This window comes from Bradyrhizobium sp. Kon69, assembly GCF_055807515.1.
The window spans coordinates 1-49,649 of the sequence record NZ_JBVVOS010000043.1; the positions used below are offsets into that span (position 1 = coordinate 1).

The window sequence follows — 49,649 nt, forward strand, 5'->3', positions numbered from 1 at the left end:
GTCTCGTGGTCCAGCGCGTTGCCGGCGCCGCTGACCTTGAAGGCCGCATTGTTGTTCAGGATGCCGCCGCTCAGCACCGCAGCGCCGGTCAGATCGATCTCGCCGTTGCCGGTGACCGTGCCGGTGTCGCTGATCGTGGCCCCGTTCACCGTCAGCTTGCCAGCGGCATCGATCGTGACGTTGCCGGTATTGGCAACGGTCGAGCCCTGGTCGATCGTCAGCCAGCCATTCGCCAGCACCTTGATTGTGCCGCCGGACGTGTTTGCGACGGTCTCGTGGGCGAACTCCGCGGTGCCCTTGACGTTGACCGCTCCTGAATTGTTCAGCGTGCCGCCTTTGAGGACGCTGGTGCCGTCGAGCTCCAACGTGCCCAGAATGGTCACGGTGCCGCCATCGACCGTCGCGGTGTCGACGATCAGCGTCGTGCCGGCATCGGCCTTCAGCGTGCCACCGGCATTGTCAATTCCGGCCAACGTCGTCAGCGTGCCGCCGAACAGCTCGATCGTGCCGGAATTGGTGATCGTGGTGCTCTTGGCGAAATCGCCGCCGCCCTTGAGCGTCAGGTAGCCGGCGTTGGTGAGGACGCTACTGTCCAGGAACTCGGCCTTGCCACCAACCGAGATCGTGCTGGCCGTGAAATTGGTGAGCTTCGAATCGGCCTTGAGGCTCACCTCGCCCGCAATCATCAACGCACTCTTGTTGATGACTTCCGGTGCCGTGTGGCCGACCGTGGTGTCGTAGTCGTTCATCGTGATCGACTTGGCATAAGCAGCCGCGTCGATCGTCACCGGATAGGATGGCGTCAGCCCGTGCAGCTGATCGGTGATGACGATGACGTCGTCATTGACGGTGGGGACCGTGCCGGTTTCCCAGTTGGCCGCGTCCTTCCAGAAGCCGCCGGAGGGCGCGCCGGCATGGTCGGTCGCGATCCACACCACGGCGGGAGCGTCGGTGCCGGTGATCGTGACGGTGATGGTCTGCTGCGAGGTGGCGCCTTGCGCGTCCCTGAGCGTCACGGTGTAGACCAGCGTCAGCACCTCACCCTTGGGGATGAAGTCGGCGAGATAGACCGGCAGGTCGGCCAGCGACCAGTTGATGGTGCCGGTGCCGTCCCCGGTGCTGTCGGCGCCCGCCGCGATCGCGACCGACATCGCGCTCTGGAACGCAGCTAGCGGGCCCGGCGGAACGCTACCATCAGGCAGGGTCGCGCTGGTCAGCTTGACAGCGACCGTGTGGGTGTCGGTGAGGTCGACATCATTGAAGGTCAGCGTGCCCGAAGTCGGCACCTCGCTGGTGAGCGGGCCACCCGGCACGCTGGTGCCGCCTTCGAAGACGATGACCGGAACGCTGGTGGTGATCACCGGCTTGTCGTTGGTGCCGGTGATCGTGATGGTGATGTCGATGGTCGACGCTTCGGGATTGACCGAGAAATTATTGTTGACGCGGACCTTGTAGGTCAGCGTCAGCGTTTCACCCGCCGCGAGAAAGTCGAAGACGTGGTCGGGAATCGTGTAGGTCCAGACTGCCGAGCCGTGGTTGGTGTTGCCGCCATTGGCGACCACGTCGATGTTGATCAGCGTCGCAGCAATGTCCTGCTTCTGGAGCGCGGTGAGCGATCCGGTGACATCGTGCAGCCCGGCGTCCTTGTAGACGTAGTTGGGCGCGTCGGCGACGCTCATGCTCACAGTCGGCCGGTCGCCCAGGTTCTGGTCGTCGAAGGTGATCAGGCCGGAGATGGTATCGTAATGGGTTGTGTCGCCGGTCGTGTCCGCGCGCTCGGTCAGCGGGAATGCCGTCTTCACATCGCCGTTGAGATCGAGGCTGCGCGCAAGGGGCGGGCCGGGAATGCGGGTGCTGGTCGCCGGATCATGGCCGGGCCCGGGCGATGTCAGCTCAGTGAGATGCGTGAAGGTCGCGGTCGCGGTGGCACCGGTATCCGTCTTGATGAAGACAATGTTGCCGGTTTGCGTGATCGAGTCGGTGAAGTTCTGGGTCAGCTTGGTGTTGCTGTTGTTGTCCGTGAACTTCAGCGTGAACACGTCCGTGATCAGCTTCTGGATGTCCGGCGACATCAGCGCATTGGAGATCGAGACGTTGCCGCCGCTGATCTGGATCATCTGGCCGGCCTGGTTGACCGTCGCGATCGGCAGCAGCGTGACCTTGTCGAACAGGATGTAGGAGCCCGTCGTGCCGTTCGGCTCGACCAGCACCTGGAAGCTCGCCTGCGGCTGCGGATCGCCGCCGCCGGCGGGAACGACGAAGTTGATCTGGCTCAGCACCGCCGTCCCGCGGATGCCCATGGTGGCGACCGGCGTGTCGACCTTCATGTCGCCGTGCTTGGCGGTCTCGCCGGCGACGAAGGTGATGGTGCCCGCGACCAGACTGAGCAGCGAGGAATTGTTCGACCCGTTGGGGTCGTAGACCATCTCGTTCAGCACCATCCGCGCATTGGAGGACAGGCCGAACACCGTGCCGTCGATGAACGTGATGCCGAGCGTCGAGTCCCCACCAGTCGAGACCACGTCGCCCTTCTCGACATTGTCGCCGTTGTTCAGGATGACGGAGACGCCGTTCCGGACCGCGGTCGCGCTGCCGGAGAGCTTGGTGACGTGGCCGATGACCTGGGCGGCGGCAATGCCGGAGGCGGCCTGCGCGTATTGCACATGGCCGGTGAGTGCGTTGACGACGTCGCCGGTGAGGTGCGCGCCGTCAGGCGAAGCGATCGCCGCGCGCTTGTCGCCCCTGAAATAATCGTGAACGACGAAATCGTGCCCATCATGGGACAGCACGAGGTCGAGACCGGCGCGCTTGAAATCGCCGTTGAAGATCAGATTCGGGTCGGGAACGACGAACGCGCCATCGGGCACGTGACCGTGTGCCTTGGCGGTAAAGGAATCGACATGGCCATCGGCGGGCGATCGGGAACCCAAGCCGTCCAAGGAAATCGCGGCGTCAAATTTGCCAGCGTAATTCAATCCGGGCACCAAAAAAGGGAGTTAAAATCTAAGTAAGTATCGCTCACCTAAACTTGCATATCATTACCAAGTCCTTAGCGAAACCACCTATTGCTTGTGTGATTTGGCATCACCAAGCGGTCGATGCTCTCAGGCGGCTGGGCGTCCGCAGAGAAGCCAAAGTAATTTTCGAAATACTCATAAGTAAAGTAGCGCTTATTTTCGCTCATTTCCAGTAACCCCATGTATTCTATTGTAGAAATACCACAATAGATACTATTGTCATCTTTTGTTCGTGGATCCCCGCCCCACCCTGCGGCAAATACGGGGCCAAATCTGTGATCCAACTAACAGAAGCCGTGAAATAGCGAGCCGTTAGCCATAAGGCGCAGAATCAGTTCCACGACAACTTGTGCCTGCAATTGGTCCTTCTTCGCGGCAACTGCCGTCCTCCTAGCCGGCGAATCGTAAAATCTTACGCAATTTGAGCAGGCCCGTTTCAGCCTGTTGCCCGGTTTTGGGACCCCAGCCGGGCGCGTTAAGCAGAACAAAACCGGCCGCCTCGCACTATCTCCGCGAAAGCAACAAAGCCCGGCACGTGCAGGTCGAGGGGGACCTGGCGAAGCCGGAAGGGGATGTCAGATGGAGACCGCTGCTCGCTCGCGCGCTTGGCGCGCAATCGTTGTGCTGTGCGGATTGATCCTGCTCGGATCGGCCGCGGAGCTTCGCGCTGGAACGCTACTGTCGCCGGGAGCCGGCGTCCTCGTGCGCAAATCCGCCGAGCCGTTCGGCGTGTTCGCCTTCGCCATCTCCGCCGGCAACCTGCAACAGAAATGGCTCGCGCTGAGGTCCAGGCTCGACGATGACATGGTGCAGCTCGCGCTGTGCGACGGCGACCGGGATAATTGCGCGTCGCCCGCTGCGCTGAAACTGCTCGCCATCGTCGACCAGGCCCGCAGCCGTGACGGCCGCGCTCTGCTGGGCGAAACCAATCGCGCCATCAACCTCGCCATCCGTGCCACCGATGACGGTTCCGAGGACGTCTGGAGCTCGCCGCTCGCGACTTTCGCGCGTGGCGCCGGGGATTGCGAGGACTATGCCATTGCCAAGCTCGCCGCCCTTAAGCTTGCGGGCGTCGCCGCCGAGGATCTCCGCATCGTCGTCGTGCGCGACATCCGCGCCGGCGAAGAGCATGCGGTTGCCGCTGCACGGCTCGACGGGCACTGGCTGATGCTCGACAACCGCCGCATGGCAATGGTCGAGGACGACGCCGCACGGAGTTACCAGCCGTTGTTCGTCCTCTACCGGTCGGCCGTGATGAAATATGTCGACGAACCCGTGCGGTTCTCGATGGTCGCCGCCGAGGCGCGTTGATTTTCTTGTAGCCGGGATGGTGCCACCGGGTCGGCGCACGGCGCCGCCCGATGACGGGCTCCACAAAATCCGCGGCCGCTGCCGCCTGTCGCACGAATCCCGGATTGCGCTGCGCTCCATCCGGGCTACCAGCACAAAGTGCGCTTACCCACAAACCCATTCCACAGTGCGATCCCGGACGCTAGCATGCCGCGGCTATGCGGGGGCGACTGGAATGCGGTTCATCGTGCTGACTATGCTTGCGCTGCTGGCCTTGCCCGCGGCTCCAGGCTTCGCGCAATCCAGCCCGTCCCTCCGCTCCGTCGCCGACAGGCTGCCGCTGTTCGCCAGGAACAACTGCCAGCAGATCCGCGATCCCGGCAATCAATTGTTCTGCGGTGATGCCGAGCTTGCCGCCGCCGCCGAGAAGCTGAGCACGGGAATCGAGGCGCGGCTTGCCCGCCTGCCCGATCGCCTGCCCGGGATCGAGGAGAACGCGATCTGGGTTCGCCAGCGCAACCTCGGTTGCGGCATCGTCGGCCAAACCGCGATCCGCACCGACGATTTTGACCGGGTGAAGGCATGTCTTCTCAAGGTGACCGACGAGCGCGCCGCGATCGTACGCGATCCGGATTTCGACTGTCTCGCAGCCAACACCGCCGCGGGCGCACTGATCTGCGCGGACCCGTCGCTGGCGCTTGCCGAGACCGAGTTGAACAGCCAGGTTCTCGGCCTGATCGGCAAGCTCGATCCGACCGCGGCCCGCTTTGCCTTCGCCGAATATGGCCGGTGGACGCGGGAGCGCGATCGCAAATGCAATCTGGTCGGCAAGGAGAATGTGCCGCTCGGGGAGCTCGAGTCCGCGGAGGACTGTCTCGCCGGCTATCTGAAGCACAAGGCCGACGAGATTGGCGCGGCGAAAGGCGATCCGAAGAAGGTGTTCGGCCGGCAGGTCGCGGCCCACTCGCCCGACACCGATGCCGTCGATTTCTGCGCCGCGCGAATCCACGCGGCCAATTCCTGCGGCAACTTCCTCCGCATCAACCGCGTCTACGCACTCGACAGCCAGGTGGGCGAACAGGAAGCGCAAGTCACGGGCGAAATCGAGATGGCCGTGCTGGCGCCCTTCGCCACCTGCAGCAAGATCGCCACGACGTGCACGGGCACCTGCTGGGACGCCACAACGGGTCGTCCGCAGCCTGGCGTCAGCAACAAGGAGCGCTCCGCAGACGCCTTCAACGTCACGCGCCGCCTCAGGATCCAGCGCACCTTTGCGTTCGTGAAGGCCGCCGACGGGTGGCGCTGCCGGGAAGACGAGTTGGCCCCGGTGAATTCAGGCACCGCGGGTGGGGGATCGTAGGGCTGTGTCCTCTCCCTCGCCCCGTTCTCACGGGGTCGCGACGAGCTTCGCCCGCGCGGAGAGGGTTGGGGTGAGGGGCTGCTTCAGCGAATCCGGTGACAGTTCGACTCGCGGAGAGCCCCCTCACCCGGAATTTGCTGCGCAAATTCCGGCCTCTCCCCGCGTGCGGGGAGAGGCGAAGAAATCAAAACATCAGATTGTCCTTCACCAGAACCCAGCGGCCGCCCTTGACCTGCTGCACCTGGGTGATGGTGTTGGCGAGGTGGTCGGTCTTGGAGAATTTGGTCGGCGGCGAGTTGAAGATGTCGAGGAACTTGTCGCCCGATTCCAGCGCGTCCAGCATCTTCTGGCCGGTCAGATCCTTGCCCGCCTTGTTTGCGTAGAACGCAAACGTCGTCACCGCATTGTAGCCGATGATCGCCTGGGTGTTGGCATCGGTGTTGAACATCTTCTTGTAGTTGATGAGCCAGTCGTGGACCTTGCCCTTGGCGGTGTCCTCGTAGGGGATCTCGAAGCCGCTCGCCGCATAGAGGCCCTCGACGGCGTCCTTGCCGAGCGCCGGCACTTCCAGCACGTTGGTCGGCGTCGCCCCCAGGAAAGTAACGTCCCAGCCGAGCTTCTTCGCCTCCGTCATCGCGCCGATGGTCTCGCGGATCACGGTGCCGAGCACGACGAGATCGCAGCCGTCGGACTTCATCTTGGCGATCTGCGCGCTGAAATCGGAGGCGCCGCGCTTGTAGCTCGTCACCGACGCCGGCTGCAGCTTCATGGCCGTCAATTGCTGGGTGAAGCCGTCGAGCACGTTCTTTCCATACTCGTCATCCTGATGCATGATGCAGGGCTTCTGGAAGTTCTTCCACTCCACCATGTATTTCAGCGCGGCGCGTGTGCTCTCGACATAGGGCAAGAGGTTGTTGAACTTCAGCCGCTCCTGCGGCTTGGCTGGGTCGAATTTGAAGGTGAACTCGGCGGCAGTCAGCGGGAAGAGCTGGAGCACGCCGGCATCGAACAGGATGTCCTGCGCGGCGAGCGTCGGCGCTGATCCCATCGAGCCGATCATTGCAAATATCTTGTCGCGCTCGACCATCTTCTGCGACGCCAGCACGCCCTTCTTCGGATCGTAGCCGTTGTCCTCGAGGATCATCCTGATCTTGCGGCCATTGATGCCGCCGGCCGCGTTGATTTCCTCGACCGCCATCTTCATGCCGTTGGAGACCGGCACGCCCCAGACCTTGATCGGTCCCGACAGATCCTGATGGGTTCCGATGACGATCTCGGAGGCCGAGATACCTTCATTGGTGACCTTTGTCTGCGCCGCGGCAGGCAAGCAGGTGAGCACCACCGCGCCTGCCGCAAAGCCGAACGTTCTCAACGATCTCGACATTGACGTCTCCTCTCCTTGGGGCCCTTATGATGCGAAGGGTGGGGCCATCACTCCTTCGCTGTTATTCAAACCGGATTGTTCAAGCCACCGCGCGCGTCGGATACATTGCGTCGATCTCGGCGGCATAGCGCTTGTTCACGAAGCCGCGCTTCAGCTTCATGGTCGGCGTCAGCTCCTCGTCCTCCGGAGTGAGTTGCCGTTCGATCAGATAGAATCTCTTGATGGTCTCGACGCGGGCGAAATTGGCATTGACCGCTTCGATCTCGCGCCAGATCAAGTCCTGGATCTCCGCCGCGCGGCACAGGCTGGCATAGTTGGTGAAAGGGATGTCGTGGTCCTGCGCGAATTTCTCGACATTCTCCTGGTCGATCATCACGAGGCAGGTGAGGTATGGCCGCTTGTCGCCGATCACCACGGAATCCGAGATGTAGGGCGAGAATTTCAGCTGATTCTCGATCTCGGACGGCGTGATGTTCTTGCCCCCGGAGGTGATGATGATGTCCTTCATCCGGTCGGTGACGCGGACGAAGCCCTCATTGTCGATGGTGCCGACGTCGCCAGTATGCAGCCAGCCGCGATGGTCGATGGTCTCAGCTGTCCTCTCCGGCTGGTTTAGATAGCCCATGAACAGGAAGTCGCCCCTGATCAGGATCTCCCCGTCGGGCGACAGCGCCACTTCACCCCACGACACCCCCTTGCCGACCGAGCCGAGCTTGATCCGCTCCGCCGGCATCATGGTGGCGACCCCGCAATTCTCGGTCTGCCCGTAGACCTCGTGGATGTCGATGCCGAGCGCGAGATACCAGCGGATCAGCTCCGGTGCGATCGGCGCCGCGCCGGTGAAGGCGATGCGGCAACGGTCGAGCCCGATCATGCGCCGGATGTTGCGGAAGGCGAGCCGGTAAGCGATGCCGTTGGCGATGCGCAACGACAGCGGCGGCGGCTTCCCTTCGATCCTGCAAGCGACCATGCGATAGCCGATGTCGATGGCGCGGCGGTAGACCCATTGCTGCAGCGGCGTCGCGTCCTTTAGGGCGATAGTGATCGCGGAATAGAATTTCTCCCAGATGCGCGGCACCGCGAGGAAGATGGTCGGCTGCACCTCGCGCAGATTGTCCGGCACGGTCTCCGGACTCTCGGCAAAATTCATCACCGAGCCGAGCGCGACCGAGATGTAGTAGCCGCCGATCCGTTCGGCGACGTGGCAGAGCGGCAGGAAAATCAGCCGGTCCTCGTTCTCGCGCGCCGGAATGAAATCGTTAGCGTGCCGCATCTGGTGCGTGACGCTGCGGTTGGCGTGCATGGCGCCCTTGGGCGGGCCCGTGGTGCCGGATGTATAGACGAGGACCGCGAGATCGCTCGCGCCGCGACTGTCGACCATCTCCTGCCACAGCGCCTCACGGCCGGCCATATGGTTGCGCCCGAGCGCACGGAACTCGTCGAGGGACATCACCATGTCATCGGAGAAGCCGCTGAGGCCCTCCATGTCGAACACGATGATCTTTCGCAGAGACGGACAGCGTGCGCGACAGGCCAGGACCTTGTCGAGCTGCTCCTCGTCCTCGGCGAAGATCACTTTCGTCCGGGAATCGTTGACGAGATATTCGACCTGGGATGAGGCATCGGTTGGATAGATCCCGGAAGAGACGCCGCCGGCGCACAGAATGCCCATGTCGACATGGACCCATTCCGGCACGGCGTTGGCGATGATGGAAGCAACGTCGCCGGGCCAGTAGTCGATGGCGTGCAGCGCGTAGGCGATCTCCTTCGAGATCTCCAGCCATTCGCGCCAGCTGGTCGGCTGCCAGATCCCGAATTTCTTCTCGCGTATAGCCGGCCTGTCGCCCCGCGTCTCCGCGGCGCGCAAAAAGCTCTTCGCGATCGTGTCAGCGACCGTCAACACCGCCGGTCTGGCCATTCACGTCTCCTCTTGTCGCGTTCCCTCCGCTGCCTGCCTTGCCGGCGGTCTATTGTTCCGGACGGGTCTCCCGATCTAACGCCAAGTCTTGCTTCAACGCCAAGTCTTCTTCTTTTTCCAGCGCCGCTCGCCTCGTGCGCCCGCTTCCTTGGCGCCAAGGTAGAATTCCTGGATGTCCTTCGAATGCATCAAACGGTCGCAGCTGTCGTTCATCACGATCCGGCCGATCTCCAGCACATAGCCATAATGCGCCGTCTCCAGCGCCACCTTGGCGTTCTGCTCGACCAGCAGGATCGACATGCCCTGCTCCTCGTTGACGCGGCGTATGATAGCGAAGATCTCCTTCACCAGGATCGGCGACAGCCCGAGCGAGGGCTCGTCGAGCAGCAACAGCGTCGGCCGGTTCATCAGCGCGCGGCCGATCGCAAGCATCTGCTGCTCGCCGCCGGAGAGCTGTCCGGCCGGCTGGTTGATGCGCTCCTTCAGCCGCGGGAAATAGCCGTAGACGCGCTCCAGATCGTCCGCGACACCGTCGCGATCGCTGCGCGGATAGGCGCCCATCATCAGGTTCTCGCGCACGGAGAGGAACGGGAACACCTCGCGTCCCTCCGGCACGTGGCTGAGGCCCAGCCGCACGATCCTGTCCGCCTCCATGCGCTGGATCGACTTGCCCATGAACTCGATGGCGCCCTTCTGCGGATCGAGAATGCCCGAGATCGTCTTGAGCACCGTGGTCTTGCCGGCGCCGTTGGCGCCCAGCAGCGTGACGATGCGGCCGCGCGGCACTTCGAGCGAGATGCCGCGGATCGCCATGATCGGCCCGTAATAGCTCTCGATGTTGGAGAGTTTCAGGATGATGTCTGGTGTCGCCACGGCATCCATCGCGTCAGGCTCCCAGATAGGCGGCGACGACATCGGGATGCTGTTGCACTTCGGCGGGCGAGCCCATCGCCAGCACCCGGCCGTAGTTCAGGGCGATGACGCGGTCGGAGACGCGGTTGACCAGCGACATGTCGTGCTCGACCATGAGCACGGTGACGCCGAGCTCGCTTCTGAGGTCGCGGATCCAGAACGACATATCGTCGGTCTCCTCCACGTTGAGGCCGGAGGACGGCTCGTCGAGCAGGATCAGCTTCGGCTCCGAGCATAGTGCGCGCGCCAGCTCGATCACCTTGCGCACGCCGTAAGGCAGACCCGAGATCAGCTTGTCGCGGTAGGGTTCGAGATCGAGGAATTCGATGACCTGCTCGACCCTGCGGCGATGCACCTTCTCGTCGGCCCGTACGCCCGGCAGGAACAACAGTTCCTGCCAAAGCTGCGTGGTCGAATGCCGGTGACGTCCGACCAGGAGGTTCGACAGCACCGTCGCGTTCTCGAACAGCTCGATGTTCTGGAACGTGCGGGCGATGCCGAGCCTTGCGATGTCGTGGGGCGGCTGCTCCGTGATGTCCTGATCCTCGAAGAAGATTCGGCCCGAGGTCGGCCGGTAGATCCGCGAAATCAGGTTGAAAATCGAGCTCTTGCCGGCGCCGTTCGGCCCGATGATCGAGAGAATCTCGCCCCTCTCGACCGCGAACGACACAGCATCGACGGCCTTCAGCCCACCGAAATGCAGCGACAAGCTCTCGGCGCGAAAATAGCTCATCGGTTGCGCTCCGACTTCACGTAGATCTTCTGCCGCTTGAAGGTGGCGCGCTTGTAGAGCGGGAACAGCTGGAAGAAGAGTTTGATCTTGAGCCAGCGGCCGTAAAGCCCGAGCGGCTCGAACAGCACGAACAATACGATGATGATGCCGTAGATCGCGCCTTTCAGGCCGTTGAGCGAGGCAAAGGCCGCGACCTTGGACTGGACATTGGCCGCGGCTTGCGTGCCCGCTCCGAAGGTCGCGGCAATGCCGGCGATGATGCCGGGCATGTCGTCCTTGAGGTAGGTCAGGAACGGATCGATCATCACGATGAAGATCGCCCCTAGCACCGCGCCGTGCAGGCTGAAGGTGCCGCCGATCAGGATGACGATGATGAACTCGATCGAGAGTTGGAGCGTGAACATCTCCGGCGAGATGAAGGAGAGCTTGTGCGCGAACAGGACACCGGCGAAGCCGGTGATCGCCGCGGAGATCGCAAAGGACTTCACCTTGTACAGCGCGACATTGACCCCCATGCTGCGCGCCGCGGTCTCGCTGTCGCGGATCGCGACGAAGGCGCGCCCGGTCGGCGAACGCAGCAGATTGAGCGTACCGACGATGGTCAGCACCAGCACGGCGAGGCAGAGGAAATAGAAGGTGGGGCTGTCGCGCGAGACTGCGACCCCAAACAGCGACACCGCCTTGATCCGCATGCCCTCGTTGCCGTTGGTGACGCTCTCCCAGCGCGCCAGAATCTCCTCGACGATGAAGGCGAAGGAGATGGTGGCGATGACGAGATAGATGCCTTGCAGCCGCAGCGCGGGGAAGCCGACCAGCGCACCGATCAGCCCGGTCAGGAGCCCGGCGGCGAGAAAGTAGACCGGGAACGGCACACCATATTTCTGCAGATAGGCCGCCGTATACGCACCGATCGCGAGAAACGCCGCATGCCCGAGCGAGGCCTGCCCGGTGAAACCCGTCAAGATCAACAACGCCACGCCGACGGTCGCATAGATGCAGACGAAGACGAGCTGGCTCATCAGATAGCTGGAGAGCACATAGGGCGCGATCAGCAGCACGGCCAGCAGGAGACCGTATGAGACGTAATAGCCCGAATGCGGAAACAGCCTGATGTCGTCCTCGTAGTCGGTCTTGAACAGGAAGCGCATGCGTTCAGACCTTCTTGCGGACGTGAAGGCCGAACAGGCCTTCGGGCTTGAGCAAGAGCACGGCGAGCAGCACAATGTAGGGCGCGACGTCCTTCCAACCCTCGGCCAGATAGAAGCCGGCCATGCTCTCAATGACGCCGATTAGGACGCCGCCGACGACGGCGCCGGGGATCGAGCCGAAGCCGCCGAGCACGGCGGCCGGAAACGCCTTCAGGCCCAGCACCAGACCGACATTGGAATGGATGAAGGTGATCGGCGCCAGCAGCACGCCGGCACAGGTCGCAACCGCCGCGCTGATCGCCCAGACGATCGACACCACGCGCTTGACCGGAATGCCCATGTAATAGGCCGCCAGCATGTTCTCGGAGCTGGCGCGCATCGCGGTGCCGAGCGTGGTCTTGTTGAAGAACAGCCAGAGCAGCGCGCAGAGGATGACCGTCGCCGCGATCACCGAGAGCTTGTCATGGGCGAGCACCAGCGAACCGATCCGCAGCACGCCCTGGCTGAACGGCGTGTCGATCTTGAAATCGTCGGTGCCCCAGATCATGCCGGAGACCGAGCGCAGGAAATAGCCGAGCCCGATGGTGGCCATGATGATGGAGAATTGCGGATAGCCGAGGATCGGCCGCACCACCACGCGCTCGGCCAACATGCCGAACAGCGCCATTGCCGCCACCGCGCCGGCAAAGCCGATCCAGTAGTTCAGGCCCATCATGCCGATGAAGGTGAAGGCAAAGAAGCCGCCCAGCATCATCAAATCGCCCTGGGCGAAATTGACGACCTCGGTGGCCTTGTAGACAAGCACGAAGCCGAGCGCGATCAGGCCGTAGACGCAGCCGAGCGCAACACCGCTGACCAGCTGCTGAACGAAATCCAGCATCGTCGCGCATCCTCCCGATACAACCGGCGGTTCTTCCTGACCGCCTTGCCGCATCTTGTGTTCAGTCGCTACGCAGTCGTTTCGCTGCGTTCGCGCCATTCGTCCCTTCGCCAATTCAGCCTGAACCGCCAAGCGCTGTCAACAAACGGTGACTTGCCTTTAGTCCTATCCGGATGACGGAATTTGCGGCAGCGCGATTCACGGTGCCGAAACATCTTCGGGTCATGGTCGCGAGCGATGCAAAACCGCAAGGTGTGGCCGTGATGAAGCGGGACGACTCGGCGCTCGAAGTCATGGGGTTAACTAAGCGTTTTGACCGTCTGGCGGTCGATAACCTCGATCTCACCATCCATGCCGGCGAATTCTATGCGCTGGTCGGCCCCAACGGCGCCGGCAAGACCACCACTTTGCGCATGGTTGCAGGCCTTTTGCGGCCCGATGCGGGCGCAGTCTCCATCTTCGGCATCGATGCGCTCCAGAACCCCGTCGCCGCCAAGCAGGTGATGGCGTGGGTCTCCGACGAGCCCATGATCTATGACAAGCTCACGCCGCTCGAATATCTTGAATTCGTCGCCGGTCTGTGGGGCATCGCACCATCGGCCTCGGAACCGGTCGCCGCGGGTCTCCTGACCTCGCTCGGGCTCGAGCCGCACCGGCACGAACGCTGCGAGGGTTTTTCCAGGGGCATGCGCCAGAAGGTCGCCCTCGCCGGCGCCCTGGTGCACGATCCCCGCCTCATCATCCTCGACGAGCCGCTAACGGGACTGGATGCCGTCTCCGCCCGCCATGTCAAGGGACTCCTGAGCGAGCGCGTCCGCGCCGGCTGCACCGTCATCATGACCACGCACATCCTCGAGGTCGCCGAACGCATGGCCGACCGCATCGGCGTGATCGCAGCCGGCCGCCTGGTTGCCGAGGGCACGCTGACCGAGCTCCGGCAGCAAAACGGGCACGCCGATACCAGCCTGGAAGATCTCTTCATCGCGCTGGTGACGCTGCAGGAAGCCGCATGAGCTCGGCCACCGCGCTGTCCTGGTTCGCCCGCCACGAGCTCCGGCTCGCCTGGCGCGAATGGCTCGCCATGATGACCGGCGGGCGGCGCAGACGAACGCGTGCCGCGGTGATCGGTCTGCTGTTCTTTGCGGCGCTGCTGCACGTGCCGGCCTGGGCGGTGATCGGCCGCTTCGCCGACCTGCAACTGCCGCTCGACAAATCCTCGCTGATCGTGATTTCGGCGACGATTTTTCTCGCCTGGACGCTGATGCTGTCGCAGGCAATCGAATCGGTGACGCGGGTGTTTTACGCCCGCGCGGATCTCGACCTCATCATGTCCTCACCCGCGACGCTGGCCAATCTGTTCTCGGTGCGCATCGCCGCGATCGCGCTCACCGTCACGGTGATGGCGTTGCTGTTCTCGACGCCCTTCATCGACGTGCTGGTGTTCGGGGGCGGCGCGCGCTGGCTCGCAGCGTTCGGCGTCGTCGTCGCCATGGGCCTATCGGCAGCAGCGGTCGCGATCGCCGTCACCATCCTGCTGTTCCGCCTGATCGGTCCGGCACGGACACGGTTCGTCGCCCAGATCCTCGCCGCGATCATCGGCGCCGGCTTCGTGATCGCGCTCCAGGTCGCGGCGATCATGTCCTACGGCACGCTGTCGCGCTTCACCATCCTGACCTCGGGCAGCTTGGCCGCTTACGCGCCCGATGCCGACAGCATCTGGTGGTGGCCGGCGCGGGCGGCGATGGGGGACGCCGAAGCGCTGCTGCTGCTCCTGGCACTCGGGCTCGTGCTGCTCGGAAGCGTCATGGCGATCTTCTCGGGCCGCTTCGCAGACACGGCGATCGATGCCGCCGCCTATGGCGCGTCCGGCCGTCGCAGCACGAAGGAGCGCCCGTTCCGCGGCGGATCGCGGCAGCATGCCTTGCGGCGCAAGGAATTTTCGCTGCTCTGGCGCGATCCCTGGCTGATCTCGCAGACGCTGATGCAGCTGCTCTATCTGGTGCCGCCGGCGCTGCTGCTCTGGCGCAACTTTGCCGACAGCTCCGCGGCGCTGACGCTGATCACGCCCGTCATCGTCATGGCGGCGGGACAACTCGCCGGCGGGCTTGCCTGGCTGACGATCTCGGGCGAGGACGCGCCCGACCTGGTCGCGACCGCGCCATTGACGCCGTCCAGCGTCATCCGCGCCAAGATCGAGGTGGTGCTGATCGCGATCGCCGTGATCTTCTGCCCGTTGATCGCGGCGCTCGCTTTCGCCTCGGCGTTCCAGGCCGCGGTCAGCGCCGGTGCGGTCATCGTCAGCGCGGCCTCCGCCACCGCAATCCAGCTCTGGTTCCGGGTGCAGGCCCGGCGCAGCCAATTTCGCCGACGCCAGACCTCGTCGCGGCTTGCGACCTTTGCCGAGGCGTTCTCCTCGATCGGCTGGGCTGCCAGCGCCGCCCTGGTGCTCACGCTGCCCATCGTCGGTCTCGTCAGCGGCCTGATCACCGCGAGCCTCGTCGCCATCACCTGGAAGTTCAGCCCAAGGCGGGAATGAAGGCTGCCTGCCTTGAAAGTAAGGATAAATTGCCTTACCTATCGAGGTCTCAGTATTGAGGGATCCCCATGAGCACGCTCACGGTCACGGCAAAGGGGCAGGTTACGCTACGGAAAGACCTCCTGGAGCACCTCGGTGTACATCCGGGCGACAAGATTTCGATAGAAAAGCTTCCTGGCGGGCGAGTTGAAGTGAGAGCAGTTCGGCCCACCGGAGAGATTTCGGATGCCTTCGGCTTTCTGAAGGGAAAGACGAACGGTCGATCGCTCTCGATCGAGGAGATGAATGCGGTCATTGCTGACGGCTGGGCCGGCAAGCGATGAAAATCACACCCGACACCAACGTCCTGGTACGGGTGCTGGTCGAAGATGATGCTCAACAGAGCAAGGTGGCCGAAGCCCTCCTCGAGAACGCGGACCTCATAGCCATCTCGATCCCCGCATTATGTGAGTTAACTTGGGTCCTCTCACGAGGCTACAAAACCTCTGCTGGAGATATCGCGGCTTCGATCCGGCACTTGATCGATGCATCCAATGTCGTCGTCAACCGGCCCATAGCTGAGGCTGGATTAGCGCTCCTCGAGGTCGGGGGTGACTTTGCCGATGGCGTCATCGCCCACGAAGGCAACTGGCTTGGGGCCGATACTTTCGTGTCGTTCGACAAAGCGGCCGTGAAACTGATCAAAGCAAGCGGTGGAATGGCGCGGCTCGCCGGCACCACATGACGCGAGGATAATTCGTAGATACACTCATCAGATCGTCGATAAGCGCCGGACGGTTCCTGATGTCTCGATTATTGCTGACGGTCTGTGCGCTTCTCGGTTGGCTGGTAACATCTGCCTTCGCGCAGCAATCACCTCAGCGCAGCGAATGCCTGGCGATGGCGAATGCGGCACCCCGCGTGACGCCGGTCGCGTTCCGGCAGGCCGCAGCCTCGGCCGAAGTCCAGATTACCTATGCCGGCCATTCCACCTATTTCATCGACACGCCCGGCGGCTTGCGCATCGCCACCGACTATAGCGGGGCCTACCAGGTGGGCCGGCTGCCCGATGTCGTCACCATGAACCGGGCCCACAGCACGCACTACTCTTTATATCCCGACAAGCGCATTCCGCATGTGCTGCATGGCTGGGGCGAGGACGGCAAGCCGGCCATCGTGTCGGAACGCATCGGGGACACCTTCATCCGCAATGTCACGACCGACATCCGCCGCTATTTCGGCGACGATTCCGGCGCCGACATGATCCGCGACGGCAATTCGATCTTCATCTTCGAGGTCGCGGGCCTCTGCATCGGCCATCTCGGCCATCTTCACCACAAGCTCGACGACAGCCACTTTGCCCAGATCGGACGGCTCGACATCGTGATGGTGCCGATCGACGGCACCTACACCATGTCGCTCGACGGCGTCTCCGAGATCACCAAGCGGCTGCGCGCCTCGGTCGTGCTGCCGATGCACCGCTTCGCCACCCCGCTCGACGATTTCATGCAACGCATCGGCCAGCAGTTCGAGATCGACCGGCGCATGGAACGAAGTTTCCGGATGTCTCGGGATGCGTTGCCGTCGAAGCCGACGGTGATCATCCTCGACGGCGTCTGACGCACCAAGCCGGAACGCATGAGCCTCCTCCGACTTGGTTGCTTCGAGATCAGTTACGATCGGAGCAATCATGAGCAGAAGGTTGCTGGTCATAGGCTCATTTGCGGCCATTTATCTGCTGTGGGGTTCCACCTACTTCGCCATCACTTTGGGCTTGAAATCGATTCCGCCATTTCTGCTGATGGCACTACGTTCGTTCTGTGGCGGCATCTTGTTGCTGGCCATGAGTGCCGGTGAGATCGCGAACGTATCCGCGCAGGCATGGATAAGGGCGAGCCTGTGCGGGCTCCTGTTCTTTGTCGGTTGCCACGGCGTACTCGCCTTCGCGCAGCAATCGGTTCCTTCGGGCGTCGCGGCCATCGTGCTGGCCACGATCCCGTTCTGGATCCTGCTGATCGATGTCTTATTCCCCCGCGATCAGCGACCGAAGCCCCTTGCCCTGCTCGCTCTTGTGCCGGGCTTCTTCGGCGTCGGACTCGTGGCGTGGCAAAACGTCGAGCAGGCCGGCATCAGCATCCTTCCCGTCGTCTGGCTTCTGGCTGCGGCCTTGTCATGGTCGGCCGGGACTGTCTGCTCCCGGAGCATGTCGAGCCAGGTATCCGCTATCCTGCTTTCGGGCATCCAGCTTTCGATCGGCGGCACCGTGTTGTTCGCGATCAGTTGGCTGACAGGCGAGATCGGAAACTTCAGGCCGAGCGAGGTTTCGGTGACCTCGCTTGCAGCGGCGCTTTGGCTGATCATCGCTGGCAGCGTGATCGGATTCGTTGCCTACAACTGGCTTCTGGAAAACGTCTCGACCTCGTTGGTGTCGACCTACACTTTCGTCAACCCGGTGATCGCTGTGCTGCTCGGCACCGTCGTGCTGAACGAGCCATTTTCGCGCGTGATGCTGCTTGGTGCGGGTCTCGTCATAGTCTCCGTCATCGTCATTTGGCTCGCGGAACGCTCGACGAGCCGACCAACGAACGAAAAGCCTAATCCTGGCATAGGGCATCTGTCGCCCAACAAGACTTGACGGCGGTGACGCGCAATTTTCTCCAAGTCGGCTGCCGGCCGGTCGTGCTGATCTCCTCGCAACAGGAGATCGACATGACCGACTTTGCGAGATTATTGCACGCGGACGGACCGAACCCCGAGCACGCGGCGGCGCTGCGGCTTTACGGCCGTTTCGTCGGCGATTGGGACGCCGAGATCACCGCCCATGGACCCGATGGAACGAAACACACCGCGCCCGGCGAAATCCATTTCGGCTGGGTGCTGGAGGGCCGCGCCGTGCAGGACGTCTGGATCATTCCGCACCCGGCCGGCAGCCCGGCTTTGCCGATCGCCGGCAATTGGTACGGCACGACGCTGCGGGTCTACGATCCGACCATCGATGGATGGCGGATTTCCTGGTTCGATCCCGGTCGCTGCATATTCCGCCAGCAGATCGGCCGTCCACGCGATCCCGACATCGTGCAGGAAGGCACGACCGAAGCCGGCGACCTGACGCGCTGGAGTTTTACGGAGATCACCGAGGATTTCTTCCATTGGCTCGGCGAGGTGAAGCCGGCCACCGCGACCGATTGGCGGCTGGTGGTCGATGTGAAGGCGAAGCGGCGCAAGGGTTGACGACGGCGCCGCTGTGCCCGCGATGCCGGGTGCGGTTGCGCAACGCGCGCTGCTGCGCGCGAAAACGCGGTGTTAGGCTCCCCGGACAAGAAGCATACATCAAGGGAGCGAACACCGATGGCCGCAAGCGGTCTGCCCGCCAACACGAGCGGGCTATTCGTCGAGCCGCGCGAGGACTGGCTCGCGCTGCATCGGGAGGAGATCATCGATCCCTCGCGGCCGATCGTCGATCCCCACCACCATCTCTGGAATCGCGGGCACCGCTATCTGATCGAGGAGATGGCGGCCGATATCGCCTCCGGCCACAACGTCATCGCCACGGTCTATGTCGACTGTCGCTCGATGTATCGTGCGCACGGGCCCGAAGCATTCCGGCCGGTCGGCGAGGTCGAGTTCGCCAATGGCGTCGCCGCGATGAGCGCCAGCGGCGGTTACGGCAAGGCCGCGATTTGCGCCGGCATCGTCAGCCACGTCAATCTGCTGCTCGGCGATGCCGCAAAGCCGGTGCTGGAGGCCGAGATCGCGGCAGGCAACGGTCGCTTCCGCGGCATCCGGCATTCCTCGGCCTGGGACCCGGATCCTGCTGTCGCCGGCATGTATGCGAACCGGCCGCAGGGATTGCTGCAGGACCCGACCTTCCGCAGGGGCTTCGCCTGTCTCGCGCCGCTGAACCTGAGCTTCGATGCCTGGCTGTTCCATCCGCAGATCGGCGAGCTGACCGAGCTCGCCCGCGCATTTCCCGACACCAGGATCGTGCTCGACCATTGCGGCGGCCCGGCCGGAATCGGCCGCTTTGCCGGGCGACGCGAGGAGGTGTTTGCGCAATGGCGCGCCTCGATCCGGGAGATCGCCAAATGCGAGAACGTGGTGGTGAAGCTCGGCGGGCTCGCGATGTGCCTGCTCGGCTACGACTTCCATTTGCGCGAGAGACCGCCGTCATCCGAGGAGCTTGCCGCGGCGTGGCGGCCTTACATTGAGCCCTGCATCGAGGCGTTTGGACCCAAGCGCGCAATGTTCGAGAGCAATTTCCCACCGGACAAGGGCCAGTGCAGCTACCAGGTGATCTTCAACACCTTCAAGCGTATCGCCGCACCCTTGAGCGAGACAGAGAAGACGGCGTTATTCTCGCAGACCGCGAGCAATTTCTACCGGCTCGATTTGCCTTGAAAGGGATTGGCGCCATGACGAGAACAGGGGCCGGGATGTTGATCCCGGCCCCTGTTCCGTCGTGACCGCTGGGAAGCGTCCTTGAAACTGATTGAACTCTAACCGGCGCCCATCAGCGAGGCCGGGCGGCGCTCGCCGGTGGAGACAAGCATCTTCTTGAGCTTGTTGACGACGCGGATCAGGAAGCCGATCATCACGGGATTGGTCTTGCGGCAGAACGCGATCTTCTTGACGTGGCCTTCGACATGCCATTTGGCGTGCGCGCCGTTACGGAAGAAAATGACGTCGCCCGGGCCGTAGCGCTTCGGCGGCATGCCGTCGCTTTCGAGCACGATCGATCCTTCCATGATCATGATCGTCTCGTCGATATCGTAGTACCAGTTGAAGCGCCCTTCGGTGCAGGCCCAGATGATGGTCGAAGCGGTGCCGTCGGCGCTGGTGGACAGGATGTGCGAGCGCGACACCGGATTGCCTTCGATGATCCAGGAAGGCTCGATCGGCCGCAGCTCAAGCTCTACATTGCAACTACTGATTTCAATCAATGTGCGCGACATCTATTCCCCCAGGGGATAAAATAAGATCCGCCGGGTCTCGGCCCGGATTGTTCAAAGATGGCGGGAACGCTAGTAGCCGGTTTTTAATTCTTTCTTACGCAGGGCCCGACAATCAGCCGCAAGTTGCAGACGCGAAACGGTTAACGTCCCAATTTCCCTGCAATTTCGCGCACATGAACCCCTCTTTCCCGGGGTGCGACAAAGTGCGCGGAGCTATCTGAAAGGAGCCATACCGATGCCCCTCACCCCGGAGGTTCTCGCAGCTCAAGGCGAGGTCGTCGCCTGGCTCGGCAGCCTCGATGTCTCCTTCGCAACCGACGAGGAGCCCTGGTTCACCGTCGACGGCATCGAAAGCCCCTGGCAGATCGGCAGTGACGGCTCCGGCGGCGCGTTCGTGCTGCTGCCGTCTCAGAACGTGCTCTACGTCTCGTCGGAAGGCCGCGCGGGAATCATCGCGGAGAGTTTCGAGGCTTTCGTCCAGCTCGTTGTGGCGCGCCCCTATTGGCTCGACATCCTCAAATTTTCCGCCGGCGGTGACCTCCATGAGATGCGGCGGGCGGCGGACGCGCTGGAGGCGACGCTCGACGACGAGGACGACGTCAACGAGGCCCGCGAGCAAATCCGCGGGGGTCTCGACCTGCCCGAGGCGAATGATCCGGTCGGTGCGCTCTACGACGCGGTGGCGGCCTCCGATGCCGTCGTGCGGGCCACCGACGGCAGCCCGTTCACGACGCTGTTCAACCGCTTCAGCATCGACAACAGCCCGATGCTGCGCAACGCGGCGGCGTAAGGCGGGCTTTGAGAATAGGAACGTGCTCGGCCTTCATGGTTCGAGACGCGCCGTGAACGGCGCTCCTCACCATGAGGGTCTAATATCTCACCGCAAGACGAAACCTCATCCTGAGGAGCCCGCGAAGCGGGCGTCTCGAAGGATGGACAGCAAGACGCGTTACTTCGCCCATTCGCCCTTGCGAAACACCGGCACTTTGCTGCCGTCGGCGAGAATGCCGTCGATATCGGTCTCGGCCGAGCCGATCATCCAGTCGATATGGATCAGGCTCTGGTTGCCGCCTTGCGCGGCGATCTGTTGCGGCGTGAGCTGCGCGCCGTTGACGAAGCACTTCGAATAGCACTGGCCGAGCGCGATGTGCGAGGCTGCGTTCTCGTCGAACAGTGTGTTGTAGAACAACAGCCCACTCTGCGAGATCGGCGAGGAATGCGGCACCAGGGCCACTTCGCCGAGACGGCGCGCGCCCTCGTCGGTGTCGAGCACCTTATTCAGTACCTCCTCACCGCGCGAAGCCTTGGCGTCGACGATCCTGCCGTCCTCGAAACGCACCGCGATGTTGTCGATCAGCGTGCCCTGGTAGGACAGCGGCTTCGAGCTCACGACATGGCCGTAGACCCGCCGGCAATGCGGCGTGGTGAAGACCTCTTCGGTCGGGATGTTGGCGTTGCAGCTGATGCCGTTCTTGGAGAGCGAGGCGCCGCCCTCCCATTCGTGGCCGTCGGCGAGGCCGATGGTGAGATCGGTGCCCGGTCCCGAGTACTGGAGCGCGCGGAAACGCTGGCCGTTGAGCCAGTTGGTGCGCTCGCGCAGCACCGCGTTGTGGCTCGCCCAATTGGCCGGCGCATCGTCGCGATCGACGCGGGATGCCGCGAAGATCGCGTCTGCGAGCTTGCCGATGGCAATTTCCTCGGGTTCATTGGGGAACACCTGCTTCGCCCAGGACGGGCTCGGATAGGCAATGATGTTCCAGTTGGTATCGAAATTGACGATCTTTTCCAGCGCGGGCTGATAGGCCATGGAATTGGCCTTGCTGGCGCGCGCGACCTTCGAAGCATCTTCGCCCGACAGCAGCATCGGATTGTCGCCGACGATGGCGAGACGCGCGGTGTTGTTCGAGAACGCTTTGGCCATGCCCTCGTAGAGCCAGTTGGCGGCACGATCGAAGCTGTCGTCGTGGCCGTGGCGGTAGCGCGCCAGCGTCATCTCTTCGTCCGAGAGGATAGGCGTCACGATGCCGGCGCCCGCCTTGTAGGCATGCACGGCGATCCGCCGCACCAGCGGCAACGCGATCGCAGGCGCCGTCAAGAGCAGATCCTGGCCGGGCCGCAAGCCCAGGCCCACCTTCACCGCCACCTCGGCCAGCCGGTCGAGCTTCACGGGATCGATGGGAGTGGAGGTGATGCGTTGATCAGTCATGCCGAATCCTCTGCCGAACGTCTCTCGCTCAATCTAAGTCTAGCATCGCGAGACACAAGTGCGCGAGTGCCTTGCGACGCCCCAAAGATACGCAGTTTCGCGCATTTTGGTTTTCAACGCGTTGCCGATTTCAGCACCCGGTCGACCATGGCGGGAGCAAGGCCGAGGTAATTTTTCGGTGATGTCAGCGCCTCGATCGTGGCACGATCGATTCTGACGGAGACGCGGGAATCGGACGACAATGCGTCCGCCAATGTCAGACCTTTCTCATTGGCGAGCCGGCAGGCGTCATAGACCACGTCATGGGCCTCCTGCCGCCCGATCTGCGGCGCGAGCCCCATCATGACGGCTTCGGCCACGATCAGACCGCGGCTGACGGCAAGATTCTCGTTCATCTTCCTTTCGTCCACGATGAGGCCGGCGAGCGCGAACTTCGCCTGATGCAACGCGCCGGCGGTCAGCACGAAGCTCTCGGGGATCGCCATCCATTCGGCGTGCCAGGGCCCGGTGGCGCGCTCGAAATCCTGCACCATGGAATCCAGCATGAGGCCGGCGTGCTGGCGCACCGCCTTGGACGCCGCGAGCATCAGTTCCGAGGAGATCGGGTTGCGCTTCTGAGGCATGGTCGAGGAAGCTCCACGTCCCTTGACGAAGGGCTCGTAGACCTCGGCGAATTCGGTCGAGGCCATGATCATGACGTCGAGCGCGATCTTGCCGAGCGAGCCGGTGACGAGCGCCAGGAAATTCACCGCCTCGGCAAAACCGTCGCGTGCGACGTGCCAGGTCGAGGCGGGGACGCCGAGCCTCAGTTCGGCGCAGAGCGCTTCCTGCACCTCGAACCCCTTGTCGCCGAGCGAGGCCAGCGTGCCAGCGGCGCCGGCGAACTGGCCGACCAGAACGCGCGGCTTCAATTCACTGAGGCGCTCGGCGTGGCGGTCGAACATCGCGAGCCAGATCGCGGTCTTGTAACCGAAGGTGACCGGCAGCGCCTGCTGGAGATGGGTGCGGCCCGCCATCGGCGTGTCGCGGTAGCGCTTCGAGAGGTCGGCGAGGATTGTGCGCAGTGCGGCGATGTCCTGCTCCACGATCTCGAGCCCGGCGCGCAGTTGCAGCACCACGGCGGTGTCCATGATGTCCTGCGTGGTCGCGCCCCAATGCACATAGCGGCCGGCGTCGCCGCATTGCTTCACCATCTGATGCACGAGCGGCAGGATCGGATAGCCGACGACATCGGTCTCCTGCCGCAACAGGTCGAAATCCAGCGCGGCAACGTCGGTCCGCGCCGCGATCTGGTCGGCCGCATCCTGCGGAATCACCCCGCATCTCGCTTCCGCCTTCGCCAGCGCCACCTCGACCTCGGCATAGCGCGCGACCGTCGCGATATCGGAAAACACCTCCCGCATCTGCGGTGTGCCGAAGGCATCGCGGAACAGCATGGAATCGAGCACGGTGGTCGAGGGATGAAAAGCGGGCATGGGCGTTTCTTCGTTGTTGGTGTTGTGTGAAGGCAGCTTACGCACACGGAACTGTTCGGCAATGGACATTCACCGTTCGTCAAGTTTTCAGACGTCTAAACTGTCGCCTCCGTCATCCTGACGTGCGAGGCTTCGCTACGGCGCCTCAGGGTGACGGTGATAAACTGTGCGCTCAGCAAGATCAGGTCCAGCGAGGAGACCGGGACAATCCGGCCGAACCGGCCACGTTCTAACCCAGGTTGCATTCGTCCCCGTAAATCGCATGGCTGCCATCACGCGATCGTGGTGAACCGGGTAGGCTCCTCGGTGGACTCACAGACATCAGCCGAAATCCGTTTTGCTTTCATCATTGCCCGATGTTGCCTTGAGGTCTGAGTTTTCGACGTGCAGTTTCTGTTCCGGGATCACCTGCTCGATACCGACTTGCGCGAGCTGAGCCGCGAGCAGGTTCCCGTTGCCGTGGAGCCGCAGGTCTTCGATCTCGTTGTCCACCTCATGGAGAATCGCGACCGGGTGGTCAGCAAGGACGAGCTGATCGACAAGATCTGGCACGGGCGCAGCGTCTCCGAATCCACTCTGACCAGCCGGATCAATGCGGCACGCAAGGCGGTCGGCGACAGCGGCGCGAGCCAGGCGGTGATCCGTACCATCTCGCGCAAGGGTTTTCGTTTCGTCGGCGACGTCGAGACCAAGCGTGGAGCAACCGCGCCGGACTCCGATTTCGGAGCGAAGCTTCTGCAGGCCCCGCTGCCTCTACCGGACCGGCCGGCGATCGCGGTGCTGCCCTTCACCAACATGAGCGGCGACCTCGATCAGGATTATTTCTCCGACGGGATCAGCGAGGACATCATCACCGCGCTGTCGAAGCTGCGCTGGTTCTTCGTCATCGCGCGCAACTCCTCCTTCGTCTACAAAGGCCGCGCGGTGCACATGAACGAGGTCGCGCGCGAGCTCGGCGTGCGCTACGTGCTCGAAGGCAGCGTGCGGCGGAGCGGCGATCGCGTGCGTATCTCAGCCCAGCTCAACGACGTCTCGACCGGCAGCCATCTCTGGGCCGAACGATACGACCGCGAGCTTGCCGACATCTTCGCGGTGCAGGACGAGATCACCGAGGCGATCGTCGCCGCGATCGAGCCGCAGCTCTATACCGCCGAGAGTTTTCGCGCCCAGCAGAAGCCGCCGGGAAGCCTGGATGCCTGGGACCTCGTGATGCGCGCATTGTCGCATTACTGGCGTATCACCCGCGAGGACAATGCCGCCGCGCAAGGACTGCTCGAAAAGGCCGTCGCGCTCGATCCCGCCTATGGCAAGGCGCTCGGCCTGCTCGCGACCAGCCACATCTTCGGCGCGCATATGGGCTGGTCCGACATGGCCGTGACCGTGCCGGTCGCCGAGCGCGCCGCGCTCGCGGCGGTGGAGGCCGATCGCGAGGATGCCTGGGCCCATCATGGCCTGGCTTATACCTATCTATTCCGCCGCCGCTTCGACGACGCACTGGCGGAATTCGAGCTGGCGCTGAACCTCAATCCGAACTTTGCGATGGCGCACGCCTTCTACGGCGTGACGCTGTGTTACGCGGGACGATGGCAGAACGGCGATGTCGCCGCGCGCCGCGCGCTGCGGCTGAGCCCGCGCGACCCGCTCGCGGCGATCTATTGCGGCGTTGCGGCGTATGCCCGGTTCATCGGCCGCGATTACGAAGGCGCCGCACAGATGGCACGGGAGTCGATGCGGCAGCGCGCCGATTTCGTCGGTGCGCATCGCGTGCTGACGGCCGCCGCCGGAATGTCGGGCGATCCCGCGCGCGCGGCTTCCGCCCTGGAAGGCTTGCGCCGCGCCCAACCCGGCATCTCGCTCGCCTGGATCACGCGCGAGCTGCCGATGCTGCGGGACGAGGATCGCGAGCATTATCTCGAGGGATTGCGGCGCGCGGGGATGACATAGCGAATCTCTCCTCTCCCCGCTTGCGGGGAGAGGAGAGAAGAAGCGCATCACTCCTGCATCATCTCGCCGCTGCCGCCGAATTCGGCCGGGAAATCCTTGAGCTTGGGCAGGCCGTCGCGCATTGGCAGCACGGTCTCGGCGTAATTTACGTGGACGCCGGGCGCGAAGGCGAGCGTGGGGATGGTGGCGGTGAAGACGTCGACCAGGCCGAGCGGCGGATGGTTGGTCATGAGATGGCCGCCGCACTTCTTGCAATATTTGCGCTGGCTGAGCGGCGTCTTCGCAAAGGTCTCGACATTCTGAGCACCTTCGGTGATGCGCACGGCTTCGGGCTTCCAAAGGCTGAAGGCGTTCACCGGACCGCCCGACCACGAGCGGCACGAGCTGCAATGGCAATAGCCCATCGCCTCCGGCGCACCTGTGACCTCGATCGTGACCGCGCCACAGAAGCAGTTTCCGACATGTTTCATTGGGTCGTCTCCGTTGATGAAGGTTTGAATTTCTCCTACCGCTCCTTTTTGCCGACAATTCGGCAAAGGCGGATGCGGGATCGCGACGAGCTTTGCTCGCACTGATAGCGCAGGGTGAGGGGATTCACCCCGAGAAACATTGGAGGTTGCGTCCGGCAAGCTCCGATACGCGCCTCGGCGCCGCCGCGCGTCCTCCTTTCGGGGGACGCGACGGAAAGACTCGCAAGCTATACCGACTTGCGCCAGGGAATAAGCATCGACACCCGTTGTTTGTACTGCCGGTACTCGTCGCCGAAGAGATCGATGAGGTCGTGCTCCTCCAGCGCGATGCCGACGAAGATGTAGAGCGTGGTCACGGCGGCGAACAGCAGATGGCCCGCGGTCATGACCGGCGCTGCCCAGAACGCGATGATGAAGCCGAGATAGATCGGATGACGGACGAACTTGTAGAGCAGCGGCGTCTTGAAGCGCGGCGGCGACGCCTCCTTGCCGACGAGATGATTGGTCACCTGATGCAATCCGAACAACTCGAAGTGATTGATGATGAAGGTCGAGGTGAACACCAGGACCCAGCCCACCAGCGACAGCGTGACGATCGTCACAGCAAGATCCGGGTTCGCGACGTCCCATACGACCGTGGGCAGCGGACGCCACTGCCAGAACAGGAGCAGCAATGACAGGCTCGCAAACAGCACATAGGTGCTGCGCTCGACCGGCTTGGGGACGTACTGCGTCCACCACGCCTTGAATTGCCGGCGCGCCATCACGCTGTGCTGGACCGCAAACAGGGCCATCAGGAGCAGATTGATGACGACGGCTTCGGCCACGGGCGTGTCGGTCCCGGTGTCGATGGTCTTCGGCACCACCAGCCCCATGACGAAGCCGATGGCGTAGAGAATGGTGACGAAAAACACGAGATACGCCGCAATTCCGTACAGAAATGCGATGAACTTGAAAATGCGTGAGCCCGCAACCGGGCCGATAGGATGAACCTGATGATCAATTTGGGTCATAAACAGCTCCGTTGTGCCAAAACGCCGGCACTTCATTGGTCGCTGCACCATGCCGCACCGGAGGTCTCAAGACTTTCGCGGACGGTTGATTTTCGCCTGAGACGACTTTGATTTTTGCTTGAGACGACAGAAACGTGCGATTTCGCTTTGAAAACAACGTGCTCGACGGCGACCTGCGGGAACTCACCTGCAGCGGCGCCGCCGTGCCGTTGCAGCCGCAGGTGTTCGATCTCCTGCTCTATCTGGTGGCGCAGCGCACCCGTGTGGTCAGCAAGGATGACCTGATCAGCCAGATCTGGAGCGATCGGAGCATCTCGGATTCCGCCCTGAACAGCCGGATCAACGCCGCCCGCAAGGCGCTCGGCGACGACGGTGCGAGCCAGCGGCTGATCAAGACCATTCCGCGCAAGGGCTTTCGTTTCGTCGGCGAAGTCCGGGAAGAAGTGGCAGCCGCAACGGCGCCCGCGCAACCCGTCGCTGTCCTGCCGCGCGCCCTGGCGGACCGTCCGGCGGTCGCGGTGCTCGCTTTCGAGAACATGAGCGGCGATCCCGCACAGGACTATTTCGGCGACGGCATCAGCGAGGACATCCTCACCGCGCTGTCGAAGCAGCGCTGGTTCATGGTGATCGCCCGCAACTCGTCCTTCACCTACAAGGGCCGCGCTGTCCACATCCGGCAGATCGCCGAGGAACTGGGCGTCCGCTACGTCGTCGAAGGCAGCGTGCGCAAGTCGGACAACCGGGTGCGCATCACCGCGCAGCTCAACGACGCCACAACCGGCAGCCATCTCTGGGCCGAGCGCTACGACCGCGAGCTGGTCGACGTGTTCGCCGTGCAGGACGAGATCACCAATGCGATCGCCGCGGCGATCGAGCCGCAGATTCATGCGGCGGAGAGTTTTCGCGCCCATCGCAAGCCCCCCGCGAGCCTGGATGCCTGGGATCTCCTGATGCGGGCGCTGTCGCATTACTGGCGCGTGACGCGGCGGGATCACGAGACCGCACGGGTGCTGCTGGAACGCGCGATCGGGATCGACGCGAACTACGGCCAGGCGCTGTCGGTGCTCGCGGCGAACCACATGTTCGGCGTGCATCTCGGCTGGGCCGAGCTTGCGCTGGTGGCGCCGGTGGCGGAAGCCGCCGCGCTCGCCGCGGTGCGCTGCGACCACGAGGATGCCTGGGCGCACGCCGCGCTCGGCAGCGTCTGCTTCTCGACGCGAAGGCTTGCAGACGCGCTGTCCGAGTTCGAGCAGGCGCTCGCGCTCAATCCGAACTTCTCGCTGGCGCAGGGCTATTACGCACTGGCGCTGTCCTATGCCGGACGACCGAAGGATTCATTCGAGGCCGCGCAGAGGGCAATGCGGCTCTCGCCGCGCGATCCATCCCTGGCGATCTATCACGGCATCGCCGGCTATGCCCGCTTCACCGAGCGGCGCTATGGCGAGGCCATCGCGCTCGCGCGGGAGGCGATCCGCCACCGCGGTGACCTCACCGGCGCCTACCGCGTGCTGGCGGTTTCTGCCGGTATGACCGGCGACGGCATGCTTGCGGAGATGGCGCTGGGCGAGCTCCGCCGCACCCAGCCCAACATCTCGTTGCACTGGATCGCGACGCAATTGCCGTGGGCCAACGAGGCCGACCGCGAGCACTATCTGGAAGGATTCCGGCGGGCGGGCTTGCGCTAGACGATCATCATGCCGGGTCTGCGTCGCGCTTTCGGCGCAGATGGACGACGACGTCGAGCCGCGCGATTTCGTGGCCCGGGAGCGCCTCGGGTATCCTGGTGAAGGTCAGGCCGTCGGTGACGTCGACCAGCACATCCTCGCCTTCGAGGTAGAAATGCGGATGCACGGACGTATCGGTGTCGAAGAACGACTTGATGCCGTCGGCCGCGATCCGGCGCAACAGGCCGGCTTCGGTGAACTGGTTCAGCGTGTTGTAGACGGTCGCAAGCGACAGCCGCAGATTGGCGGCGGTGGCTTCTTCATAAAGCCCCTCCGCTGTCACATGACGATGAGGGCGGAGGAACAGCATTTGACCGAGCGCCAGACGGTGGCGCGTCAGCCTGAGGCCGGCATCGCCGAGCAATTGCGCGCAACGTGCCGACGCCTCGTCCGCGAAAGAGATGGCGATATCGTCTGAATCCGCTTCGGGTGGGGTGGAATGGACGTTCATCGCCGATGCACTCGCAGTTGACCGGGCACGCGGGGCTTCACGCGTCCTGCCATCAGATCGCAGAAGCGGAAGCCCGGCTTTGATCTTGATCAAATCCGGAACGAGCCCGCCTCTGACCTATCGCAAGGCGGACCAGTTTATTCCCGGCCAGAATAGCCTGACAACAATGAGGCTCACATGTCCAAGCCGGTTCCCGACAAGGCAGAGATCGCGCTCGAATATCCCGACAAGTTCTATGTCGGCACCTTCGGGCATTCATCGCGGTTCGAGGCACATCTCGACGGCAGCGGCGTTGCGCTGGTGCTGCAGCATCCGGGCACGGCGGAGGAACGCAAATCGGTGCACCTGCACCTCAATTTCGGCCTGCTCGCCGGAATCCTGCGCGAGCTCGCGGGCAGTGTCGCGGCCATCCCAAGGACGACATCGCGCACCGGGGGCAACTCGCGGATGAGCTTGCCGAGTTGCAACGGGTGCTGCGGCCCTCCTGAGCCGTGCGGCGCGGCGGCGCCGGTTTGGCCGTCAAACGCCATAACAGGACGCGCTGTACATTTTTTGTGCGAACACTGTCGAGACTTTCATCTTGCGGCGCCGAACGAGACTGTGTGAGCCTCGATCCCGGATGGGGACTGGGATGGGCCGGCCATAGCTTTGCGCGCCATGACGTGCGAAGCGTTTGCGGTTGGTCTCGCTTGAGAAAGATACGACATGTCAAAACGAGTGTTGCTTGGTGTCCTCCTGGCTTGCGGTCTCGCGGCCCCGGCGCTGGCGCAAGAGCCGAAAGCGGGTGGAGCGATCAATGCCGTGATTCAGCCCGAGCCGCCCGGCCTGATGCTGGCGATGGTCCAGAACGGCCCGGTGCAGATGGTGTCGGGCAACATTTTCGAAGGCCTGCTTCGCTACAGCCCCAAGCTCGAACCGCAGCCCGAGCTCGCCGAGAGCTGGAGCGTCAGCGAGGACGCAAAAACCTACACATTCAAGCTCAGGAAGGGCGTGACCTGGCACGACGGCAAGCCCTTCACCGCCGCCGACGTGCTGTTCTCGCTCGATATGCTGAAGCAGACCCATGCGCGCGCCCGCAACAACCTCGCGCAGGTCGACAAGGTCGAGGCTCCCGACGACTACACGGTGGTGTTCACGCTGAAGCAGCCGTTCGGCCCGTTCCTCGGCATCTTCGAGGTCGGCTCGATGCCGATGGTGCCGAAGCATCTTTATGAAGGCACCGACTGGAAGACCAATCCCTACAATAACGCCCCTGTCGGCACCGGCCCCTTCATGTTCAAGGAATGGCAGAAGGGCTCTTTCATCCGCCTGGTCAAGAACCCGAACTATTACGAGAAGGGCAAGCCTTATCTCGACGAGATCTACTGGCAGATCATTCCCGACGCTGCGGCGCGCTCGGTGGCGTATGAGACCGGCAAGGTCGACGTGCTGCCCGGCGGCTCGGTCGAGAATTTCGACGTGCCGCGGCTGTCCAAGCTGAAGGACACCTGCGTCACCGGCGCCGGCTGGGAGTTCTTCTCGCCGCTGGCCTGGCTGTGGCTCAACAACCGCCAGGGTCCGCTCGCCGACAAGCGGGTGCGGCAGGCGGTCATGTTTGCGATCGACCGCGAGTTCGCCAAGGACGTGATCTGGAACGGGCTTGGCAAGGTCGCGACCGGCCCGTCGGCCTCGACCATCAAATACTACACCGGCGACGTGCCGAAATACCCTTACGATCCCGCCAAGGCCAAGGCGCTGCTGAAAGAAGCCGGCTACAAGGGCGAGAAGATCCGTCTTCTGCCGCTCGCCTATGGCGAGACCTGGCAGCGCTGGGGTGAAGCCGTGAAGCAGAACCTCCAGGACGTCGGCATGAACATCGAGACTATCGCCACCGACGTTGCCGGCGGCAACCAGAAGATCGGCGACTGGGACTACGACATCGCCTTCACCTATCTCTATCAGTACGGTGATCCGGCCCTCGGCGTCGGCCGCAACTACGTCTCCAGCGCGATCGCCAAGGGCCAGGTGTTCAACAACGTCGAGGGTTACTCCAACCCGGAAATCGACAAGCTGTTCGCCGACGGCGCGGTGGCAACGCCCGACTCCAAGCGCAAGGAGATCTACGAGAAGGCGCAGAAGATCCTGGTCGAGGACGTGCCGGTGGCCTGGATGCTCGAGCTGCAATTCCCGACCATCATGCGCTGCAAGGTCAAGAACCTGATCACCACCGGGATCGGGGTCAACGACGGCTTCAAGGACGCATGGCTCGACAAGTGAGGGTGTGGCTTCCTTCACCTCTCCCCGCCTGCGGGGAGAGGTCGACGCGCTCGCAGAGCGCGGCGGGTGAGGGGGTACAGATCCATCGACATTCTCGCACGTCGAGAGAGGCCCCTCACCCCAACCCTCTCCCCGCAAGAGCGGGGCGAGGGAGCGCACTGCCCCGGCGGCTTCAGGTCACGCTCCAAGATATGATCCTCTAGATGCTCTCCTTTGTCGCTCAGCGTGTCGCGAAGGGCGTGATCGTCCTGCTTGCGATCGTCGTCCTCAATTTCTTCCTGATCCGGCTCGCGCCCGGCGATCCCGCCGTCGTGATGGCGGGCGAGGCCGGCGCCAGCGACCAGATTTTCGTCCAGCAGCTCAGGGAGAAGTTCGGCCTGGACAAGCCGCTGCCTGAGCAGCTCTTCATCTACGTCAAAGGCATTGCTACCCTCGACCTCGGCTTCTCCTTCCGCCAGCAGGCACCGGTCGCGAAGCTGATCGGCGAGCGGCTGCCGGCGACCTTGCTGCTGACGCTGACGGCGTTTGCGATCTCGCTCGTGCTCGGCGTTCTCTTCGGCACCTTCGCCGCGCGCTTTGCCGGAACCTTTCTCGACACCGCGATCACCGTCTTCGCCCTGATATTCTACGCCATGCCGATCTTCTGGGTGGCGCTGATGGGCATCCTGCTGTTTTCGGTCACCATGGATTGGCTGCCGAGCTTCGGCTACGAGACGGTCGGCGCCAACCTCTCCGGCCCTGCCCATGCCGTCGACGTCGCAAAGCACCTGATCATGCCGGCGATGACGCTCGGCCTGTTCTTCATGGCGACCTACACCCGCATGACGCGCGCCTCGATGCTGGAGGTGAAGCGTCTCGACTTCGTCAAGACCGCGCGCGCCAAAGGCCTCTCCGATGCCGTGATCCAGCGTCGCCACGTCCTGCGCAACGCGCTGCTCCCCGTCGTGACGCTCGCCGGCGTCCACTCCGGCACCCTGATCGGCGGCGCCGTCATCACTGAGACCGTGTTCGCCTGGCCCGGCATCGGGCGCCTGATGTACGACGCCCTGCTCCAGCGCGACTACAATCTGCTGCTCGGCGTCTTCGTGATCTGCTCCGCCATGGTCCTGATCTTCAACCTCATCACCGACCTGGTCTATCGCCTGGTCGACCCGCGCATCGAATTCACCACATGAAACAGTTCTGGAAATCGATGCTGAGGAGCCCGAGCGGCGTCATCGGGCTCATCATCCTGCTCCTTGCGATCTCGGTCGCGTTGTTTGGTCCGATGCTGTTCCCGAACTCGCCCTGGCGCATGGTGCAGCGGCCGTTCCTGCCGCCGTTCACGCTCGCGACCGTACCGCTCGGCACCGATGCACTCGGCCGCGACGTGTTCGCCGGCATGATCTTTGGCGCACGCGTCTCGCTACTCGTCGGCATGGTCTCCACCCTGGTGGCGCTGGTCGTCGGCGTTCCCATCGGCGCCATGGCCGGCTATTTCGGCGGCAGGGTCGACGACGCCCTGATGCGCTTCACCGAGTTCTTCCAGACCATTCCGAGCTTTGCGCTCGCGATCGTGCTGGTCGCGATCCTGCAGCCCTCGATCTACTCGATCGTCGCCTCGATCGCGCTGGTAAGCTGGCCGCCGGTCGCGCGCCTCGTCCGCGGCGAGGTGCTGTCGCTGCGCACGCGGGAGTACGTCCAGGCCGCGGTGGTCACGGGCCAGAGCAACACCTGGATCATCCTGCGCGAAATCCTGCCGAACACGTTGTCGCCGGTGATCGTGCTGGCCTCGCTGATGGTGGCGACCGCGATCCTGCTGGAATCCTCGCTGGCGTTCCTCGGCCTCGGCGATCCCAATCTGATCTCCTGGGGCTACATGGTCGGTGCCGGCCGTACCGTGATCCGCCAGGCCTGGTGGATCACCGTGTTTCCCGGCGTCGCGATCCTGATCTCGGTGCTCGGCCTCAATTTGATCGGCGAAGGCCTCAACGACGCGCTCAATCCGCGCCTGTCGCGGGAGGGCCGCTGATCATGACCGCACCGCCCGCCATCTCCATCAAGAACTTGCGGATCGCGCTGCCCAAGGGCGCGGAACGGCCATTCGCGGTCGACGGCGTCTCGCTTGATCTGAGACCCGGCAAGATCGTCTGCGTCGTCGGCGAATCCGGCTCCGGCAAATCGATGTGCGCGCATGCGCTGATGGGCCTGTTGCCTGACACGGTCACCGTCACCTCCGGCGAGATCCAATTCGAAGGCCGCGACCTGCTCAAGCTCGACGACGACGGCTGGCGCGATCTGCGCGGCCGCCGGCTCGCTATGATCTTTCAGGAGCCGATGACCGCGCTCAATCCGTTGATGCGGATCGGCGACCAGATGGCGGAGATGTTCGAGGCGCACGGGCTGCTCACGCCGAGGGAGCGGCGCGCCAAGGCGCTGTCGCTGGCGCGCGAGGTCGGCCTCCCCGACCCCGAGCGCATCGTGCGCGCCTATCCGCACCAGCTCTCCGGCGGCCAGCGCCAGCGCGCCATGATCGCGATGGCGCTCGCGCTCGAACCCGCGGTGCTGGTGGCGGACGAGCCGACCACCGCGCTCGACGTCACCACGCAAGCGCAGATCCTGAAACTGATCCGCAATCTCCAGCGCAATCGCAACATGGCGGTGATGTTCATCACCCATGATTTCGGCGTGGTCGCCGACATCGCCGACCAGGTCGTGGTGTTGCGCCATGGCAAGGTGGTCGAGGAAGGCCCCGCCTCGGCCGTCTTCAACGCGCCGCAGCACGACTACACCAAGGCGCTGCTCGCCGCCGTGCCCTCGATGGACCCGCCCGCCCGCAGCGCCCTCGACGACCAGGCCAAGGCGGTCGAGGTGATCGGACTGGACAAGACCTACGTCACCTCGGGCGGCTGGTTTCGCGAGGACCGGCGCGTCGATGCCGCGCGCAAAGTCAACTTCACGATTCTCAAGGGCGAGACGCTCGGCCTGGTCGGCGAATCCGGTTCCGGCAAATCGTCGGTGGCCCGGCTGGTGATGCGGCTGATCGAAGCCGATCGCGGCACCGTGCGGATCGGCGAGACCGATCTCACAAAGCTCGCGGGCAAGGCGCTACGCGCCGAGCGTCACCGCATCCAGATGATCTTCCAGGATCCGTTCGCTTCGCTCAATCCGCGCCGCAAGGTCGGTCATATCATTGCCGACGGCCCGATCGCGGCCGGCACCGATCCGAAAGTCGCGTTCGACCGCGCCCGCGATCTCCTCAAGATGGTCGGCCTCGATGCCGGCGCACTCGAGCGCTATCCGCATGAATTCTCCGGCGGCCAGCGCCAGCGCATCGGCATTGCGCGTGCGCTCGCGCTCGAGCCCGAGATCATCGTCGCGGACGAGGCCGTCTCCGCGCTCGACGTCTCCGTGCAGGCGCAGGTCCTGCGGCTGCTCGAAGACCTCAAGGCCCGCCTCGGCCTCTCGATGCTGTTCATCACCCACGATCTACGCGTTGCCGCCCAGATCTGTGACCGCATCGCCGTGATGCAGCGCGGCGTCATCGTCGAGCTGAAGCCGACCGCGCAGCTGTTCGCAGCGCCCGAACATCCCTATACGCGCGAGCTGCTCGGGGCAGTGCCCGGGCAGAGAGAGCGCGCGCCGACGGCTTAAGTCAGCCGATCGCGGTTTCTACTTCGGTCGGGGATTTGTGTTGCTCCAGGTGGGGACCGAGTTTGTTACGCCGACGGAGGGCTGGTTGGACGTTCCGACCGACGGCGCTGTCACGGTCCCGACGGTCTGCCCGGAACTTCCGATAGTCCCTTGCTGTACCGGCGCTCCGGTGCGTCCGCTCGTGCTGCCTGGTGTACCTGTCGCCGACGTCTGTGCGCTGACAGCGAGTGGCGCTGCTGCCAATCCGAGAGCAATGAGTGCAGCAATGGAGCGTTTCGTTGTTGTCATGGCTGATCCTTTCGGGCGGTCTCTCAATCGCAATGCCGTTTGTCAGGCGCCCGTGCATTGAGTGATCTTACAACTCCGCGCGCGAGGAAATGTGCCGCAATGCGCTCACACCGCAGGGCTCAACTCGTCATCACGATGCTGCGAAGCGGTCACGGCCGAACAGATGCGCCGCGAGATGGACGCATCGCTGAAGGTATCCCGCTCCACTTCAGGAACGGAATACTCACGGGCTTTTTATCCCTCGTGACCGCCCGCTCGGCTGCAAAGCCGAAGCCGGCACCCCACATCCGCATGAGATGATTTCCATCATCTGATGATGGATTGACGATCTATTGGAGCCGACATGGGCCAGGTTATTGAGTTTGTCTCGAAATCCGAGCGTGAGCGCATTCGCCTCATCCAGGAAGCGCGCGCGATCTACGACAGCATCTTCCCGCCGGCTGATCCGGTGAGCGAACGATCGAGCGGGGCCTCCGCGCATCGCAGCGACGGAGGCAACCTCGCGTGATCAAGATCATCGCCGTGCTCTGCAACCTCGCCTCTCCAGCGAACTGTCATGAGCAAACCGTCACCACATCCGACTTCGCCGACGTCTCGATGCAATCGTGCCTGATGGGTGCGCCACAGCTCGCCGAATGGATGAACCAGCATCCGGCCGAGCGTCTCGCCGGATGGCGCTGCGTGATCGGCCAACAGGTCGGCCGGGGAATTTAGGATTGGCTGCGCTGTCCCTGAACGATCCGAAATGCCTGGTCCACCGCCATGATCATTGCTGGTCGCGCTTGATCTTCTCTGGCCTTGCGACCGGCGCAGGCTGACCGGCATTGGCTCGCCGGACAGGCGCACCTATCGGATGGGCGGGTTGGTATTGTTCCAGGTCGGGACTGCGTTGGTCACGCCGACCGATGGCCAATTATACGTGCCGATCGACGGCGCCGTGACCGTCCCGACCGACTGTCCGCTCGACCCGTAGGCTCTGGGCTGTGCTGCCAACGATCCGGCGCTCCCATAGCTCGGGGCCACCACGCCGGTGCTGTAAGATCGGATTGACCGGTGCTTTTTGGCTTCAGCCGCGAACGGCGCGGCAAGCAGCCCGATGGTGACGAGGGCGGCAACGGCGGGTTTGATGCTTGTCATGGCTGATCATTCATTCTGCGGCCCCCTTGGCATTTGTTCATTCAGCGGCGGATTTCCATGGGCACCCCATTCATAACTTCGTGCGCGGGCGAAGGTGCCGCGGACCGGTCGCCGTTACCGCTCAGATCGATGCCGAATGTCTTGCGAAAACCGATTTGCCCGGCTGGGGTGACGTGCACGATCCGCGTGTCGCGATCCCGTCTCAGCCAGCCGCGCTCCAGGCAGCAACGTTGAATCTCTGCGCCGACGTGACCGGCGACGTGAAAGCGACGCTCGCTCCAGTCCAGGCATGGGCGGCAGAAGATTCGCCTGCTTCCGGATTTCGGCTCCAGCACTGCGCCGAACGCGGAGAGGAAATGCGTTCCGGAGTCCGTTACCTCTCCGCCGTCTTCGGTGAGCACGACGTGCGCTTTGGCGACGAGGGCGTCGGCGATGGCGACGCCGAGATAGCCGGCCAGATGGTCGTAGCAGGTGCGCGCAAAGCGAAGTTGATCGTCGGCGATCGAGCGTGACTGGTGGCGCCCCGGAACCTCGATGGCGGCGACGGCCTTGATGCTCTCCAGCATCCTGGCCACCAAAGGAGACGCGATGCGGTAATAGCGATTGCGACGTTTCTGCGTCACGATGAGCAGCCGCGCCCCGACCAGCTTGCCGAGATGTCCGCTTGCCGTCGACCTCGATATTCGCGCGCGCGCCGCCAGTTCGCTCGCGGTCAGGGCCTGCCCGCCCATCAGCGCCGCCAGCATCGTGGCCCGCGCGGTATCGCCGACCAGTGCCGCCACCTCGACCATGTTTGCCGCTGCGACCATGGAGAAAGCGTATCGCGACCGTCCCGGCACGACAACGGTGATGGTTTGGCCGCGGCCGAACCATTGGATGCCGAGCGCGCTCTACCGTGGCTCCGACACGATCCGGAGACGCCGCATGAAACGCATCCGCGTGGAGCCGATATCGACCTATCTGGAGCGCCGCCGCAGAGGCCCGATCTATCCGGTCGTCGTCGTCGAAGGCCTCGTCTATCTATCGGGCCTGCCGCCATTCGACCCCGAAACGGGCGAGGTCAGAGCGCTACCGTTCGAGCGGCAGGCCGAGATCGTGCTCGACCAGATGAAATGCTGCCTTGAAGCCGCGGGGTCGTCGCTGGCGGAGGTCATCAAGTGCAATGTCTATTGCACGCCCGATCCCGCGCATTTCGCCACGTTCAACGAGGTCTATGCCCGTTACTTCCAGGACTGTTCACCGGCGCGCATCTTCCTGCACGTTCCGTCGTGGCCTGGGCCATTTGACATCGAGGTCGATTGCGTCGCGCTGGCCAGACGACATGGATGAGGTCAGGGGTGGATTGCCTCGCCTTCGGATGGACCCGAATCAGCGCTAGTGCATTCACCTCATCGACTTCGCGTATTGAGGCGACATGACCGGTCCCGAACTGAAGCAACTCCGCAACGATCTCTCGGACGTCCTGGAGCGCAAGCTCACCGCGGCCGACATGGCCCGGCTTTGCGGATTGCCGGAGAAGGGCGGCGCCGACACCATCCGACGCTGGGAAGTGAGCGGCCCGACACCGTCGGCGACCAAGGTGCTGCGCGTGCTCGCGATGGCGAGCGAGCGCTATCCGATCCTGGAGAAGTTCGACGTCTTCGATCGTCATGACGTGCGCGAGGAAGACCGGCCCGCAAAGCGCGCTGCATTCCGCGAACAGATGCGCGATGAGGCGCGGCGCCGTCTTGGTTAACGAGATGCGCACGCAAGTTACCGGGACAGCGCCGAGTTAAGCCTTCCTTCACCACTTCTTAAGCCGACATTAAGCACGAAAATCATTTACAGCCCAATAAGTTAGCTTGGCTGCCGCTGTGCCACGGATGTGACAGCATTTTCGTCAAAAGCGAGCTATCTGCAGAACCAACGACGGCGCGGAAAGCGCGCCTGCCGGGGACCTAAGTGTTGGAGTTTGGACGATGAAGAAGATTCTGTTTGCAACCGTTGCGCTGCTCGTGGTGAGCGCTGCCGCACCGGCGGTTGGTGCCGATCTCGGTAACCGCAATTACTATAAGGCGCCCGCGCCCGCTTATGCCGCGCCGATCTACAACTGGACCGGCTTCTATATCGGCGGCCATGTTGGCGGCGCGTTCTCCAGCGACAACAATTTCAGCGGCCTCTCCACAGGTAACAACGGCAACGGCCGTTTCCTCGGCGGCCTGCAGGCCGGTGCGGACTGGCAGTTCAACCCGAACTTCGTTGTCGGCGTCGAAGGCCAATACTCCTGGCTCTCCGGCAGCGTCGGAGCGGTGTTCCCGGGCGGCGTCGCCTACACCAACGACCAGCGTGGTCTCGGCTCGATCACCGGCCGCGTCGGCTACACCTGGGGCCCGGGCCTGCTCTATGTGAAGGGCGGCTATGCCTACTCCGACAACAACGAGAAGGTCACTGTCGGCGGCGTGCCGGCGGCCTTCGTCATCACGGGCGATCATCGCAACGGCTACACCGTCGGCGCCGGCCTCGAATACATGTTCGCCCCGAACTGGTCGGCCAAGGCCGAGTACCAGTACTACAATTTCGGCGACGCGCACTTCACCGGTGGTCCGCTGGCGGGCACCGGCAACTTCACCACCGACGACCACACCATCAAGGCGGGCGTCAACTACCGCTTCAACTGGGCCAACTCGGCGGTCGCGCGCTACTGAACGGTTACCAAGACCTTATCGTGATGGAAGGGCCGGCATCGTTGCCGGCCCTTCTTTTTTCGCTGTGCGGAACGCACCCAACCGATTGAGCGACTTGCGATTTTTTAACCTGACCCGAGGATACTCCGCTGCGAAAACATAAAGATCACGCGTGGGGGAATTTCGATGGCGATCCGTCTGGGCCTTGGCCGTTTGCTTGGTCGTATCCGGCCTCGTTTCAAAATGCCGACATGGGGCGTGCGCGGCAGCCTGTTCACGGCCTTCGCGGTGATCGCGGGCATGGGCCTCGTGATTGCAGCCGGCGCCGGCTTCGTTTTCAACCATCTCGGCAGCACCATGATGGACCTGAGCGGCCGCGACATCCCGCGCCTCTCCGCCAGCCTTCAGCTCGCATCGCAAAGCGCAACGCTCGCGGCACAGGGGCCGGGCCTCCTGGCGTCGCCGTCCGACGAGGCGCTGAACGAACGCACCAAGAAGGTGCAGGAGATCCAGCAGCTCGCCATGGCCAAGCTCGGCGAGATCATCGAGCTCGGCGCCGACAAGCAGATCGCAACCGCGCTGCGCGAGACCGCCAAGAGCATCGACGAGGCGACCCAGAGCCTGGTATCGGCCGCGCGCGAGCGGCTCGATGCCGGCGCGGTGCATGACAAGCAGTATGAAGCGCTCCGCAAGGCGCAGCTCACCTTCGTCGGTGCGGCCGGTCCTGCCATGCTGGATGCGCAAACGCGCCTGAACGCGATCCTCGGCGCGGCGGAAGTTTCCGCCGACGATGCCACCGAAGCCGCCCGCACCGTCTCCCAGGTCGCGACCATCTCCGCCAACGGCAATCTGATGGCCGCCGACATGATGGCGGCGCTGTCGGCCAATAACAGCGATACGCTGGAGGCGATCGAGAAGGAGTTCAAGGCGACGCGCGACCGCGTCAAGTCGAATCTCGAGGACCTGCCGAACATGGCCTCGATGCAAGCGGTGCGCGACACCGTGCAAAAGCTGTTCGCCTTCGGCGAAGGCAAGTCCGGCGTGTTCAAGATCCGCCAGAAGGAGCTCGACGCCATCGACTACGGCCAGACCATCCTGGACGAGACCCGCAAGCTCAATGTCGGCCTCGGCATCAGCGTGCAGCAGCTCGTCGAGGGCGTGCAGAAGGAGACCAACGCGTCGACCTTCCAGGCGCGGCATGAGATCTCGCTCGCGACAACCGCGATGCTGGCACTCGGCGCTCTGACGCTGGTCGGCTCGGCGCTGTTCGTCTGGCTCTATGTCGGCCGCAACATCCTGCGCCGCATTCGCGAGCTTCAGCGCGCCATGCAGTTGCTCTCGGCCGGCGACCTCGACACCGAGATCGTCCGCTCCCGGCAGAACGACGAGATCGGCGCGATGAAGGAAACGCTGACGGTGTTCCGCGACAGCATGATCGAAGCTCGCGCGCTTGCGAGCGAGCAGGACAGGGATCGCGTCGCCAAGGCCGAGCGTGCGGCGCAGATGGAGGCGAAGATTGCAGAATTCGAGGGCGCGGTCCGCACCGCACTCGACAATCTCGCGCAGTCAGCCAATTCGATGCAATCGACCGCGCAGAGCATGTCGACCACGGCAGACCAGTCCAATGCGCTGGTGAACGCGGTTGCCTCCGCAGCCGAAGAGACCTCCGTCAACGTACAGACCGTATCGTCAGGCACCGAGCAGCTCTCGTCCTCGATCGAGGAGATCAGCAAGCAGGTCGTGACCTCGGCCGCGATCGCCAGGAAGGCGGTCGACGAAGCCGGCGCGACCGATGCCACGGTGCAGAGCCTCGCCGACAGCGCGAGCCGCATCAGCGTGGTGGTCGACCTGATCCAGACCATTGCCTCGCAGACCAATCTGCTGGCGCTCAACGCCACCATCGAGGCGGCGCGCGCGGGCGAAGCCGGCCGCGGCTTCGCGGTGGTCGCCTCCGAGGTGAAGAGCCTCGCGAGCCAGACTGCAAGAGCGACGGAGGAGATCCGCAGCCAGATCGCTAGCATGCAGTCGGTGACGACTTCGGCAGTCGGCGCCATCCAGGGCATCGGCCGGATCATCGGCGAGATCAACGACGTCACCACGACGATCGCCGCCGCGGTCGAGGAACAGGGCGCGGCGACACGCGAGATCGCCCGCAACATCCAGCATGCGGCCGGCGGCACCAGCGAGGTCTCCAGCAACATCGTCGGCGTCTCCACGGCTTCGGCGGAAGCCGGCGCAGCGGCGAACGAGGTGCTCGGCGCCTCCGACGCGCTCCGCCGCGAGGCCGACATGCTGCGCGGAGAGATCGACGCGTTCCTCAACAACATGCGGGCGGCGTAGGGGCCGTTCCGTAACCCGGAATGACCGCTATGCGGACCGCGCCAGCGTCCTTTTTCGGCTGGCGCGGCGGGAGAGGTGGGTTTAAGCCGGTAGGATGAACGCAAAGACCGACACCGTGCAGTCCTCCGCCGACGCCCTGCGCTATCCCTGGGAACAGCATCCCGGCCCCGAACAGGTCGTCGAGGTGAAGCCCGGCGTGTTGTGGGCGCGGCTGAAGCTGCCGTTCCGCCTCAACCATGTGAACATCTACCTGCTCGCCGACGGTGACGGCTATGCCATGATCGATGCCGGCTTCGGCAATGAGGAGACGATCGAAGCCTGGACGAAGCTGTTCGACGGGCCGCTGAAGGGCGTCAACATCACGCGCCTGATCGTAACCCATTCCCATCCCGATCACGTCGGTCTGGCCGGGTGGATCGTCGAGCGGTTCAACTGCCCGCTGGTGATGTCGCAGGTCGAATATCTGCAATCGGTCTATCACCAGAACCGCGGCACCGAGGAGCGGAAGGAGGCGCAGCGGCTGTTCTTCCGCCGCCACGGCATGGACGAGTCACTCACCGAAAAACTGCTCGGCCGCGGTCAGGACTATCTCAAGCGCGTCTCGGTGCTGCCGCCGTCCTACCGCCGCATCTCGCATGGCGAGGACGTCGTGATCGGCACGCGCCGCTTCAAGGTGATCACCGGCGGCGGTCACGCGCTCGACCAGGTGATGCTGTATTGCGCCGACGACAAGCTGTTCCTCTCGGCCGACCAGGTGCTGAGCAAGATCTCGCCGAACGTCAGCGTGTGGGCGGTCGAACCCGATCAGAACTCGCTCGGCGAATACCTGGCCTCGCTCGCCAGCCTCACCACGACTCTCCCCTATGACGTGCTGGTGCTGCCCGGCCACGGCGTGCCGTTCTACGGGCTGAAGACCCGTATCAAGCAGCTCGCCGATCACCACGAGGAGCGCTGCCGCCTGATCGCGGAAGCCTGCCGCGAGGTGCCGCAGACCTCGCGCGCCCTGGTGCCCGTGGTGTTCAACAAGCACGTGCTGGACGAACACCAGATGGGTTTCGCCGCCGGCGAACTGGTCGCCCACGTCAACTACATGATCGTGGAAGGCCGGCTGACGGCGGAGATGAAAGACGGCGTGTTGCAGTTCAGGACGACCTGAGGGCTGCGCTCAATGCACCGGATGGTGCAGAGCAACATTGCATCTCGCGCGAACTTGATCCGGATCAAGTTTCAAATCGCACGATAGGGCATTTTGCCCAAATGCCCCGCAGGTCCAAATGTGGGATAGCGCATAGACATTGGAGCTGGAAAAGCTCTAAGGATATGCGGGTCTTTGGTCGGTTCCGCTGCAGGTTTGACGATGGATTACGCCCAGTTCTTCAATTCCGCCCTTGATCGTCTCCACACCGAGCGGCGCTACCGCGTGTTCGCCGATCTCGAGCGCATCGCCGGCCGGTTCCCGCATGCGCTCTGGCACTCGCCCAAGGGCAAGCGCGACGTCGTGATCTGGTGCTCCAACGATTATCTCGGCATGGGCCAGCACCCGAAGGTGGTGGGCGCGATGGTCGAGACCGCGACCCGCGTCGGCACCGGCGCCGGCGGCACCCGCAACATCGCCGGCACGCATCATCCGCTGGTACAGCTCGAGGCCGAGCTCGCCGATCTCCACGGCAAGGAAGCCTCGCTACTCTTCACGTCCGGCTACGTCTCGAACCAGACCGGCATCGCGACCATCGCAAAGCTCATTCCGAACTGCCTGATCCTGTCCGACGAGCTCAACCACAATTCGATGATCGAGGGCATCCGCCAGTCCGGCTGCGAACGGGTCGTGTTCCGCCACAACGACCTCGCCGATCTCGAAGCGCTGTTGCAGGCTGCGGGCCCGAGCCGGCCCAAGCTGATCGCCTGCGAGAGCCTTTATTCGATGGATGGCGACATCGCCCCGCTCGCCAAGATCTGCGACCTCGCCGAGAAGTACGGCGCGATGACCTATGTCGACGAGGTCCACGCGGTGGGCATGTACGGCCCGCGCGGCGGCGGCATCGCCGAGCGCGACGGCGTGATGCATCGCATCGACATTCTCGAGGGCACGCTGGCGAAGGCGTTCGGCTGCCTCGGCGGCTACATCGCCGCCAACGGCCAGATCATCGACGCGGTGCGCTCCTATGCACCGGGCTTCATCTTCACCACCGCGTTGCCGCCGGCGATCTGCTCGGCCGCGACCGCCGCGATCAAGCATCTGAAGACGTCAAGCTGGGAGCGCGAGCGTCACCAGGATCGCGCCGCCCGGGTCAAGGCAATCCTCAACGCCGCCGGCCTGCCGGTGATGTCGAACGACACCCACATCGTCCCGTTGTTCATCGGCGATGCCGAGAAGTGCAAGCAGGCCTCCGACCTCCTGCTCGAGCAGCACGGCATCTACATCCAGCCGATCAACTATCCGACGGTCGCCAAGGGCTCCGAACGCCTGCGCATCACGCCCTCGCCCTATCACGATGATGGCTTGATCGATCAGCTCGCCGAAGCCCTGCTGCAGGTGTGGGACCGCCTGGGTCTGCCGCTGCGCGAGAAGTCGCTGGCGGCGGAGTAGGTCCGGGTCGTCCTGGCGAAAGCCAGGACCCATTACCCCGACTGTGAATTGTTGCGGCTTGCTGGGGCCATTGGGATGCCCATAACCGTGTCCTGTGGTTATGGGTCCTGGCTTTCGCCAGGACGACGCTGGGGGTTTGCACCTTAACGACACCCCCAGTTCCCGCGCCCGTAGAGCATTTCGCTGTCGCCTCCAACCGCCCAACGCGCTAGATTTGCAGGGAAAATGAGATCGGGCGCGGCAAGTGCGCGCGCGCCCCGGGAGAAGCACGCTCGCCATGCTGCATGATTGGGGCGTGATCGCCGCCGCCTTCGGCTATATCGGCTTTCTGTTCCTGGTGGCGAGCCATGGCGACCGCCGCTCGCCGGCCGGACGCGGCCGCGCCTCGGGGTTGATCTATCCGCTGTCGCTGGCGATCTACTGCACCTCCTGGACCTTCTTCGGCTCGGTCGGCTTCGCCACCCGGACCTCCACCGACTTCCTCGCGATCTATGTCGGCCCGATCCTGATGATCGGGTTAGGGGCCGGCGTCCTCCGCCGCGTGATCCAGCTCGCGAAGGCCCACAACATCACCTCGATCGCCGACTTCATCGGCGCGCGCTACGGCAAGAGCCAGGCGGTGGCGGCTACCGTCGCGCTGATCGCGATCATCGGCTCGGTGCCCTACATCGCGCTCCAGCTCAAGGCGGTCGCCTCCTCGCTCGAAACCATCCTGAGCGAAGACCAGGCCTTCTCCCACATCCCGATCGTCGGCGACGTGGCGCTGATGGTGACGCTGGCGATGGCGGCCTTCGCAGTGCTGTTCGGCACGCGGCAGACGGATGCCACCGAACACCAGCACGGCCTGATGCTGGCGGTCGCGACCGAATCCATCATCAAGCTGGTCGCCTTCCTCGCCGCGGGCATCTTCGTCACGTTCTGGATGTTCTCGCCGCACGAACTGATCGAGCGCGCGATGAAGACGCCGGAGGCGGTGCGCGTCATCAACTATTCGCCGTCGATCGGCAACTTCCTGACCATGACGCTGCTGTCGCTGTGCGCGATCATGCTGCTGCCGCGCCAGTTCCACGTCAGCGTCGTCGAGAATTCCTCGGACGCCGAGGTCGGCCGCGCGCGCTGGCTGTTTCCGCTCTATCTCGTCGCCATCAATCTGTTCGTGATCCCGATCGCGTTCGCCGGCCTCGTCAGCTTCCCGTTCGGCGCCGCCGACCCGGACATGTACGTGCTGGCGCTGCCGATGGAGGGCGGCGCGGATCTGCTCAGCGTCGTCGTCTTCGTCGGCGGGCTGTCGGCGGCGACCGCGATGGTGATCGTCGAATGCGTCGCGCTCTCGATCATGGTCTCGAACGATCTCGTGGTGCCCCTGGTGCTGCAACGACGGCCCGAGGGGCGCACCGGCGGCGCCGATTTCAGCGACTTCCTGCTGCGCTCGCGCCGGCTCGCGATCTTCGCCATCATGGTGATGGCCTACTTCTACTACCGCGCGCTCGGCAACACCCAGCTCGCGGCGATCGGCCTGCTGTCTTTTGCCGCCATCGCCCAGCTTGCACCAAGCTTCTTCGGCGGATTGCTGTGGCGGCGCGCGACCGCGCGCGGCGCGATCGGCGGCATGCTGGTTGGCTTTGCGGTGTGGCTCTACACGCTGTTCATCCCGAGCTTCATGGATACTTCGACGGCGGGCATCCTGCTGCTCCAGCACGGCCCGTTCGGGATCGAGGCGCTGCGGCCGCAGGCGCTGTTCGGCGCCGATTTGCCGCCGCTGATGCACGGCGTGGTCTGGTCGCTGTCGCTCAACATCCTCACCTACGTGCTGCTGTCGCTGGCGCGCCGGCCGTCTTCGATCGAGCTGGTGCAGGCCGATCTGTTCGTCCCCAACACGCTGGCGCCGATCTCCCCCAACTTCCGGCGCTGGCGCACCACCGTCACGGTGCAGGACATCCAGACCACGGTGGCGCAATATCTCGGGCCTGACCGCGCGCGGCATTCGTTCGAGGCATTCTCCGCGCGGCGCAATGTGCGGCTGGAGTCCGGGGCACCCGCCGATTTCGAGCTGCTGCAGCACGCCGAGCACCTGATCGCCTCCTCGATCGGTGCGGCCTCATCGCGTCTGGTGATGTCGCTGCTGCTGCGCAAGCGGACGGTCTCCGCCAAGGCTGCGCTAAAACTGCTCGACGATTCCCATGCGGCGCTTCACTTCAACCGCGAGATCCTCCAGACCGCGCTCAACCATGTGCGCCAGGGCATCGCGGTGTTCGATGCCGATCTGCAACTGATCTGCTCCAACCGGCAGTTCGGCGATCTCCTCAACGTTCCCCCGCATTTCATCCAGTTCGGCACGCCGTTGCGCGAAATCCTGGAATTCATGGGCGTGAGCGAGCCGGCCGATCCGATCGAGCGCGAGGCCATGCTGGAGCGCCGGCTGGTGGCTTACACCACCGACGGCGAGCCTTATCTCGAGCGCCTGCCCGACCGCCACATGGTGATCGAGATCTTGACCAACCGCATGCCCGGCGGCGGCTTCGTCATCACCTTCACCGACGTCACACCCACGTTCGAGGCGGCGGAAGCGCTCGAGCGCGCCAATGCGACGCTGGAGAAGCGGGTGCGCGACCGCACCGAGGAGCTGACCCGGCTGAATTCCGAGCTGGCTCTGGCCAAGAGCGCTGCCGAAGACGCCAGCATCTCCAAGACGCGCTTTCTCGCCGCCGCCAGCCACGACATTCTCCAGCCGCTGAACGCGGCGCGGCTCTATGTCACGAGCCTGGTCGAGCGCCAGCACAGCGGCGAGGAGACGCGACTGGTCGAGAACATCGACGAATCGCTCCAGGCGATCGAGGAGATCCTCGGCGCGCTGCTCGACATCTCCAGGCTCGACGCCGGCGCGATGACGACCTCGATCTCGAGCTTCAAGATGGCCGATCTGATGCGCTCGCTGGAGATCGAGTTCGCGCCGATCGCCCGCGCCAAGAATCTGGCGCTCGTCTTCGTGCCGTGCTCGCTGCCCGTCGAGTCGGATCGTCTCCTGCTGCGACGGCTGCTGCAGAACCTGATCTCCAACGCGATCAAATATACCCCGCGCGGGCGCGTGCTGGTCGGCTGCCGCCGCCGCGGCGCCTCGCTCAAGATCTGCGTTTACGACACCGGTGTCGGCATTCCGACGGTCAAGCGCAGCGAGATCTTCAAGGAATTCCACCGCCTCGAGCAGGGCGCGCGGATCGCCCGCGGCCTCGGCCTTGGCCTGTCGATCGTCGAGCGGTTGGCACGCGTGCTCAAGCACGACATCGCCATCGATTCCAATGTGGGCGGCGGCTCGGTGTTTTCCGTGACGGTGCCGACGGCCAAGGCGATCACCCACACCGCGGCCGTGACCAGCGCGACGCCGCTCGCACGCACCTCGATCTCGGGGACCCTGATCGTCTGCATCGAGAACGACGCCGCGATCCTCGACGGCATGCGCACGCTGCTGAAGGCCTGGGACGCCGAGGTGATCGCGGTCGCCGATCCCGAGGGCGCGATCGCTGCGATCGAAGCCGCCGGCCGTCGCGTGACCGGCCTGCTGGTCGACTACCATCTCGACCGCGGCAACGGCATCGCCGCGATCCGCGACATCCGCCGCCGCTTCGGTGACGGCATTCCCGCGATCCTGATCACCGCCGACCGCAGCCCCGCCGTGCAAATGGCTGCGCGCGACGAAAAGGTCGCGGTGCTCAACAAGCCGGTCAAGCCGGCTTCGCTCCGCGCCCTGCTCGGCCAATGGCGCACGCAGCAGATGGTGGCGGCGGAATAGCCGATCAGGCACCACCGTCGGCGTCGATCACGGCCTTGGCAAAGGCTTGCGGTGCTTCCTGCGGCAGATTGTGGCCGATGCCGCCGGTGATCAGGCGGTAGTCGTACCGGCCCGAGAACTTCTTGGCATAGGCGCTTGGATCGGGATGCGGCGCGCCATTGGCGTCGCCTTCCATCGTGATCGTCGGCACGTCGATGACCGGAGCTGCCGCGAGCTTCTTTTCGAGCTCCTCGTATTTCGCTTCACCCTGAGCGAGCCCGAGCCGCCAACGGTAATTGTGGATCGTGATCGCGACGTGATCTTTGTTGTCCAGCGCAGCCGCGCTGCGGTCGAAGGTGGCTTCGTCGAACTTCCACTGCGGCGAAGCCAGCTTCCAGATCAGTTTTGCGAAATCATGCGTGTACTTCGCGTATCCGGCGCGGCCGCGCTCGGTCGAGAAATAGAACTGGTACCACCACAGCAGCTCGGCCGACGGCGGCAGCGGCGCATTGCCCGCGGCCTGGCTGGAGATCAGATAGCCGCTGACCGACACCAGCGCGCGGCAGCGCTCCGGCCACAGCGCGGCGATGATGTCGGCGGTGCGCGCGCCCCAATCGAAACCGGCGACGACCGCCTTCTTGATGTCGAGCTTGTCCATCAGCGCGATGATGTCGGCGGCCATTGCTGCCGGCTCGCCGTTGCGCGGCGTCTCGGCGGAGAGGAAGTGGGTCGAGCCGTAACCACGGAGATAGGGAATGATGACGCGATAGCCGGCCTTTGCCAGGATCGGGGCGACGTCGACAAAGGCGTGAATGTCGTAGGGCCAGCCGTGCAGCAGGATCGCGACGGGGCCGCTGGCGGGACCGGCCTCCGCGTAGCCGACGTTGAGGACGCCGGCATCGATCTGCTTGATCGCGCCGAATGACGCATTTGTCAGGGCGGAGCGCGGCGTTTCCGATTCGGCGCGGGCGAGGCCGATCACGCCGAGCCCGGCGGCGACGGTTCCGGCGGCGACGCCGAAAAACTGGCGCCGGTGCTGATCGATGCTCTGTGTCATGGTGCTGCTCCCTCGTTGATCGGTCGTGCACTGACTAGCAGCGGCGGCCGCGAGACACCCGTTTGGAGTTGTGAGAAGTTGTGAGGCTCCGGTTCCGCGCTTCATAAGGCCTTCATCCGCGGCCTGATCGCCGGGGCACGAGAGTGGAGTGTGGCACACGTTCTCTCCACATCGTCATTGCGAGCGTAGCGACTTGTCCGCCGAAGCTTTAGCGAAGGCGGAAGCAATCCAGAATCCCTCCGCGGCGGCAGGCTGGATTGCTTCGCTGCGCTCGCAATGACGGGGTATGAGGTGGCAGCGCCAGTTTTCCAGCTCGCATTTTGAATTGCAGACGCAGCTTCGCATCCTCGCGGCGCGTTTCGCCCGAGCTTTGCTTCGGCACTTCACCCTCAAAGCCAAGAGGGCGCAGGGAAGGCCGGGTGCCGGCTGGCACCCGCGGTCCGCTGCGCGAAGATGTAGCGCAAGGAAACCGCACAGCAGCATACAGGTGTAGCCAATCACTCGGCCTTCCCTGCGCGATGGTTGGACGG

43 protein-coding genes and 1 pseudogene are annotated in these 49,649 nt (G+C 63.9%); 27 read left to right on the forward strand and 17 right to left on the reverse strand.

Annotation, left to right across the window (positions count from 1 at the left end):
• Nucleotides 1-2,975 (reverse strand): FecR domain-containing protein (locus AC0L3U_RS35660; RefSeq protein WP_473364768.1); only part of this gene is annotated, 2,975 nt, incomplete at its 3' end.
• Between the two features lie 621 nt (nucleotides 2,976-3,596).
• Between AC0L3U_RS35660 and AC0L3U_RS35665 the strand changes: the two genes are divergently transcribed.
• The gene (locus AC0L3U_RS35665) at nucleotides 3,597-4,328 is read left to right on the forward strand and encodes a transglutaminase-like cysteine peptidase (RefSeq protein WP_473364769.1); all 732 of its coding nucleotides are present in this window, start codon (nucleotides 3,597-3,599) and stop codon (nucleotides 4,326-4,328) included.
• A gap of 214 nt (nucleotides 4,329-4,542) precedes the next feature.
• Entirely contained in the window at nucleotides 4,543-5,667 is a 1,125-nt protein-coding gene (locus AC0L3U_RS35670; RefSeq protein WP_473364770.1) for a lysozyme inhibitor LprI family protein, read from the forward strand.
• Nucleotides 5,668-5,851: 184 nt separating this feature from the next.
• Here the strand turns inward: AC0L3U_RS35670 and AC0L3U_RS35675 are convergent, their stop codons facing one another.
• The 6 genes from AC0L3U_RS35675 to AC0L3U_RS35700 all read right to left on the reverse strand — a co-directional run bounded on the left by AC0L3U_RS35675 (nucleotide 5,852) and on the right by AC0L3U_RS35700 (nucleotide 12,642).
• The gene (locus AC0L3U_RS35675) at nucleotides 5,852-7,051 is read right to left on the reverse strand and encodes an ABC transporter substrate-binding protein (RefSeq protein WP_027570084.1); all 1,200 of its coding nucleotides are present in this window, start codon (nucleotides 7,049-7,051) and stop codon (nucleotides 5,852-5,854) included.
• Between the two features lie 79 nt (nucleotides 7,052-7,130).
• On the reverse strand, nucleotides 7,131-8,969 hold the full coding sequence (locus tag AC0L3U_RS35680; protein ID WP_473364771.1) for an AMP-dependent synthetase/ligase: 1,839 nt from the start codon (nucleotides 8,967-8,969) through the stop codon (nucleotides 7,131-7,133).
• A 93-nt stretch (nucleotides 8,970-9,062) separates the two neighbouring features.
• On the reverse strand, nucleotides 9,063-9,851 hold the full coding sequence (locus AC0L3U_RS35685) for an ABC transporter ATP-binding protein (RefSeq protein ID WP_473364794.1): 789 nt from the start codon (nucleotides 9,849-9,851) through the stop codon (nucleotides 9,063-9,065).
• Between the two features lie 4 nt (nucleotides 9,852-9,855).
• On the reverse strand, nucleotides 9,856-10,614 hold the full coding sequence (locus AC0L3U_RS35690) for an ABC transporter ATP-binding protein (RefSeq protein ID WP_473364772.1): 759 nt from the start codon (nucleotides 10,612-10,614) through the stop codon (nucleotides 9,856-9,858).
• Complete coding sequence (locus AC0L3U_RS35695; RefSeq protein WP_027515317.1) at nucleotides 10,611-11,762, reverse strand: branched-chain amino acid ABC transporter permease; 1,152 nt, start codon at nucleotides 11,760-11,762, stop codon at nucleotides 10,611-10,613. The genes AC0L3U_RS35690 and AC0L3U_RS35695 overlap by 4 nt, the downstream gene beginning before the upstream one ends.
• Nucleotides 11,763-11,766: 4 nt before the next feature.
• A complete protein-coding gene (locus tag AC0L3U_RS35700; protein WP_027570079.1) occupies nucleotides 11,767-12,642 on the reverse strand; it encodes a branched-chain amino acid ABC transporter permease in 876 nt (291 codons plus the stop codon).
• 263 nt (nucleotides 12,643-12,905) lie between these two features.
• On the opposite strand from AC0L3U_RS35700, the gene AC0L3U_RS35705 reads away from it, so the two are divergent.
• The 8 genes from AC0L3U_RS35705 (at nucleotide 12,906) to AC0L3U_RS35740 (ending at nucleotide 19,555) form a co-directional block, all read left to right on the forward strand.
• Nucleotides 12,906-13,655, forward strand: coding sequence for an ABC transporter ATP-binding protein (locus AC0L3U_RS35705; RefSeq protein WP_473364795.1), 750 nt, complete (start codon nucleotides 12,906-12,908; stop codon nucleotides 13,653-13,655).
• Entirely contained in the window at nucleotides 13,652-15,178 is a 1,527-nt protein-coding gene (locus tag AC0L3U_RS35710) for a permease (RefSeq protein WP_473364773.1), read from the forward strand. Before AC0L3U_RS35705 ends, AC0L3U_RS35710 begins: the two co-directional genes overlap by 4 nt.
• Before the next feature lie 68 nt (nucleotides 15,179-15,246).
• Nucleotides 15,247-15,501: an AbrB/MazE/SpoVT family DNA-binding domain-containing protein gene (locus tag AC0L3U_RS35715; protein WP_354159644.1), complete on the forward strand. Its 255-nt coding sequence runs from the start codon at nucleotides 15,247-15,249 to the stop codon at nucleotides 15,499-15,501.
• The gene (locus tag AC0L3U_RS35720; protein WP_473364774.1) at nucleotides 15,498-15,902 is read left to right on the forward strand and encodes a type II toxin-antitoxin system VapC family toxin; all 405 of its coding nucleotides are present in this window, start codon (nucleotides 15,498-15,500) and stop codon (nucleotides 15,900-15,902) included. The genes AC0L3U_RS35715 and AC0L3U_RS35720 overlap by 4 nt, the downstream gene beginning before the upstream one ends.
• A 59-nt stretch (nucleotides 15,903-15,961) precedes the next feature.
• Nucleotides 15,962-16,777 (forward strand): MBL fold metallo-hydrolase, encoded by an 816-nt coding sequence (locus tag AC0L3U_RS35725; RefSeq protein ID WP_007599521.1) that lies wholly within the window; start codon nucleotides 15,962-15,964, stop codon nucleotides 16,775-16,777.
• A 70-nt stretch (nucleotides 16,778-16,847) separates the two neighbouring features.
• On the forward strand, nucleotides 16,848-17,792 hold the full coding sequence (locus tag AC0L3U_RS35730) for an EamA family transporter (RefSeq protein WP_473364775.1): 945 nt from the start codon (nucleotides 16,848-16,850) through the stop codon (nucleotides 17,790-17,792).
• A gap of 74 nt (nucleotides 17,793-17,866) precedes the next feature.
• Nucleotides 17,867-18,388: a hypothetical protein gene (locus AC0L3U_RS35735; protein WP_473364776.1), complete on the forward strand. Its 522-nt coding sequence runs from the start codon at nucleotides 17,867-17,869 to the stop codon at nucleotides 18,386-18,388.
• A 117-nt stretch (nucleotides 18,389-18,505) separates the two neighbouring features.
• Entirely contained in the window at nucleotides 18,506-19,555 is a 1,050-nt protein-coding gene (locus AC0L3U_RS35740; protein ID WP_473364777.1) for an amidohydrolase family protein, read from the forward strand.
• A 98-nt stretch (nucleotides 19,556-19,653) separates the two neighbouring features.
• Here AC0L3U_RS35740 and AC0L3U_RS35745 read toward each other — a convergent pair whose 3' ends face one another.
• On the reverse strand, nucleotides 19,654-20,109 hold the full coding sequence (locus AC0L3U_RS35745; protein ID WP_473290083.1) for a cupin domain-containing protein: 456 nt from the start codon (nucleotides 20,107-20,109) through the stop codon (nucleotides 19,654-19,656).
• A gap of 235 nt (nucleotides 20,110-20,344) precedes the next feature.
• Here AC0L3U_RS35745 and AC0L3U_RS35750 point away from each other — a divergent pair, with 235 nt between their 5' ends.
• The gene (locus tag AC0L3U_RS35750; protein WP_473364778.1) at nucleotides 20,345-20,899 is read left to right on the forward strand and encodes a hypothetical protein; all 555 of its coding nucleotides are present in this window, start codon (nucleotides 20,345-20,347) and stop codon (nucleotides 20,897-20,899) included.
• A 159-nt stretch (nucleotides 20,900-21,058) separates the two neighbouring features.
• Here the strand turns inward: AC0L3U_RS35750 and AC0L3U_RS35755 are convergent, their stop codons facing one another.
• On the reverse strand, nucleotides 21,059-22,315 hold the full coding sequence (locus AC0L3U_RS35755) for an aminopeptidase (RefSeq protein ID WP_473364779.1): 1,257 nt from the start codon (nucleotides 22,313-22,315) through the stop codon (nucleotides 21,059-21,061).
• A gap of 113 nt (nucleotides 22,316-22,428) precedes the next feature.
• Entirely contained in the window at nucleotides 22,429-23,790 is a 1,362-nt protein-coding gene (gene pcaB / locus AC0L3U_RS35760) for a 3-carboxy-cis,cis-muconate cycloisomerase (protein ID WP_473364780.1), read from the reverse strand.
• A 384-nt stretch (nucleotides 23,791-24,174) separates the two neighbouring features.
• Between pcaB and AC0L3U_RS35765 the strand changes: the two genes are divergently transcribed.
• Complete coding sequence (locus tag AC0L3U_RS35765; protein WP_473364781.1) at nucleotides 24,175-25,734, forward strand: winged helix-turn-helix domain-containing tetratricopeptide repeat protein; 1,560 nt, start codon at nucleotides 24,175-24,177, stop codon at nucleotides 25,732-25,734.
• Between the two features lie 47 nt (nucleotides 25,735-25,781).
• Here AC0L3U_RS35765 and AC0L3U_RS35770 read toward each other — a convergent pair whose 3' ends face one another.
• Together AC0L3U_RS35770 and mddA are read right to left on the reverse strand one after the other, a co-directional pair.
• On the reverse strand, nucleotides 25,782-26,204 hold the full coding sequence (locus AC0L3U_RS35770) for a GFA family protein (RefSeq protein ID WP_027515305.1): 423 nt from the start codon (nucleotides 26,202-26,204) through the stop codon (nucleotides 25,782-25,784).
• Between the two features lie 227 nt (nucleotides 26,205-26,431).
• Nucleotides 26,432-27,217: a methanethiol S-methyltransferase gene (mddA, locus tag AC0L3U_RS35775; RefSeq protein ID WP_456766445.1), complete on the reverse strand. Its 786-nt coding sequence runs from the start codon at nucleotides 27,215-27,217 to the stop codon at nucleotides 26,432-26,434.
• 134 nt (nucleotides 27,218-27,351) lie between these two features.
• Here mddA and AC0L3U_RS35780 point away from each other — a divergent pair, with 134 nt between their 5' ends.
• Nucleotides 27,352-28,902, forward strand: coding sequence for a winged helix-turn-helix domain-containing protein (locus AC0L3U_RS35780; protein WP_473364782.1), 1,551 nt, complete (start codon nucleotides 27,352-27,354; stop codon nucleotides 28,900-28,902).
• A gap of 7 nt (nucleotides 28,903-28,909) precedes the next feature.
• Here the strand turns inward: AC0L3U_RS35780 and irr are convergent, their stop codons facing one another.
• Entirely contained in the window at nucleotides 28,910-29,392 is a 483-nt protein-coding gene (irr, locus tag AC0L3U_RS35785; protein WP_473364783.1) for a Fur family transcriptional regulator Irr, read from the reverse strand.
• Nucleotides 29,393-29,569: 177 nt separating this feature from the next.
• On the opposite strand from irr, the pseudogene AC0L3U_RS35790 reads away from it, so the two are divergent.
• The 5 genes and pseudogenes from AC0L3U_RS35790 to AC0L3U_RS35810 all read left to right on the forward strand — a co-directional run bounded on the left by AC0L3U_RS35790 (nucleotide 29,570) and on the right by AC0L3U_RS35810 (nucleotide 35,281).
• Nucleotides 29,570-29,880, forward strand: a pseudogene (locus tag AC0L3U_RS35790) (hypothetical protein).
• A 217-nt stretch (nucleotides 29,881-30,097) separates the two neighbouring features.
• Entirely contained in the window at nucleotides 30,098-31,648 is a 1,551-nt protein-coding gene (locus tag AC0L3U_RS35795; protein WP_456766448.1) for an ABC transporter substrate-binding protein, read from the forward strand.
• Between the two features lie 203 nt (nucleotides 31,649-31,851).
• A complete protein-coding gene (locus AC0L3U_RS35800; RefSeq protein ID WP_473364784.1) occupies nucleotides 31,852-32,823 on the forward strand; it encodes an ABC transporter permease in 972 nt (323 codons plus the stop codon).
• Complete coding sequence (locus tag AC0L3U_RS35805) at nucleotides 32,820-33,659, forward strand: ABC transporter permease (protein ID WP_018458168.1); 840 nt, start codon at nucleotides 32,820-32,822, stop codon at nucleotides 33,657-33,659. The genes AC0L3U_RS35800 and AC0L3U_RS35805 overlap by 4 nt, the downstream gene beginning before the upstream one ends.
• A gap of 2 nt (nucleotides 33,660-33,661) precedes the next feature.
• Complete coding sequence (locus tag AC0L3U_RS35810) at nucleotides 33,662-35,281, forward strand: ABC transporter ATP-binding protein (RefSeq protein WP_473364785.1); 1,620 nt, start codon at nucleotides 33,662-33,664, stop codon at nucleotides 35,279-35,281.
• A gap of 18 nt (nucleotides 35,282-35,299) precedes the next feature.
• Here AC0L3U_RS35810 and AC0L3U_RS35815 read toward each other — a convergent pair whose 3' ends face one another.
• Entirely contained in the window at nucleotides 35,300-35,569 is a 270-nt protein-coding gene (locus tag AC0L3U_RS35815) for a hypothetical protein (RefSeq protein ID WP_473364786.1), read from the reverse strand.
• Nucleotides 35,570-35,912: 343 nt separating this feature from the next.
• Here AC0L3U_RS35815 and AC0L3U_RS35820 point away from each other — a divergent pair, with 343 nt between their 5' ends.
• Nucleotides 35,913-36,077, forward strand: coding sequence for a hypothetical protein (locus AC0L3U_RS35820; RefSeq protein ID WP_456766452.1), 165 nt, complete (start codon nucleotides 35,913-35,915; stop codon nucleotides 36,075-36,077).
• On the forward strand, nucleotides 36,074-36,283 hold the full coding sequence (locus AC0L3U_RS35825) for a hypothetical protein (RefSeq protein ID WP_027570060.1): 210 nt from the start codon (nucleotides 36,074-36,076) through the stop codon (nucleotides 36,281-36,283). The genes AC0L3U_RS35820 and AC0L3U_RS35825 overlap by 4 nt, the downstream gene beginning before the upstream one ends.
• A gap of 132 nt (nucleotides 36,284-36,415) precedes the next feature.
• On the opposite strand, the gene AC0L3U_RS35830 is transcribed toward AC0L3U_RS35825, so the two are convergent.
• Both AC0L3U_RS35830 and AC0L3U_RS35835 read right to left on the reverse strand, forming a co-directional pair.
• Entirely contained in the window at nucleotides 36,416-36,706 is a 291-nt protein-coding gene (locus AC0L3U_RS35830) for a hypothetical protein (protein WP_473364787.1), read from the reverse strand.
• A gap of 41 nt (nucleotides 36,707-36,747) precedes the next feature.
• Nucleotides 36,748-37,515, reverse strand: coding sequence for an ArsR/SmtB family transcription factor (locus AC0L3U_RS35835; protein WP_473290047.1), 768 nt, complete (start codon nucleotides 37,513-37,515; stop codon nucleotides 36,748-36,750).
• A 115-nt stretch (nucleotides 37,516-37,630) separates the two neighbouring features.
• Between AC0L3U_RS35835 and AC0L3U_RS35840 the strand changes: the two genes are divergently transcribed.
• The 7 genes from AC0L3U_RS35840 to AC0L3U_RS35870 all read left to right on the forward strand — a co-directional run bounded on the left by AC0L3U_RS35840 (nucleotide 37,631) and on the right by AC0L3U_RS35870 (nucleotide 48,083).
• On the forward strand, nucleotides 37,631-38,035 hold the full coding sequence (locus AC0L3U_RS35840) for a RidA family protein (protein WP_473290045.1): 405 nt from the start codon (nucleotides 37,631-37,633) through the stop codon (nucleotides 38,033-38,035).
• 85 nt (nucleotides 38,036-38,120) lie between these two features.
• Nucleotides 38,121-38,441, forward strand: a complete 321-nt coding sequence (locus AC0L3U_RS35845; RefSeq protein WP_007599476.1) for a hypothetical protein — start codon at nucleotides 38,121-38,123, stop codon at nucleotides 38,439-38,441.
• Between the two features lie 223 nt (nucleotides 38,442-38,664).
• Entirely contained in the window at nucleotides 38,665-39,390 is a 726-nt protein-coding gene (locus tag AC0L3U_RS35850) for an outer membrane protein (RefSeq protein ID WP_473364788.1), read from the forward strand.
• 165 nt (nucleotides 39,391-39,555) lie between these two features.
• On the forward strand, nucleotides 39,556-41,709 hold the full coding sequence (locus AC0L3U_RS35855) for a methyl-accepting chemotaxis protein (protein ID WP_473364789.1): 2,154 nt from the start codon (nucleotides 39,556-39,558) through the stop codon (nucleotides 41,707-41,709).
• 94 nt (nucleotides 41,710-41,803) lie between these two features.
• Entirely contained in the window at nucleotides 41,804-42,865 is a 1,062-nt protein-coding gene (locus AC0L3U_RS35860) for an MBL fold metallo-hydrolase (RefSeq protein ID WP_473364790.1), read from the forward strand.
• Between the two features lie 201 nt (nucleotides 42,866-43,066).
• A complete protein-coding gene (hemA, locus tag AC0L3U_RS35865; RefSeq protein WP_473364791.1) occupies nucleotides 43,067-44,296 on the forward strand; it encodes a 5-aminolevulinate synthase in 1,230 nt (409 codons plus the stop codon).
• 277 nt (nucleotides 44,297-44,573) lie between these two features.
• Nucleotides 44,574-48,083 (forward strand): PAS domain-containing hybrid sensor histidine kinase/response regulator, encoded by a 3,510-nt coding sequence (locus AC0L3U_RS35870; RefSeq protein WP_473364792.1) that lies wholly within the window; start codon nucleotides 44,574-44,576, stop codon nucleotides 48,081-48,083.
• 4 nt (nucleotides 48,084-48,087) lie between these two features.
• Here AC0L3U_RS35870 and AC0L3U_RS35875 read toward each other — a convergent pair whose 3' ends face one another.
• The gene (locus tag AC0L3U_RS35875; protein ID WP_473364793.1) at nucleotides 48,088-49,119 is read right to left on the reverse strand and encodes an alpha/beta fold hydrolase; all 1,032 of its coding nucleotides are present in this window, start codon (nucleotides 49,117-49,119) and stop codon (nucleotides 48,088-48,090) included.
• Nucleotides 49,120-49,649 lie beyond the last annotated feature (530 nt).

What these genes read in the sequence shown, in the direction of transcription:
- AC0L3U_RS35665 (WP_473364769.1), top strand. Translation starts at nt 3,597, where the DNA reads ATGGAGACCGCTGCTCGCTCGCGCGCTTGGCGCGCAATCGTTGTGCTG.
- AC0L3U_RS35670 (WP_473364770.1), top strand. Translation starts at nt 4,543, where the DNA reads ATGCGGTTCATCGTGCTGACTATGCTTGCGCTGCTGGCCTTGCCCGCG.
- AC0L3U_RS35675 (WP_027570084.1), bottom strand. Translation starts at nt 7,051, where the DNA reads ATGTCGAGATCGTTGAGAACGTTCGGCTTTGCGGCAGGCGCGGTGGTG.
- AC0L3U_RS35680 (WP_473364771.1), bottom strand. Translation starts at nt 8,969, where the DNA reads ATGGCCAGACCGGCGGTGTTGACGGTCGCTGACACGATCGCGAAGAGC.
- AC0L3U_RS35685 (WP_473364794.1), bottom strand. Translation starts at nt 9,851, where the DNA reads ATGGATGCCGTGGCGACACCAGACATCATCCTGAAACTCTCCAACATC.
- AC0L3U_RS35690 (WP_473364772.1), bottom strand. Translation starts at nt 10,614, where the DNA reads ATGAGCTATTTTCGCGCCGAGAGCTTGTCGCTGCATTTCGGTGGGCTG.
- AC0L3U_RS35695 (WP_027515317.1), bottom strand. Translation starts at nt 11,762, where the DNA reads ATGCGCTTCCTGTTCAAGACCGACTACGAGGACGACATCAGGCTGTTT.
- AC0L3U_RS35700 (WP_027570079.1), bottom strand. Translation starts at nt 12,642, where the DNA reads ATGCTGGATTTCGTTCAGCAGCTGGTCAGCGGTGTTGCGCTCGGCTGC.
- AC0L3U_RS35705 (WP_473364795.1), top strand. Translation starts at nt 12,906, where the DNA reads ATGAAGCGGGACGACTCGGCGCTCGAAGTCATGGGGTTAACTAAGCGT.
- AC0L3U_RS35710 (WP_473364773.1), top strand. Translation starts at nt 13,652, where the DNA reads ATGAGCTCGGCCACCGCGCTGTCCTGGTTCGCCCGCCACGAGCTCCGG.
- AC0L3U_RS35715 (WP_354159644.1), top strand. Translation starts at nt 15,247, where the DNA reads ATGAGCACGCTCACGGTCACGGCAAAGGGGCAGGTTACGCTACGGAAA.
- AC0L3U_RS35720 (WP_473364774.1), top strand. Translation starts at nt 15,498, where the DNA reads ATGAAAATCACACCCGACACCAACGTCCTGGTACGGGTGCTGGTCGAA.
- AC0L3U_RS35725 (WP_007599521.1), top strand. Translation starts at nt 15,962, where the DNA reads ATGTCTCGATTATTGCTGACGGTCTGTGCGCTTCTCGGTTGGCTGGTA.
- AC0L3U_RS35730 (WP_473364775.1), top strand. Translation starts at nt 16,848, where the DNA reads ATGAGCAGAAGGTTGCTGGTCATAGGCTCATTTGCGGCCATTTATCTG.
- AC0L3U_RS35735 (WP_473364776.1), top strand. Translation starts at nt 17,867, where the DNA reads ATGACCGACTTTGCGAGATTATTGCACGCGGACGGACCGAACCCCGAG.
- AC0L3U_RS35740 (WP_473364777.1), top strand. Translation starts at nt 18,506, where the DNA reads ATGGCCGCAAGCGGTCTGCCCGCCAACACGAGCGGGCTATTCGTCGAG.
- AC0L3U_RS35745 (WP_473290083.1), bottom strand. Translation starts at nt 20,109, where the DNA reads ATGTCGCGCACATTGATTGAAATCAGTAGTTGCAATGTAGAGCTTGAG.
- AC0L3U_RS35750 (WP_473364778.1), top strand. Translation starts at nt 20,345, where the DNA reads ATGCCCCTCACCCCGGAGGTTCTCGCAGCTCAAGGCGAGGTCGTCGCC.
- AC0L3U_RS35755 (WP_473364779.1), bottom strand. Translation starts at nt 22,315, where the DNA reads ATGACTGATCAACGCATCACCTCCACTCCCATCGATCCCGTGAAGCTC.
- pcaB (WP_473364780.1), bottom strand. Translation starts at nt 23,790, where the DNA reads ATGCCCGCTTTTCATCCCTCGACCACCGTGCTCGATTCCATGCTGTTC.
- AC0L3U_RS35770 (WP_027515305.1), bottom strand. Translation starts at nt 26,204, where the DNA reads ATGAAACATGTCGGAAACTGCTTCTGTGGCGCGGTCACGATCGAGGTC.
- mddA (WP_456766445.1), bottom strand. Translation starts at nt 27,217, where the DNA reads ATGACCCAAATTGATCATCAGGTTCATCCTATCGGCCCGGTTGCGGGC.
- irr (WP_473364783.1), bottom strand. Translation starts at nt 29,392, where the DNA reads ATGAACGTCCATTCCACCCCACCCGAAGCGGATTCAGACGATATCGCC.
- AC0L3U_RS35795 (WP_456766448.1), top strand. Translation starts at nt 30,098, where the DNA reads ATGTCAAAACGAGTGTTGCTTGGTGTCCTCCTGGCTTGCGGTCTCGCG.
- AC0L3U_RS35800 (WP_473364784.1), top strand. Translation starts at nt 31,852, where the DNA reads ATGCTCTCCTTTGTCGCTCAGCGTGTCGCGAAGGGCGTGATCGTCCTG.
- AC0L3U_RS35805 (WP_018458168.1), top strand. Translation starts at nt 32,820, where the DNA reads ATGAAACAGTTCTGGAAATCGATGCTGAGGAGCCCGAGCGGCGTCATC.
- AC0L3U_RS35810 (WP_473364785.1), top strand. Translation starts at nt 33,662, where the DNA reads ATGACCGCACCGCCCGCCATCTCCATCAAGAACTTGCGGATCGCGCTG.
- AC0L3U_RS35815 (WP_473364786.1), bottom strand. Translation starts at nt 35,569, where the DNA reads ATGACAACAACGAAACGCTCCATTGCTGCACTCATTGCTCTCGGATTG.
- AC0L3U_RS35820 (WP_456766452.1), top strand. Translation starts at nt 35,913, where the DNA reads ATGGGCCAGGTTATTGAGTTTGTCTCGAAATCCGAGCGTGAGCGCATT.
- AC0L3U_RS35830 (WP_473364787.1), bottom strand. Translation starts at nt 36,706, where the DNA reads ATGACAAGCATCAAACCCGCCGTTGCCGCCCTCGTCACCATCGGGCTG.
- AC0L3U_RS35835 (WP_473290047.1), bottom strand. Translation starts at nt 37,515, where the DNA reads ATGGTCGCAGCGGCAAACATGGTCGAGGTGGCGGCACTGGTCGGCGAT.
- AC0L3U_RS35840 (WP_473290045.1), top strand. Translation starts at nt 37,631, where the DNA reads ATGAAACGCATCCGCGTGGAGCCGATATCGACCTATCTGGAGCGCCGC.
- AC0L3U_RS35845 (WP_007599476.1), top strand. Translation starts at nt 38,121, where the DNA reads ATGACCGGTCCCGAACTGAAGCAACTCCGCAACGATCTCTCGGACGTC.
- AC0L3U_RS35850 (WP_473364788.1), top strand. Translation starts at nt 38,665, where the DNA reads ATGAAGAAGATTCTGTTTGCAACCGTTGCGCTGCTCGTGGTGAGCGCT.
- AC0L3U_RS35855 (WP_473364789.1), top strand. Translation starts at nt 39,556, where the DNA reads ATGGCGATCCGTCTGGGCCTTGGCCGTTTGCTTGGTCGTATCCGGCCT.
- AC0L3U_RS35860 (WP_473364790.1), top strand. Translation starts at nt 41,804, where the DNA reads ATGAACGCAAAGACCGACACCGTGCAGTCCTCCGCCGACGCCCTGCGC.
- hemA (WP_473364791.1), top strand. Translation starts at nt 43,067, where the DNA reads ATGGATTACGCCCAGTTCTTCAATTCCGCCCTTGATCGTCTCCACACC.
- AC0L3U_RS35870 (WP_473364792.1), top strand. Translation starts at nt 44,574, where the DNA reads ATGCTGCATGATTGGGGCGTGATCGCCGCCGCCTTCGGCTATATCGGC.
- AC0L3U_RS35875 (WP_473364793.1), bottom strand. Translation starts at nt 49,119, where the DNA reads ATGACACAGAGCATCGATCAGCACCGGCGCCAGTTTTTCGGCGTCGCC.